At 62.5% G+C, this 56,048-nt stretch carries 51 protein-coding genes, 1 tRNA gene and 2 pseudogenes (1 of these 54 running past the window's edge); 29 read left to right on the top strand and 25 right to left on the bottom strand.

Annotation, left to right across the window (positions count from 1 at the left end; genetic code table 11):
• The 3 genes in view from AC5ZGW_RS15795 to AC5ZGW_RS15785 are tightly spaced (at most 4 nt apart) and all read right to left on the bottom strand, a layout consistent with a single transcriptional unit that may run on beyond the window.
• A protein-coding gene (locus tag AC5ZGW_RS15795; protein WP_130223404.1) for an ABC transporter permease crosses the window boundary here: on the bottom strand, window positions 1-1,098 show its 5' portion. The gene continues 30 nt to the left of window position 1, outside the view; 1,098 of the gene's 1,128 nt are visible here — the first part of the coding sequence; the start codon lies at window positions 1,096-1,098; the stop codon falls past the left edge of the window.
• A gap of 4 nt (window positions 1,099-1,102) precedes the next feature.
• A complete protein-coding gene (gene rbbA, locus AC5ZGW_RS15790) occupies window positions 1,103-3,838 on the bottom strand; it encodes a ribosome-associated ATPase/putative transporter RbbA (RefSeq protein ID WP_130223534.1) in 2,736 nt (911 codons plus the stop codon).
• Window positions 3,835-4,926 carry an HlyD family secretion protein gene (locus AC5ZGW_RS15785; protein WP_130223402.1) on the bottom strand — a complete coding sequence of 364 codons (1,092 nt, stop codon included), beginning with the start codon at window positions 4,924-4,926 and terminating at the stop codon, window positions 3,835-3,837. The genes rbbA and AC5ZGW_RS15785 overlap by 4 nt, the downstream gene beginning before the upstream one ends.
• Before the next feature lie 251 nt (window positions 4,927-5,177).
• Here AC5ZGW_RS15785 and AC5ZGW_RS15780 point away from each other — a divergent pair, with 251 nt between their 5' ends.
• Complete coding sequence (locus AC5ZGW_RS15780) at window positions 5,178-5,363, top strand: hypothetical protein (RefSeq protein WP_130223400.1); 186 nt, start codon at window positions 5,178-5,180, stop codon at window positions 5,361-5,363.
• A gap of 141 nt (window positions 5,364-5,504) precedes the next feature.
• The gene (locus tag AC5ZGW_RS15775) at window positions 5,505-6,344 is read left to right on the top strand and encodes a universal stress protein (RefSeq protein ID WP_130223398.1); all 840 of its coding nucleotides are present in this window, start codon (window positions 5,505-5,507) and stop codon (window positions 6,342-6,344) included.
• Between the two features lie 13 nt (window positions 6,345-6,357).
• Here AC5ZGW_RS15775 and AC5ZGW_RS15770 read toward each other — a convergent pair whose 3' ends face one another.
• Complete coding sequence (locus AC5ZGW_RS15770; protein ID WP_035690792.1) at window positions 6,358-7,242, bottom strand: LysR substrate-binding domain-containing protein; 885 nt, start codon at window positions 7,240-7,242, stop codon at window positions 6,358-6,360.
• A gap of 106 nt (window positions 7,243-7,348) precedes the next feature.
• Here AC5ZGW_RS15770 and AC5ZGW_RS15765 point away from each other — a divergent pair, with 106 nt between their 5' ends.
• From AC5ZGW_RS15765 to AC5ZGW_RS15740, 6 genes are read left to right on the top strand one after another with little or no spacing between them, the layout of a single operon-like run.
• Window positions 7,349-8,512, top strand: a complete 1,164-nt coding sequence (locus AC5ZGW_RS15765; protein WP_130223396.1) for an acyl-CoA dehydrogenase family protein — start codon at window positions 7,349-7,351, stop codon at window positions 8,510-8,512.
• 4 nt (window positions 8,513-8,516) lie between these two features.
• Window positions 8,517-10,607 carry an acetate--CoA ligase family protein gene (locus AC5ZGW_RS15760; protein WP_130223394.1) on the top strand — a complete coding sequence of 697 codons (2,091 nt, stop codon included), beginning with the start codon at window positions 8,517-8,519 and terminating at the stop codon, window positions 10,605-10,607.
• Window positions 10,600-10,965, top strand: coding sequence for a hypothetical protein (locus tag AC5ZGW_RS15755; RefSeq protein ID WP_130223392.1), 366 nt, complete (start codon window positions 10,600-10,602; stop codon window positions 10,963-10,965). Before AC5ZGW_RS15760 ends, AC5ZGW_RS15755 begins: the two co-directional genes overlap by 8 nt.
• Complete coding sequence (locus tag AC5ZGW_RS15750) at window positions 10,962-11,822, top strand: alpha/beta fold hydrolase (protein ID WP_130223390.1); 861 nt, start codon at window positions 10,962-10,964, stop codon at window positions 11,820-11,822. The genes AC5ZGW_RS15755 and AC5ZGW_RS15750 overlap by 4 nt, the downstream gene beginning before the upstream one ends.
• Before the next feature lie 35 nt (window positions 11,823-11,857).
• Window positions 11,858-13,069 carry an ABC transporter substrate-binding protein gene (locus tag AC5ZGW_RS15745; RefSeq protein WP_130223388.1) on the top strand — a complete coding sequence of 404 codons (1,212 nt, stop codon included), beginning with the start codon at window positions 11,858-11,860 and terminating at the stop codon, window positions 13,067-13,069.
• Between the two features lie 39 nt (window positions 13,070-13,108).
• Window positions 13,109-14,557 carry an NAD-dependent succinate-semialdehyde dehydrogenase gene (locus AC5ZGW_RS15740; RefSeq protein ID WP_130223386.1) on the top strand — a complete coding sequence of 483 codons (1,449 nt, stop codon included), beginning with the start codon at window positions 13,109-13,111 and terminating at the stop codon, window positions 14,555-14,557.
• A gap of 4 nt (window positions 14,558-14,561) precedes the next feature.
• Here AC5ZGW_RS15740 and AC5ZGW_RS15735 read toward each other — a convergent pair whose 3' ends face one another.
• Window positions 14,562-15,587, bottom strand: coding sequence for a pyridoxal phosphate-dependent aminotransferase (locus tag AC5ZGW_RS15735; protein ID WP_130223384.1), 1,026 nt, complete (start codon window positions 15,585-15,587; stop codon window positions 14,562-14,564).
• Window positions 15,588-15,988: 401 nt separating this feature from the next.
• Here AC5ZGW_RS15735 and AC5ZGW_RS15730 point away from each other — a divergent pair, with 401 nt between their 5' ends.
• Window positions 15,989-16,459, top strand: a complete 471-nt coding sequence (locus tag AC5ZGW_RS15730; protein ID WP_130223382.1) for a hypothetical protein — start codon at window positions 15,989-15,991, stop codon at window positions 16,457-16,459.
• 495 nt (window positions 16,460-16,954) lie between these two features.
• Window positions 16,955-19,705, top strand: a complete 2,751-nt coding sequence (locus AC5ZGW_RS15725; protein WP_130223380.1) for a cation-translocating P-type ATPase — start codon at window positions 16,955-16,957, stop codon at window positions 19,703-19,705.
• Between the two features lie 42 nt (window positions 19,706-19,747).
• On the opposite strand, the gene AC5ZGW_RS15720 is transcribed toward AC5ZGW_RS15725, so the two are convergent.
• Entirely contained in the window at window positions 19,748-20,650 is a 903-nt protein-coding gene (locus AC5ZGW_RS15720; RefSeq protein WP_130223378.1) for a polyphosphate kinase 2 family protein, read from the bottom strand.
• A gap of 503 nt (window positions 20,651-21,153) precedes the next feature.
• Between AC5ZGW_RS15720 and AC5ZGW_RS15715 the strand changes: the two genes are divergently transcribed.
• From AC5ZGW_RS15715 to AC5ZGW_RS15705, 3 genes are read left to right on the top strand one after another with little or no spacing between them, the layout of a single operon-like run.
• Window positions 21,154-22,173, top strand: coding sequence for a TRAP transporter substrate-binding protein (locus tag AC5ZGW_RS15715; protein ID WP_130223376.1), 1,020 nt, complete (start codon window positions 21,154-21,156; stop codon window positions 22,171-22,173).
• A 44-nt stretch (window positions 22,174-22,217) separates the two neighbouring features.
• Window positions 22,218-24,116: a TRAP transporter large permease gene (locus tag AC5ZGW_RS15710; protein ID WP_130223374.1), complete on the top strand. Its 1,899-nt coding sequence runs from the start codon at window positions 22,218-22,220 to the stop codon at window positions 24,114-24,116.
• Between the two features lie 27 nt (window positions 24,117-24,143).
• Window positions 24,144-25,793, top strand: a complete 1,650-nt coding sequence (locus AC5ZGW_RS15705; RefSeq protein WP_130223372.1) for an acyl-CoA synthetase — start codon at window positions 24,144-24,146, stop codon at window positions 25,791-25,793.
• A gap of 108 nt (window positions 25,794-25,901) precedes the next feature.
• On the opposite strand, the gene AC5ZGW_RS15700 is transcribed toward AC5ZGW_RS15705, so the two are convergent.
• From AC5ZGW_RS15700 to AC5ZGW_RS15670, 7 genes are all read right to left on the bottom strand, one after another.
• On the bottom strand, window positions 25,902-26,708 hold the full coding sequence (locus AC5ZGW_RS15700) for an MBL fold metallo-hydrolase (RefSeq protein WP_130223370.1): 807 nt from the start codon (window positions 26,706-26,708) through the stop codon (window positions 25,902-25,904).
• On the bottom strand, window positions 26,705-27,496 hold the full coding sequence (locus AC5ZGW_RS15695) for a TatD family hydrolase (protein ID WP_130223532.1): 792 nt from the start codon (window positions 27,494-27,496) through the stop codon (window positions 26,705-26,707). The genes AC5ZGW_RS15700 and AC5ZGW_RS15695 overlap by 4 nt, the downstream gene beginning before the upstream one ends.
• 14 nt (window positions 27,497-27,510) lie before the next feature.
• On the bottom strand, window positions 27,511-29,478 hold the full coding sequence (gene metG, locus AC5ZGW_RS15690) for a methionine--tRNA ligase (RefSeq protein ID WP_245474535.1): 1,968 nt from the start codon (window positions 29,476-29,478) through the stop codon (window positions 27,511-27,513).
• 58 nt (window positions 29,479-29,536) lie between these two features.
• Window positions 29,537-30,577, bottom strand: a complete 1,041-nt coding sequence (locus AC5ZGW_RS15685; protein WP_130223368.1) for a DNA polymerase III subunit delta' — start codon at window positions 30,575-30,577, stop codon at window positions 29,537-29,539.
• Window positions 30,574-31,260 (bottom strand): dTMP kinase, encoded by a 687-nt coding sequence (tmk, locus tag AC5ZGW_RS15680; RefSeq protein WP_130223366.1) that lies wholly within the window; start codon window positions 31,258-31,260, stop codon window positions 30,574-30,576. The genes AC5ZGW_RS15685 and tmk overlap by 4 nt, the downstream gene beginning before the upstream one ends.
• Window position 31,261: 1 nt before the next feature.
• Window positions 31,262-32,521, bottom strand: a complete 1,260-nt coding sequence (locus AC5ZGW_RS15675) for a D-alanyl-D-alanine carboxypeptidase family protein (protein ID WP_130223364.1) — start codon at window positions 32,519-32,521, stop codon at window positions 31,262-31,264.
• A gap of 240 nt (window positions 32,522-32,761) precedes the next feature.
• Window positions 32,762-33,655, bottom strand: a complete 894-nt coding sequence (locus AC5ZGW_RS15670; RefSeq protein WP_245474534.1) for a septal ring lytic transglycosylase RlpA family protein — start codon at window positions 33,653-33,655, stop codon at window positions 32,762-32,764.
• Between the two features lie 925 nt (window positions 33,656-34,580).
• Here AC5ZGW_RS15670 and AC5ZGW_RS15665 point away from each other — a divergent pair.
• Together AC5ZGW_RS15665 and AC5ZGW_RS15660 are read left to right on the top strand one after the other, a co-directional pair.
• Window positions 34,581-35,312: a hypothetical protein gene (locus AC5ZGW_RS15665; protein ID WP_130223360.1), complete on the top strand. Its 732-nt coding sequence runs from the start codon at window positions 34,581-34,583 to the stop codon at window positions 35,310-35,312.
• Window positions 35,313-35,693: 381 nt separating this feature from the next.
• Window positions 35,694-35,879 (top strand): hypothetical protein, encoded by a 186-nt coding sequence (locus AC5ZGW_RS15660; protein ID WP_130223358.1) that lies wholly within the window; start codon window positions 35,694-35,696, stop codon window positions 35,877-35,879.
• On the opposite strand, the gene AC5ZGW_RS15655 is transcribed toward AC5ZGW_RS15660, so the two are convergent.
• Window positions 35,870-36,076 (bottom strand): hypothetical protein, encoded by a 207-nt coding sequence (locus AC5ZGW_RS15655; protein WP_130223356.1) that lies wholly within the window; start codon window positions 36,074-36,076, stop codon window positions 35,870-35,872. The genes AC5ZGW_RS15660 and AC5ZGW_RS15655 overlap by 10 nt on opposite strands.
• A gap of 707 nt (window positions 36,077-36,783) precedes the next feature.
• On the opposite strand from AC5ZGW_RS15655, the gene AC5ZGW_RS15650 reads away from it, so the two are divergent.
• The 3 genes and pseudogenes from AC5ZGW_RS15650 to AC5ZGW_RS15640 form a co-directional block, all read left to right on the top strand.
• A complete protein-coding gene (locus tag AC5ZGW_RS15650) occupies window positions 36,784-37,065 on the top strand; it encodes a hypothetical protein (RefSeq protein ID WP_130223354.1) in 282 nt (93 codons plus the stop codon).
• 1,272 nt (window positions 37,066-38,337) lie between these two features.
• A complete protein-coding gene (locus AC5ZGW_RS15645) occupies window positions 38,338-38,523 on the top strand; it encodes a hypothetical protein (protein ID WP_130223352.1) in 186 nt (61 codons plus the stop codon).
• A 204-nt stretch (window positions 38,524-38,727) separates the two neighbouring features.
• A pseudogene (locus tag AC5ZGW_RS15640) lies at window positions 38,728-39,140 on the top strand (hypothetical protein); the annotation flags it as partial.
• Window positions 39,141-39,411: 271 nt separating this feature from the next.
• Here the strand turns inward: AC5ZGW_RS15640 and AC5ZGW_RS15635 are convergent.
• The 3 genes from AC5ZGW_RS15635 to AC5ZGW_RS15625 form a co-directional block, all read right to left on the bottom strand.
• On the bottom strand, window positions 39,412-40,032 hold the full coding sequence (locus tag AC5ZGW_RS15635; RefSeq protein WP_130223350.1) for a hypothetical protein: 621 nt from the start codon (window positions 40,030-40,032) through the stop codon (window positions 39,412-39,414).
• Window positions 40,033-40,533: 501 nt separating this feature from the next.
• A complete protein-coding gene (locus AC5ZGW_RS15630) occupies window positions 40,534-40,746 on the bottom strand; it encodes a hypothetical protein (RefSeq protein ID WP_130223348.1) in 213 nt (70 codons plus the stop codon).
• Window positions 40,747-40,944: 198 nt separating this feature from the next.
• Complete coding sequence (locus AC5ZGW_RS15625) at window positions 40,945-41,139, bottom strand: helix-turn-helix domain-containing protein (RefSeq protein WP_130223346.1); 195 nt, start codon at window positions 41,137-41,139, stop codon at window positions 40,945-40,947.
• A 224-nt stretch (window positions 41,140-41,363) separates the two neighbouring features.
• On the opposite strand from AC5ZGW_RS15625, the gene AC5ZGW_RS15620 reads away from it, so the two are divergent.
• From AC5ZGW_RS15620 to AC5ZGW_RS15610, 3 genes are all read left to right on the top strand, one after another.
• On the top strand, window positions 41,364-41,894 hold the full coding sequence (locus AC5ZGW_RS15620) for a hypothetical protein (RefSeq protein ID WP_130223344.1): 531 nt from the start codon (window positions 41,364-41,366) through the stop codon (window positions 41,892-41,894).
• 85 nt (window positions 41,895-41,979) lie between these two features.
• A complete protein-coding gene (locus tag AC5ZGW_RS15615; protein ID WP_245474533.1) occupies window positions 41,980-43,047 on the top strand; it encodes a site-specific integrase in 1,068 nt (355 codons plus the stop codon).
• Between the two features lie 67 nt (window positions 43,048-43,114).
• Window positions 43,115-43,204, top strand: a tRNA-Ser gene (locus AC5ZGW_RS15610).
• A 330-nt stretch (window positions 43,205-43,534) separates the two neighbouring features.
• Here the strand turns inward: AC5ZGW_RS15610 and AC5ZGW_RS15605 are convergent.
• The 3 genes from AC5ZGW_RS15605 to AC5ZGW_RS15595 form a co-directional block, all read right to left on the bottom strand.
• Window positions 43,535-43,861: an Atu4866 domain-containing protein gene (locus AC5ZGW_RS15605; RefSeq protein ID WP_463327439.1), complete on the bottom strand. Its 327-nt coding sequence runs from the start codon at window positions 43,859-43,861 to the stop codon at window positions 43,535-43,537.
• Between the two features lie 91 nt (window positions 43,862-43,952).
• Window positions 43,953-44,483, bottom strand: coding sequence for a nuclear transport factor 2 family protein (locus AC5ZGW_RS15600; protein WP_130223526.1), 531 nt, complete (start codon window positions 44,481-44,483; stop codon window positions 43,953-43,955).
• 89 nt (window positions 44,484-44,572) lie between these two features.
• A complete protein-coding gene (locus tag AC5ZGW_RS15595) occupies window positions 44,573-45,295 on the bottom strand; it encodes an SDR family oxidoreductase (RefSeq protein ID WP_130223342.1) in 723 nt (240 codons plus the stop codon).
• A 99-nt stretch (window positions 45,296-45,394) separates the two neighbouring features.
• On the opposite strand from AC5ZGW_RS15595, the gene AC5ZGW_RS15590 reads away from it, so the two are divergent.
• Together AC5ZGW_RS15590 and AC5ZGW_RS15585 are read left to right on the top strand one after the other, a co-directional pair.
• Window positions 45,395-46,282: a LysR family transcriptional regulator gene (locus AC5ZGW_RS15590; RefSeq protein ID WP_130223340.1), complete on the top strand. Its 888-nt coding sequence runs from the start codon at window positions 45,395-45,397 to the stop codon at window positions 46,280-46,282.
• Window positions 46,283-46,432: 150 nt separating this feature from the next.
• Window positions 46,433-46,610, top strand: a pseudogene (locus AC5ZGW_RS15585) (EamA/RhaT family transporter); the annotation flags it as partial.
• Window positions 46,611-46,754: 144 nt separating this feature from the next.
• Here the strand turns inward: AC5ZGW_RS15585 and AC5ZGW_RS15580 are convergent.
• Entirely contained in the window at window positions 46,755-47,300 is a 546-nt protein-coding gene (locus AC5ZGW_RS15580) for a CAP domain-containing protein (RefSeq protein WP_130223338.1), read from the bottom strand.
• A gap of 333 nt (window positions 47,301-47,633) precedes the next feature.
• Between AC5ZGW_RS15580 and AC5ZGW_RS15575 the strand changes: the two genes are divergently transcribed.
• The gene (locus AC5ZGW_RS15575; protein ID WP_165435055.1) at window positions 47,634-47,807 is read left to right on the top strand and encodes a hypothetical protein; all 174 of its coding nucleotides are present in this window, start codon (window positions 47,634-47,636) and stop codon (window positions 47,805-47,807) included.
• Window positions 47,808-48,253: 446 nt separating this feature from the next.
• Here AC5ZGW_RS15575 and AC5ZGW_RS15570 read toward each other — a convergent pair whose 3' ends face one another.
• The gene (locus AC5ZGW_RS15570; RefSeq protein ID WP_130223524.1) at window positions 48,254-49,168 is read right to left on the bottom strand and encodes an alpha/beta hydrolase family protein; all 915 of its coding nucleotides are present in this window, start codon (window positions 49,166-49,168) and stop codon (window positions 48,254-48,256) included.
• A 90-nt stretch (window positions 49,169-49,258) separates the two neighbouring features.
• Between AC5ZGW_RS15570 and AC5ZGW_RS15565 the strand changes: the two genes are divergently transcribed.
• Window positions 49,259-49,897, top strand: a complete 639-nt coding sequence (locus AC5ZGW_RS15565) for a TetR/AcrR family transcriptional regulator (RefSeq protein WP_130223336.1) — start codon at window positions 49,259-49,261, stop codon at window positions 49,895-49,897.
• Here the strand turns inward: AC5ZGW_RS15565 and AC5ZGW_RS15560 are convergent.
• Both AC5ZGW_RS15560 and AC5ZGW_RS15555 read right to left on the bottom strand, forming a co-directional pair.
• Window positions 49,847-50,965, bottom strand: coding sequence for an AbrB family transcriptional regulator (locus AC5ZGW_RS15560; protein WP_245474531.1), 1,119 nt, complete (start codon window positions 50,963-50,965; stop codon window positions 49,847-49,849). The two genes, AC5ZGW_RS15565 and AC5ZGW_RS15560, sit on opposite strands and share 51 nt — an antisense overlap.
• Window positions 50,962-51,531: a hydrolase gene (locus tag AC5ZGW_RS15555; protein WP_130223334.1), complete on the bottom strand. Its 570-nt coding sequence runs from the start codon at window positions 51,529-51,531 to the stop codon at window positions 50,962-50,964. The genes AC5ZGW_RS15560 and AC5ZGW_RS15555 overlap by 4 nt, the downstream gene beginning before the upstream one ends.
• Before the next feature lie 119 nt (window positions 51,532-51,650).
• Between AC5ZGW_RS15555 and AC5ZGW_RS15550 the strand changes: the two genes are divergently transcribed.
• The 3 genes from AC5ZGW_RS15550 to AC5ZGW_RS15540 all read left to right on the top strand — a co-directional run bounded on the left by AC5ZGW_RS15550 (window position 51,651) and on the right by AC5ZGW_RS15540 (window position 53,832).
• Window positions 51,651-52,271: a TetR/AcrR family transcriptional regulator gene (locus AC5ZGW_RS15550; protein WP_207230943.1), complete on the top strand. Its 621-nt coding sequence runs from the start codon at window positions 51,651-51,653 to the stop codon at window positions 52,269-52,271.
• A gap of 157 nt (window positions 52,272-52,428) precedes the next feature.
• Window positions 52,429-52,632: a hypothetical protein gene (locus AC5ZGW_RS15545; protein WP_028168768.1), complete on the top strand. Its 204-nt coding sequence runs from the start codon at window positions 52,429-52,431 to the stop codon at window positions 52,630-52,632.
• Between the two features lie 111 nt (window positions 52,633-52,743).
• Window positions 52,744-53,832: an acyltransferase family protein gene (locus tag AC5ZGW_RS15540; RefSeq protein WP_165435054.1), complete on the top strand. Its 1,089-nt coding sequence runs from the start codon at window positions 52,744-52,746 to the stop codon at window positions 53,830-53,832.
• Here the strand turns inward: AC5ZGW_RS15540 and AC5ZGW_RS15535 are convergent.
• Window positions 53,812-54,138, bottom strand: coding sequence for a nuclear transport factor 2 family protein (locus AC5ZGW_RS15535; protein WP_130223332.1), 327 nt, complete (start codon window positions 54,136-54,138; stop codon window positions 53,812-53,814). The genes AC5ZGW_RS15540 and AC5ZGW_RS15535 overlap by 21 nt on opposite strands.
• Window positions 54,139-54,319: 181 nt before the next feature.
• Between AC5ZGW_RS15535 and AC5ZGW_RS15530 the strand changes: the two genes are divergently transcribed.
• Window positions 54,320-54,619 carry a winged helix-turn-helix transcriptional regulator gene (locus tag AC5ZGW_RS15530; protein WP_207230945.1) on the top strand — a complete coding sequence of 100 codons (300 nt, stop codon included), beginning with the start codon at window positions 54,320-54,322 and terminating at the stop codon, window positions 54,617-54,619.
• Window positions 54,620-56,048: the final 1,429 nt, after the last annotated feature.

The raw sequence follows: 56,048 nt of genomic DNA, 5'->3' as shown, positions 1-56,048 counted from the left end.
GAAACGCAGCAGCGACAGCACCAGGAACAGCGAGGCGATGCCGGCGACGGCAAGGAATTGCGGCCACACCACATCGAGCCCGGCGCCGCGATAGAGGATCGCCTGCGCGAAGGACACGAAGTGGGTCGAGGGCGACGCCTGCATCACTGTCGCAAGCCAGGGCGGCATGCTCTCCAGCGGCGTGGCGCCGCCGGACAGGACGTTCATGGGAACGGCGACCAGCATGTAGAGCAGGCCGAGCTGCGGCATCGACCGCGCAACAGTGCCCAGGAACAGCCCGATCGCGGTCGCGAAGAACAGATAGAGGATCGCTCCAAACATGAAGAGCGGGATCGAGCCGGCAATCGGGATCTGCAGCAGCAAGCGGACCACCAGATAGAGCGACAGGCCGACCGCGACCGCAATGACGAACCCGTTGGCCCAGATTTTCGACATCGCGATCTCGAACGGGCTCAGCGGCATCACCAGGAGATGGTCCATCGTGCCATGCTCACGCTCGCGTACCAACGCTGCACCGGCGAGGATGATCGCGAGCATGGTGACGCTCGAGATGATGCCCATGACGCTGGAGAACCAGGCCGTCATCACGTTGGGATTGAACGCGATCCTGGCCGCCAGGTTGACTGGCGATTCCGGCACGCGTTCCACCTGCGACACGAACTGAGCAATCTCGGTATTGATGATCTGTTGCGCGTAGCCCGATCCCAGGCCGGCCTGGATCATCGCGGTGGCGTCGACATTGATCTGCAGTCCGGGCTGGCGACCCGCCAAGATGTCGCGTTGGAAGTTGGGGGGAATATCGATGACGAAAGTGTATTTGCCGGTATCCATCAGATGTTCGATATCGGCTTGCGCGATCGCCACCGGCTCCTTGAAATAGGGCATCAGGAACGCATGCGTGATCCGGCGGGACAATTCCGAATGGTCTTCGTCGACCAGCCCGATCGAGGCATGAAACACTTCCTGTGAATTGCTTTGCGCCTGGCTAATGACGGCAAGCGAGAATGAGTAGATCACGAACCCGAGCAGCACCCAGTCGCTGAAAAAGCTGCGCAGCTCCTTGGTGCCGAGCCAGACGATGTTGGAGAGGGAGCGCATCGTCTCAGCGCTCCTGCTTGGGGAGCAGCATCATGCTCAGCGCGGTCAGCACGGGGACGAAGACGAGCAGCATGAGGATGCTCGAACCGAGATCGGCAAGGCCCAGGCCCTTGGTGAAGGCGCCGACGCTGATCGGGCGGTAATAGCTCATCGGAAAGCAAAGGCCGATAAGCTGCGCCGAACCGGAAAGCGAAGAGACGGGCGTCATCATGCCCGAGAACTGCTGGGCTGGCAGGATGGTGAGGATCGCGGTGCCGAACAGCGCGGCGATCTGGGTCGTGCAGAAGGTCGAGATCAGCATGCCGTAGCCGGTCGTCGTGAAGACGTAGATGACCGTGCCGGCCAGCAGCGCCACAAAGCTGCCCTTCAGCGGCACGTTGAAGATGAAGACCGCCATCGCGAACATGATAATGAAATTGATCAGCGCGACGGCGACGTAAGGAAGCTGTTTGCCGACGAGGAATTCCAGCCGCGTCACCGGCGTAACGTAAAGGTTGGTGATCGAGCCGAGCTCCTTCTCGCGAACGACCGCAAGCGCCATCAGGATGGCCGGGAACAGCGCGAGCATCATCGCGAGGGTCGACGGCACCATGGCGTAGATGCTGTCAAAATCCTGGTTGTACTTGAACCGGACCTCGATATTGGCGGGCAGGGGAGACGCCGCCTGCGTCGTGTTCAGCACGGGATCGCTCAGATAGAGCTGGTGCATCCCCTGCAGGTAACCCCGAATGGTTGCGGCGCGGAACGGCATGGCGCCGTCGATCCACGCGGAGACATAGGCGGGCCGCCCGCGCTTGATGTCGAGGCCGAAGTTTGGCGGAATCTCGACGCTGGCCGAGATGTCGCCGTTCTTCAGGCGACGATCGAGATCGGCATAGTCGGTCAGCGGAGGCTTTTCGAGGAAATAGGGCGATCCTCTCAGCTCCGACAGATAGGCACGGCTTTCGGGCGTTTGGTCGCGATCGAGCACGGCAAAGCTGAGATTGTTGACGTCGGCCGAAATGCCGAAGCCGAATACGATCATCAGGAGCGCGGTGCCGAACAGGGCGAACATCAGCCGGATACGATCGCGCATCAGCTCGAGGCCCTCGCGTATCGTATAGGCGAACAGCCGCCGAAAGCTGAAAAAGGAGCGTCTGCTTTCGCGGCCGGCGGTCTTGTCCGGTTCGGCTTGCGGCTGCTCGAGAGTCACGGTGGATGCCGTGCCCGGCGTTTCCCGTTCGAGGAAGCTGATGAACGCATCCTCCAGGCTCTTGGCGTTTCTCGCCTTGATCAATCCGGCCGGCGTGTCGGAGGCAAGCACGCGTCCTTCGTGCATCAGCGACAGCCGATCACAGCGCGCCGCCTCGTTCATGAAATGCGTCGAGACGAAAATGGTCATCCCTTGATTGCGCGACAGGTCGATCAGAAGCTGCCAGAACTGGTCGCGCGCCAACGGGTCGACGCCGGAGGTCGGCTCGTCCAGGATCAAGAGGTCCGGCTTATGGACGACGGCGACCGCAAGCGACAACCGCTGCCTGATTCCGAGCGGGAGCGAAGAGGCGAGGTCATCGAGATAGTCGGCGAGGTCGCATTTCTCGATCAGCTCCGCGATGCGTGCCTCCGCAAACGCCAGAGACAGGTGAAACAGCCGCGCGTGCAGGACAAGGTTCTGGCGAACCGTGAGTTCCCCGTAGAGGGAGAAGGATTGCGACATGTAGCCGACGCGGCGGCGTGCTTCGAGGTCGCCGGCGCGCAGCACTTCGCCGAAGATCAGCGCCTCGCCCTCGGACGGCGGCAGCAGCCCGGTGAGCATCTTCATCGTGGTCGACTTGCCCGATCCGTTCGAGCCCACGAAGCCGAAGATTTCGCCGCGGCGGATCGTGAAATTCACGCGGTCGACGGCTGTGAAGTCGCCGAACCGGCATGTCAGGTCCTTGGCAACAATGACGGGCTCGGCGTGACCGTCGAGCGGTGGACCGATCGGCTTTTCGTTGCCGGCACGCTGTCGCTGCGGGAGCAGGGCAACGAAGGCGTCTTCGATCGAGTCGGTGCCGGTTTGCTGTTTGAGGTCGGACGGCGAGCCGGTCGCGAGAATCTTTCCCTCGTTCATCGCCATCAGCCAGTCGAAACGCTCGGCCTCTTCCATATAGGCGGTTGCGACGAGCACGCTCATTTTCGCCGTGCGATCCCTGATACGGTCGACGAGATCCCAGAACTGGCGGCGCGACAGCGGGTCGACGCCGGTCGTGGGCTCGTCCAGGATCAGGAGATCGGGATCATGGATCAGCGAGCAGCACAGCCCGAGCTTTTGCCGCATGCCACCCGACAGCTTGCTTGCTGGCCGGTCGGCGAACGGCGCAAGCCCGGTACTTTCCAGGAGCTCATTGATGCGCCACTCGCGCTCCTTGCGCGACTGCTCGAACAGCCGCGCGAAGAACTCGACATTCTCCTTAACGCTCAGGTCGGGATAGAGATTCTTGCCCAGCCCTTGCGGCATGTAGGCGATGCGCGGACAGATCAGGGCGCGCTCGGCGGCCTTGGAGATGTCGGTGCCGAGCACGGCGACCGCACCCTCCTGGATCTTCCGCGCACCGGCGAGGATCGCGAGCAGGGAGGATTTGCCGACGCCGTCGGGTCCGATCAAGCCGACCAGGCGTCCGGCAGGAATGTCGGCCGATATGCAGTCGAGCGCCGTCACCGAACCGTAGCGATGGGAGAGGGCTCGAACGACGGCGACCGGATCGTCGCTGCCGTTCATGGTGCAGCCTGCAGCGTCGTCGGCCATGCAACCGCGGAATCCCAGCGGACATAGGCGACACCGGGAAGGCCACTTCTGACCGCGTCCGCATGCGCAAGCAGGCGTTCCGGGTCGATGCGGACCCGAATGCGGAACATCAGCTTGTCGCGCTCGGTCTTGGTCTCGACCGTCTTCGGCGTGAACTGCGCCCGGCTCGCGACGAACGAGACCTTCGCCGGGATCGAATGATCGGGGTAGGCGTCGAGAACGATACGTGCGTCAGCGCCGACCTTCACCTTGCCGGCTTCCGTCGTCGGCAAATAGAGGTCCATGTAGACATAGGTCAGATCCAGCATCGTGAAGACCTTGCCGCCGGCCGCGAGGACTTCGCCGATATTGGAAAGGCGGTACTGGATCCGGCCCGCCTTCGGCGCCACCAGAGTGTTGTCGGCGATCTGCACCCTGTAGAGACCGGCATCGTGCTGGGCGGCCTCCAGCGCATGTTGGGATTCGAGCACCCTTGCCTGCGCCGCAGCGAGCGCGCCGGTGGCCGCGTCGAGCTGCTGCTTGCGCTGGTCCAGCAATTCCTTGGTCGCCCAGCCGTTCTTATGGAGGTATTCCGTCCGTTGGTTTTCCTGCTCGGCGAGGGTCTTCTGCGCCTGCTGCTGGGTCAGCACGGCCTCGGCTTCCTCGATGGCGCGCTGCGCCTGCCGGCCCTGCGCAACCGACTTAGAAAGCGATTGCTCGAGATCGCGGGTATCCATCCGCGCCACGATCTGTCCGGGCGCAACCATGTCGCCGATATCGGCGAGTAGCTCGTACACGCGTCCGGCATATTTGGTGCTGATGTCGATTTCATCGGCTTCGATACGGCCGTTGCCGACGCTGATGCCGACAGGCAGCGGCGGATGCATTTGCTTCCAGATGTAATAGCCGCCGCCACCGGCGCCGAGCGCAGCGAGGAGGAGCGCCACCGTGATCCGCAAACCGCGCCGTTTGCCGCTTGGGCGGACCGGCACAGGCAGATGCGAGGCGGGCGCAGGCGCGGGCGAATGAGACGCATCGCCGGCTTGCGCGCCTCCTTTGATGTCTTCGATTTGATCTTGCATCGGTCAGTGCCTTTGGTTGCAGAGCTTGTCTGCAATCTTGCACCGCCGCATCCGCGGGCTGTTGACGTAACGCAAATTCTGCCGAACGCCGGTCCCGTGAGCCGTGTTCCAAGTAGGTTCCGAGCGACCGGCACATCAATGCGCGCGACAAAGTTGATTTCGCTCAACCCGCACCGCCGCGAATGCCCCATGCTCTGTCCAATTGCGCAGCGAGACGGCGCGCTCGCTTTCTGATCACCGAGGACAGGTCCATGGCCGACAAGAAGAACGTGGTTACCACCGAACCCGGGATCGGTACCCCAAAAAGTCTCCAGACCAAAAAACAGCAGGCAGAGGAGGGAAGCAGGGTCCTCGATTGTCTGGAAGACGACGAAGTTCGAGAAGCGCTGGACCTCCTCCATGAGCGCGACGAGAGAACGCCTCCCTGGCAAGATTGAAGCGGGGACGGTTGCGGGTGACGTCAGTTAGAATTGGTGATCGGCTGCTCCCGGCGTTCAACCCGGTGCGATTGATCCACGTCAATCGCTGTCGTCTTGCTGCGCGCTACGTGTTTTCAACAATTCGCTGGGGAGTTTTCCGTGCCGCTGAGAACGATAGCCGTCTTCTTCGATCCGTCGCCTGCCGGCGAGGCGCGTGCCGACTATGCCGTCAAACTCGCATTCCGTCACCGCGCCCATCTGGTCGGGATCTTCGTGGTGCCATTCGGCTGGGACGGCAATCCGTCCGAATCCTTCGTCCGAGGGCAGGCCGCGGTTCGCGAACTCATTCAGCGCCATACGGCAAGCGAACTGGCTGCGACAAAGGCCGCGAGCCAAAGCTTCGCGACTGTCTCCACCCGCGAGGACATCAGTTGCGAGTTTCGTTGCATCCCTCCCGGTGAAGCCAATGAGGCGTCCGCCCTGAACGCGCTGCATTCCGATCTGGTGATCGTCGGCAGTCCACGGTCAGGCGGCCTGCCGCAGGAGTGGTCGGCGGAATCCCTGCTGCTCGCCACTGGTGTACCCGTCCTCCTGTTGCCCGAGCATTGGAGTGGGACCGCGGCGGAGCACATCGTGGTCGCCTGGAATGCCAGCCGTGAGGCACGCCGTGCCATCAAGGATGCTCTTCCGCTGCTTGCAGCCGCGCAGTCGGTGACTGTTCTCCTGGTGGATTCGCACAAGAATGCCCGGCATGGCGAAGAGCCCGGCGCCGATGTCGGACTGTATTTGTCTCGCCATGGCGTAAAGGTGACCGTCGAGCGGATCCACTCCAACGGCGCTTCGGTCGCCGATGCCATCCTTGGTTTTGCCGGGCGCCACACCCGCGACCTGATCGTGGTCGGTGCTTACAGCCACGCGCGAGCGAGCCAGATGATCTTCGGCGGCGTGACCCGCGCCCTGTTGCGGGACGCGACCGTTCCATTGTTGATCGCGCATTGAGAGACCCGGCGGGCTACCGCTGAAAATCGCTCATGCGGCTTCTCAGCCAGGCGAGAAAGCTGCGCGCCTTTTTCGGCAGGGGGCGGTTTTTCGGCCAGACCGCATAGTGCGCCAACGGGCGTTCGAGCGGTTGTTCGAACAGCGTCACGAGCGAGCCGTCGCGCAATTCGTTGCGGAGGAGGTGGAGCTGTCCTATCGCCACGCCGACCCCTTCGGTCGCGGCCTGATAGGTCAGCACCGAGCTCGGAAACGAGATGCCTGCGTCATTCAAGAGATCGAGACGATTGCAGGCCATCAGCCAGTCCGCCCAGTCTGTCCGCCGATAATGCGAATGCAGCATCGGCACCCGCTTCAGGTCGTCGATCGAATGCAGGTTCGCCTTGCGCCGCAAGGTGGGGCTGCAAACCGGCTGCAGAAGGTCGCGGAACAGCAGCTCGCTTTCAACGCCCGGCCATTTGCCGCCGCCGAACTGGATTGCGAGGTCGACCTTCTCCTTCTCGAAATCGACCGGCGCCACCGCATTGCTGATGCTGAGCCTAATGCCGGGATAGGCGGCGTAGAATGAAGGCAAACGCTCAATCAGCCATTTTGCCGCGAAGGTCGTGTAGACCCGCAGTCGCAACGGCTCCGATTTTCCGCTCGCGACCAGCCGCTGCGTGACTGTTTCGATAACGCGAAACGCCGGCGAAATCTGACGCTGCAGCTCCTCGCCCTCCGGCGTCAGCCTGATGCCGAGCTTGTCGCGCTCAAACAGCCGAAAGCCGAAAAAATTCTCCAGCGTCTGGATCTGGCGGCTCACGGCAGGTTGCGACACGCGCAAATCTTCCGCCGCCCGGGTGAAACTTTGCAGGCGGGCCGTTACTTCAAACACGTGCAGCGGATTGAGCGGCGGGAGCATTTGTGGCCATAACAAAATATCATGACCTTATAATCTATGTTCAGTTGCCGGGCAATGCTTTGGCTGGAAAACAGGCGTCAGTATCGTTCTTCCTGGCCCGGTGCAGATGGATTTCAGTCTCTCAGAAGAGCAGCAGATGTTCGCGGACTCGGTGCGCCGTTTTGCCGAGGGCAATCTTACCGAGGGCGCGCTTGCCCGCGCGCATGACCCGCGGTTTCCGTTCGATGTGGCGCGGCTGCTGGCGGATCAGGGGCTGCTCGGCATCGCCTTTGACCCGGCAGACGGCGGTCAGGGTGGAACGCTCTTGGATTCCGTGATCGCGATCGAACAGATTGCCTCCGTCTGTCCCCGCAGCGCCGATGTGGTACAGGCCGGCAATTTCGGGCCGATCCGCACCTTCGTGGAATATGCCAGCGCCGAGCAGAAGGCCCGCTATCTGCCCGACCTGCTCGGAGGCCGGGCCGTTATCAGCCTCGGCATGAGCGAGCCGGACGCAGGTTCCGCCGCGACCGAGATGAGGACCGCCGCAAAGGCCGATGGCGATCACTATGTGATCGACGGTAGCAAGGTGTTCGGAACCCACAGCCCGGATGCCAACCTGTTCCTGGTCTACCTGCGCTTCGGGCCAGGCGTCGGAGGCATCGGCTCAGTGCTGGTGGAGCGTGGAACGCCGGGTTTCACGGTCGGCAAGGCGTCCTCGTTCATGAGCGGAGAAGAGTGGAGCCCGCTGTATTTCGAGAACTGCCGGGTTCACAAGAGCAACGTTCTGCTCGGCCCCGGCGGCTTCAAGAAGCAGATATCGGGCTTCAACGTTGAACGGCTGGGCAATTCGTCGCGCTCGCTCGCGCTTGGCCGCTATGCCTTCAATCTGGCGCGGGAACACGCGCTGGTGCGCCGCCAGTTCGGACGGCTGTTGTGCGAATTCCAGGGCCTGCAGTGGAAGTTTGCGGACATGGCGACCAAGCTCGATTCCGCGCAATTGCTGCTCTACCGCGCTGCCAGCGTCAAGGAAGGCTTGCCCTCGGCGTACCACACCGCCATGGCGAAGCTGGCTTGCAATCAGGCGGGTTTCGATGCCGCCAACGAGGCGGTGCAGATCATGGGTGGTCTCGGCTACAGCACGGAAGGGCTGGCGGAGTACTGTATGCGGCGCACGCGCGGCTGGATGATCGCCGGCGGCTCGATCGAGATCCTCAAGAACCGGATTGCCGAAGACGTCTTCGAGCGCCGTTTCGATCAGCGCGGCGTCCAGGTTCGGGCGGCCGAGTAGGGCCATGGCGGACACCGGCTTCGTTCAACCGCTGCTCGCGCCCAGAAGCATCGCGCTGATCGGCGCCTCCGACGACAGCACCAAGACGTCGTCGCGGCCGCTGCGCTATCTGAGGCAGGCCGGATACGAAGGCACGATCTATCCTATCAATCCTCGTCGCGCGCAGATCGCGGGCGAGCAGGCATGGCCGTCATTGTCGGCGCTGCCCGCCGTCCCGGACCACGCCTTCATCCTGACGCCGACGGAGCAGGCCCTGGAGGCGGTCGAGGAATGCGCGCGCCTGGGTGTGCCCGTGGCGACGATCCTGGCGACAGGCTTTTCCGAAGATCGCAATGCGGGACCTGCGCGGGTCGCGCGCCTCAAATCGCTGTGCAGGGATTCGCGGCTGCGCATCCTGGGGCCGTCGAGCCTTGGCGCCATCAACCTGCACCACCGCACGATCCTCACAGCCAACGCCGCGTTTGCGGAGCCGGATCTTCCGGTTGGCGGCACCTTCGTCGCCTCCCACAGCGGCAGCATGCTTGGCGGATTGATATCGCGCGGCAAGGCACGCGGCGTAGGCTTTGCGGGCCTGGTGTCGGTCGGCAACGAAAGCGACCTCAGTCTCGGCGAGATATGCGCGGCGACGCTCGATGATCCCAAGATCACCAGCTACATGCTGTTTCTCGAAAGCCTGCGGCACGCCGACGATCTCAGAGAATTCGCGCTCGGCGCGGCGGCGCGCGGCAAGCCGATCGCAGCCTACAAGCTCGGGCGTTCGCCAGTGGCGGCGGAATTGGCGCTGTCGCATACCGGCGCGCTCGCCGGCGAGGATGACGTCGCCGACGCTTTCCTGGCCGATTGCGGCATCGCGCGGGTCGAGAATTTCGAAACCCTGCTCGAAGTGTTGCCGTTGCTCGAACGCGTTGCCCTCGGCGCAACCACGGGCCGAAGCCCTCGGGTCGGCATCCTCACCACCACCGGTGGCGGCGCGGCGATGGTGGTGGACGGTCTGGCGGGCAGGGGAATTGAGGTCGTCACACCTTCGAAAGAGACCTTCGCCGCCATTGGCGCTGCGGGCGTCGCCGTGCAGCACGAGCGGATCGTCGATCTGACGCTTGCCGGAACGCGCTATGACGTCATGAAAGCTTCGCTTGAGGCGATGCTGGCGGCACCTGAATTCGACATGGTGGTCGCGGTCACGGGATCTTCGGCGCGGTTTCAGCCCGAGCTCGCGGTAAGGCCCGTGATCGACAGCGCGGCATCCGGAAAGCCGCTTGCCGCATTCCTGGTGCCGGATGCGCCGGACGCATTACGTCTGCTTGGGCAAGCCGATGTGCCGAACTTCAGGACTCCGGAAGCCTGCGCCGACGCGATCGCGGCAGCCTACAAGAGGCGCAGGCCGCGCCCGGCGCCGCCGGCCGCTCCACTCTCGTCCGGCACGCGACAGCTCGACGAACTCGAAGCCTATGTGCTGCTCGCAGGCCTCGGAATAGACCATGCGCCGAGCGTGTCGCTTCCGGCTGACGGATCGAAGCTGGATCTGCCGTTCTCCTATCCCGTCGCGGTCAAGGCGCTCTCCGCAGAGATCGCACACAAGACGAATGTCGGCGGCGTCGCGCTCAACGTGACCAACGCGGAGGAGCTCAAGGCCGCGATCCTGCGCATCGCCGCCTCTGTGGCCGCGAACTGCCCCGGGATTGCGCTGCGCCATGTCCTCGTCCAGCCCATGACCTCGGGTCTCGGCGAGGTCTTGCTCGGGTATCGGCGTGACCCGGACGCAGGGCCGATCGTGCTGCTCGCAGCCGGCGGCATTTACACGGAGATCTATCGCGATCGCAGCATTCGCCTTGCGCCGGTCGACCTCGCTGGCGCGCGCGAGATGATCGAGGAGCTGAGCATCTCCCGCATCTTCCAGGGCTTTCGCAACCGGCCGGTCGGTGATCTGGAGGCACTGGCCCGCGCTATTGTCGCATTCTCGAAACTTGCCGAATATAGCGAGCGCGGCGTGATCGACGCAGAAATCAATCCCCTCATCGTCCGTCCAAAAGGAGAGGGTGTCCTCGCGATCGACGCGCTGGTGCAGCTCGCACAACAGGGAGATCGTGATGATTGAGCAATTGAAAGAGCGTGTAAACGCCGACGCCGGCCTGGTTCGCCGCGGCCGTTTCCTCTCGACCAACTTCCTGCTCGAGGTCGGCTCGACGCAGTGGCTGATAAACATTGTGGAGGGACGAGTCTCGTCCGTGGCGCGGGGCCCCTTCGTGATGCCCTCCTGGTCGTTCGCACTGCGTGCGCCGCAGGAGGAGTGGGCAAAATTCTGGCAGGCCGACCCGCAGCCCGGTTCGCATGATCTGATGGCGCTGATCAAGCGCCGCGTCCTGAAGGCCGAGGGAAACCTCCAGGTCTTCATGGCGAACCTTCGTTACTTCAAGGAAAGCCTCGCCAAGCTGCGGGCGGGAGTTGCAGCATGAGCGCGAGCTTTGAACCGATCGTCGGCCGCTACATGAATCTTCAACTGCTGGGCCGGCCGCACCGCCTTTATGTCGAGGAGGCCGGGCAGGGCGTGCCGCTATTGTGCCTGCACACGGCCGGTTCGGATGGCCGGCAATATCGGGCGCTGATGAATCACCGGGACATCATTGCCCGTCATCGGGTGATCGCTTTCGATATGCCCTGGCACGGGAAGTCGTCACCGCCCGCGGGCTGGCACGACGAGGAATATCAGCTCACTTCGCAGCAATACACCACGATGATCCTCGAGATCATGCAGGCGCTCGAGCTGGACAAGCCCATCGTGATGGGATGCTCGATCGGCGGACGCATCGTGCTGCATCTGGCGCTGGAGCACCCCGATCGCTTCCGCGCGATTATCGGTCTGCAGGCGGGTGCTCACGTTGACCCCTACTATGATCTCAACTTCCTGCACCGGCCCGATGTGCATGGCGGCGAAGTGTGCGCGGCGATCGTCTCCGGCCTGGTCGGACCGAAGGCGCCGGTCAAGGAGCGCTGGGAAACGCTGTGGCATTACATGCAGGGCGGTCCCGGTGTCTTCAAGGGCGACCTGCATTTCTACAAGATTGACGGCGACATCCGCCAGCGCGTCGCGCAGATCGATACATCGCGTTGTCCATTGTTCCTGCTTTCCGGCGAATACGACTATTCGTGTACGCCCGAGGAAACGATGGCTGTTGCTGCAAGCGCGAAGGGTGCCCAAGCCACCATCATGAAAGGCCTCGGCCATTTTCCGATGAGCGAGGACCCTCAGGCGTTCATTGGTTACCTGCTGCCGGTGCTCGAGGAGATCAGCCGGACGGCCGGCAAAGGGTAATTGCAATTTTCAATTAAAGGGGAGGACAAGGGCAAATGAATCTTCGTTCCATCGTGCTGGCTGTGTCGGCTGCTCTGGCGGCCACGCCGGCTGCGGCCGAGATTTCGGGCGGCGTCGTGAAAATCGGCGTGCTCACGGACATGTCGGGTCCGTACGCCGACAATGTCGGCGCAGGTGCGGTGCTTGCCGCGAAAATGGCGGTTGAGGATTTCGGCGGCAAGGTCGCCGGCGTTCCGATCGAGGTCCTGTCTGCCGATCATCAGAACAAGGCGGACATCGGCCTTGGCATTGCACGGCGCTGGTACGACACCGAGGGAGTCGACACCATTACCGAGGTCGTGTCCTCGGCGGTCGCGCTCGCTGTTCAGCAGCTCTCGCGCGACAAGAACAAGGTCCTGCTGGCGACCGGCCCCGGGACGCCCGACCTCACGGGCAAGGCCTGCTCACCGGTCGGCATCCATTGGGCGTATGACAACTACGCACTTGCCAATGTCGCGACCGCACCGCTGGTGCATAGGGGGCTGAAGAGCTGGTACTTCCTGACCGCAGATTACAGTTTCGGGCATGCCTTGGAAGCGGAGGCGGCCAAGGTGGTCACCGCGAACGGGGGCCAGGTGCTCGGGTCGGCCCGAGCCCCGCTCAATACGTCCGACTTCTCCTCGTACCTGCTGCAGGCGCAAGCATCGAAGGCCCAGGTGGTCGGCCTCGCAAATGCGGGAGCAGACATGATGAACTCGCTCAAGCAGGCCAATGAGTTCGGTCTGACCGATGGCGGCCAGAATATCGCGGCCTTGCTCGTGAACCTTCCCGACATTCACGCCCTCGGTCTCAACAGCGCCAAGGGCCTGATGTTTGCCGACAGCTTCTATTGGGACCTCAACGACAAGACCCGCGCATGGAGCAAGCGCTTCATGGAGCGCTTCAATGGCAAGGCGCCCGGCAGCCTTCAGGCCGCCGTCTACGGTGCCGTGACGCATTACCTCAAGGCAGTGGAGGCAACCAAGAGCGATGAAGGAACGGTCGTCGCACAACAGATGCGCAAGACGCCCATCAACGATTTCTACACGGTGAACGGCACCATCCGCGAGGATGGCCGTGTGCTGCGCGACATGTACCTTCTGCAGGTGAAGCAACCGTCGGATTCGAAGTATCCGTGGGACTACTACAAGGTCCTCGCCACCGTTTCGGGCGACAAGGCGTTTCGTTCCTTGAAGGACGGTAACTGCCCGCTGCTCACGGAGAAATGAGGTCACTCCCGGTCAACACGCAAGCACGAGAGCGTCCGTATGGCAGTGGACTATCCTGAACTGAGGCTGTTCGTCGGCGGCCGATGGATCGGCCTTGACGCGCGAAAGGGTGAGCCGGTCTACAATCCGGCGACGGGAGGTGTCCTCGCCGAGCTCCCGCATGCGACCGAGGCCGATCTGGACGAAGCCTTGGTTGCCGCGGCCGCAGGTTTCGAGCGGTGGCGGCGCACGTCTCCGGTCGAGCGGGCGCGGGTGCTGCAGCACGCGTCGGCCCTGATGCTCGAGCGGCGGGACCAGATCGCGACGCTGATCACGCTGGAACTCGGCAAACCGATCGCCGAAGCAAAGGCCGAAGTCGAGCAGGCCGCGGGAATCTTCAGCTGGAATGCAGAGGAGGGGCGACGCGCCTACGGGCGGGTCATTCCGCCGCGAACGCGAGGGGCCATGCAGTTCGCTTTGCGCGAACCGATCGGTCCCATCGCCGCTTTCGCATCCTGGAATGCGCCGGCAATTACGCCGTCGCGGAAGATCAGCGGCGCGCTCGCCGCTGGTTGCTCCGTGATCATCAAGGCGTCGGAAGAAACGCCGGCGACCGCACTTGCCATTGCCGCACTGCTGCAGGAGAGCGGTCTGCCGGATGGGGTGCTGAACGTCGTGTTTGGCAATCCCGCGGAGATATCGGCGAAGCTGATCGGCTCTCCGATCATTCGCGGCATCACCTTCACGGGCTCGACCTCGGTCGGGAAACAGCTCGCATCGCTGGCGGTGCAGGGCATGAAGCGAATGACCCTGGAACTCGGCGGTCACGCACCCGTGGTGATTTTCGAAGACGTCGATCCGGAGGCTGTGGCACTCTCTGCGGTGACGGCGAAATACCGGAATGCGGGGCAGGTGTGCACGTCACCCACGCGGTTCTACGTGCATCGCGCGATCCACGATCGCTTTGTCGCGCGCTTCGCCGAGCTCGCAAGAGCCATCAAGGTTGGAAACGGCCTCGATCCGGCGACGAGAATGGGCCCGCTGGCCAATGCCCGCCGGTTGGAGGCGATGGACCGTTTCCTGGATGATGCCCGCTCGCGACAGATCGCGGTTCCGGTCGGCGGCAAGCGGATCGGAGGCGAGGGCTGCTTCTACAGCCCGACCTTGATCGCGAAGGTCGATGAGGATTGCCTGGTCTCGAACGTGGAGCCGTTCGGCCCGATCGCCGCGACAACTGCGTTCGATACGGCGGAAGACGCCATCCGTCTCTGCAACCGGCTTCCGTTCGGACTTGCGTCTTATGTGATGACCAACGACATGCGCAATGCCGGCGCCGTGATCGACGGCATCGAAGCCGGCAACGTCGTCGTGAACCACTGGCAGGCATCGCTACCGGAGACGCCGTTCGGGGGCTACAAGGACAGCGGCGTCGGCTCGGAAGGCGGGGTCGAAGGACTGCAGGCCTTTCAGAACATCAAATATGTGAGTGAGCATAGGCCTCCGTCATAGCGGCTCAGGTCGCGCGCAACAGGTCCGCGACAGCCCGCCGGGCGATCGCGTTTTCCTCCGGCAAGCCGATCGAAATGCGCACCCAGGTATCGAGCGGTGGATAACTACGACCGATGTCGATGCCTTGTGCTGCGAGCAAGGACGCAATGGCTTGTTGCGGCCGGCCGGAGTTGAAGAACACGAAATTGCCCTGCGAGTCCGTGAAGCGAACCTTTCGTTGCCGGAACAGCTCGTACCAGGCATCGCGCTCGACCGTGACCTTCGCGCGAACTGACGGCACATAATCTGTATCTTTCAGACTGGCGTTTGCAGCGACCAGGCTGAGCCGATTGAGGCCGAAAAATGCGCCGATGCCGAGCTGCTTCACCGACTTGGCCAACTCGGCGGGCGCCAGCGTGTAGCCGATGGCAAGGCTGGCGAGTCCGTAGATTTTCGCGAATGTCCTGAAGACGGCGACCTGATCGCCGTTGCGAACGAGGCCGGCGACGGTTCGCTTCTCGAAATCCGGCGTGAATTCGAGATAGGCCTCATCGACGATGACGAGCGTGCGCTTGGAGAGATCGTGCACGAATTCGATGAACTGCGCCGCCTCGCTCACCGTGCCGCTCGGATTATGCGGATTGACGAGATAGACTGCGCGTGTCCGTCCATTGACCTTGCCGGCGATGGCGGGGAGGTCGTTCTCGAGTCGGTCGTTGAGGGGAACGCCGACCACGATGCCGCCGGCGGGCGAGACGGCATCGACCAGCGCAGTATAGCCGGGCTCGGAATAGATGAACTCGCCGCCGGTACCGCCGCCGGCCGACAGATACAGGCCGAGCACGTCGAGAATCTCGCCGAGTACGACCTGCTCGGCAGCAACATTCTCGTGCGCGGCAATCGTCCGCGTCAGCTCGGTGAGTTCGTCGCCGGTATAGCGGCTGAGACCGGTCAGGTGGGCCTTGATCGCCTCCACCGCCCGGGGCGAGGGACCGAACGGATTTTCATTCAAGGAGAGGCGAATTCGATCTTGTTTCGATGCATTGGCCATGGCTGGATACAAAAAACTGCTGGTTGCGGCCGCACTGATCAGCAGCCAATCGCGTCGAGAAAGCTCCGTCAGGGTGCTGCTCCTTACGGTCGATAGCGGTCGCAAAGTTGCGCCGGTCACCACCAACTATAAGCGACCAACGGGACGATCGAGAACACGTCAGACTGCACCGTCGCGCGATTGTTACGCGCGGTGAACTTACGTTGTCTACAGTCTTGATCTCGGATACGGTTCGGACTTCTCTCCGCGCGACACTCTCATTGTCGGGGCCGACAACGAAAGGATTTTCGGATCGAACGAAAATCGACACACATCGGCGAATACAAACGGTGAGTTTATTTTTCTCCGGTGCACACTGCTGCGAACATTTCGACGTTGAGCACATGCAAAAGGAGGCAAGAATGAAGACAGTGGTTGTGTTACTGTCGACGATTTTCCTGCTGGCCGTACCTGTGACGGCGCATTCCAAATCCGTTTTTGTTGCGAAAGTTCCTAGTGTCTGGCGCACGCCAAACGGCGCAGCCTTCCTGGAATTCCGTTCCAACCCTGATCTAAATCGCGCGTGGGTATCAGCGACCTTGTGCGATAAATACGTTAATGGAGATTGGGCAGCGTCCGAATGCAAACCATACAACAGCTACAAGATTAGAGTTGCTGGCCTTGTCTACGATCGTTCGTTAGGTGCAATCCGCCTTGGCAAGCACGTGTGCGCCTGGGTGGAAGATGGACTTGTGCGGCCGATCTTTCGGCAGACGGGCCAGTGCAAACTCAACATAGGCACGGTTCGCCAAGACTACAGCGATGGCTTTGATACGTACTGGCGACCGATGGATGTGATCACCATCCAGCTAAATGATGGAACCGGCAGATAGGTCGAGCGGCACGCTTTGCGGAAATACTGTCTCGCTCTCGTGCAGCACAACGAGAGGAAGGCGAGGGTGATGCGAACCGAGCGCGTTGGCGCTAGGTAAGCGTTGCTGACGTGTCAAGGCCGTCAATCGACCAAGAAGCTCGGCGAGCTGCGATGCAAGCGAGAGGTAGAAAGCTCACCACACGGCTAGATACGTTGCCTTGGTGAGCGTTCGTTGCATCGTGGGGTCTTCGGATCTTACGGACGAGAAGTTCGTCGACGCGTTGCACCCGATATCGCTCGGTATCCGCTCGCGTGCTGTCGGCTGTATCGACCCTGGTCGTCAGCCTGGGCGGCAATTGCTCCTTGAGTTGTATTTGGCGAGGGACGGTGCGATGATGCTCGCGCTCACCGACGCGTACTTGAATGCGATCGTACCGGATTTGGTGCCGACTGCCAGCCTTGGACGATCGGTTTCTGGAATTCCAGGTCGCAAGCTTTTCTTCCTTGCAGACGCATGAGCACAGCAGTGAATGCGAACCCGGTCAGCGAGATTGTTGCCTGGCACGCGATATCTCAACAAGAGGTCGTGGAGCGACTCGGCACCAGCCGGGAGAAAGGTCTCGATCCGGCTGAGGCCGCGGTCCGCCTTCGGAAATACGGGCCAAACCGTCTGCCGGAAGGCAGGAAGGAGGGACCGTTTGCCCGGTTTCTCGCGCAGTTCAACAACATCCTGGTCTACGTGCTGCTCGCCGCGGGATTCACCAAGTTGATGCTGAACCTTTGGGTTGATGCGGCAATCATTTTTGCTGTGGTCATTCTCAACGCGCTGCTCGGGTTCATTCAGGAGGGCAGGGCCGAGAAGGCACTGGACTCCATCCGCAACATGCTGTCCGCGGAGGCGCGGACGGTGCGCGGTGGCGAGAGCCGCATGATTGCTGCGGAGCAACTTGTTCCGGGCGACGTCGTGCTCCTGGAGTCGGGTGACAAGATTCCTGCAGACCTGCGGCTCATCGAGACAAAGAACCTGCGGACCGAAGAGGCCGCCCTCACCGGCGAATCGGTGCCGGCGGAGAAGGGTGTCGATGCAGTACCTGTGAACGCAACGGTCGGGGATCGCGAGAGCATGGCGTTTTCCGGCACCATGGTCACGTCCGGTCGCGCGACCGGAGTGGTCGTCTCGACCGGCAGCGAGACCGAGCTCGGCCGCATCAACCAGCTGCTCGCCAATGTCAGTGCGCTCGAGACTCCGTTGCTGCGCCAGGTCAAGAAATTCGGCTACGCCATCACCGCTGCGATCGGGGTGATCAGCGTACTGATATTCGCCTACGGGAAGTGGGTGAAGGGTATGGACTTTGTGGAGTTGTTCCAGGCCGTTGTCGGCATCGCGGTATCGCTTATTCCGGAGGGACTACCCGCGCTCATCACGATTACCCTGGCCATCGGCGTGCAGCGCATGGCGCAGCGCAACGCCATCATCCGGCGATTGCCCGCGGTCGAGACGCTTGGATCGGTGTCGCGGATCTGCTCGGACAAGACGGGCACGCTGACGCTCATGGAAATGATGGTGGTGTCCGCCGTTACGGCTGAGTCAGCATATCAAATTACAGGCGACGGTTATTCGCCGAAGGGGGAGATCAGAAAGGACGGAGAGGCCGCGGGCAGGGAGCCGGTACTCGCGCTCATGGGGCGGGTCTCAATGCTCTGCAACGATGCGGAGCTGTTTCTGGAGGAAGGCCGCTGGAAAGTGGAGGGCGATCCGACGGAAGGGGCGCTCTATCCGTTCGCGGCCAAGCTCGGTATGGATCGGCAGGCAGAGCAGGCAGCAGCTCCGCGTATCGATGCCATTCCCTTCGAATCCGAGCACAAGTTCATGGCGACGCTCCATGAGGCTGCGAGCGGCGAGCAGGTGCTGCTGGTCAAGGGCGCCCCGGAAGTGATCCTCGATCACTGCGATCGCCAGCAGACCGCCGACGGCCCGCCGAGGCCCCTCGACCGCGAGCACTTCTTGAAACAATCAGACGGACTTGCGGCTCAAGGCGAACGTGTGCTGGCGCTGGCGTGGCTTGAGAATCCGAATGTGAAGGCCGGCAGTCTCACCGCGGCCGACTTGCCACGGACGCTCGTCTTGCTCGGCCTGATCGGCTTGCTCGATCCGCCGCGCAAAGAGGCCATCGAGGCTGTGAAGGAGTGCCATGGCGGTGGCATCCGGGTCACCATGATCACGGGCGATCACAAGATCACCGCCGCGGCCATCGCCAAGATGCTCGGTCTCGGCGACGGGAAGACGGCGATCACGGGCACCGAAATCGAGGGCATGGACACCGCGACGTTGCAGGAACGCGTTCGCACTGTTGATGTCTTCGCGCGTGCCAGCCCTGAACACAAGCTGCGCCTTGTGAAGGCCATCCAGGCCAATAACCAAATCGTGGCGATGACAGGCGATGGCGTAAACGACGCGCCTTCGCTCAAGAAAGCCGACATCGGCGTGGCCATGGGTATCAAAGGCACCGAGGTGACGAAGGAGGCCGCCGGGATGATCCTGGCCGACGACAACTTCGCCTCGATCTCGGCAGCAGTGAAGGAGGGGCGCACGGTCTACAACAACATCGAGAAGGCCATGCTTTTCCTGTTGCCGACCAACGTCGCGCAGGCAATGGTGATTGCGTCGGCCATCTTTCTCGGCTTCACCATGCCGATCACCGCCCCGCAAGTCCTTTGGGTCAATATGGTGACTTCGGTCGCGCTTGGCCTGGTCATCTCCTTCGAGCCGCACGAGATCGATGTGATGAAGCGGCCGCCGCGCGCGGTGGACCGCCCGATCGTCACAGGATTCGGGATTTGGCGGATCGTCTTTGTCGGCTTGGCGCTCCTTGCCTACACCTTGCTGGCATTCTTCTGGATGAAGGCCCAGGGCGCTTCGGACGGATTGGCGCGGACGGTAGCCGTCAATGCCATCACAATCGGCCAGGTCTTCTATCTCTTGAACAGCCGCTATCTGCTCGACTCGTCGCTCGACGTCAGGGCGCATATGGGCAACCCGTACTTGCCGCTCGGGATCGTTGCCGTGGTGATCCTGCAACTGATCTTCACTTACACGCCGCCGTTCCAGGCGACGTTCGGCAACGAAGCTATCCCGTTATGGGTCTGGCCCTGGCTGCTGGCGGGCGGTCTGGTGTTCTTCCTCGTCGTAGAGGCTGAGAAGCTGATCATTCGCTCGTCGGGCTCGCTGCGGAAGGCTGTCGTCGCTGCCGAAGCTGGCACATGACTGATCGCAGAGCCTTGGATCCCAGAGCCTTGGACAAAGGCCTCAGCCTTCGCGCGCAAGCTCCGCACGCGCGGCCGCCAGCTCCTTCTTCTGGCCCGCGCTCAGCGTCGGGTATGCAAGGTCAAGCTGCTCGACCGCCTCCACGATTGCCGCAGCGACGACAAGCCGGGTGAACCACCTGTTGTCGGCTGGGACCACATACCACGGCGCGTGCTCCGAAGCCGTGACCCGGATTGCATTTTCAAACGAGCGCATGTAGTCGTTCCAGAACTTGCGCTCGTGGATATCCGAAGGGGAGAACTTCCAGTTCTTCTCCGGCTCGTCGAGGCGCTTCATGAAGCGTTTTTTCTGCTCTTCGCGCGAAACGTTCAGGAAAAACTTGAGGATGACCACGCCCTGCCGCGTCAGGTAGTCCTCGAAATGCGCGATGTCGGCGAGCCGTTCGTCCCAGATCCGCTTGCTCATGAACCGCGGAGGCAATTTCTGCCGCTCCAGGATATCCTCGTGCACGCGCACAATGAGAACTTCCTCGTAATAGGAGCGATTGAATATGCCGATCCGCCCGCGCTCAGGCAGACGCTTGACGTAGCGCCACATGAAGTCGTGGTCGAGCTCTTCCTGCGAAGGCTGCTTGAACGAGTAGACCTGACAGCCTTGCGGATTGACCCCCGACATGACGTGTTTGATCGTGCTGTCCTTGCCAGCGGCATCCATGGCCTGGAAGACGAGCAGCAGCGACCAGCGATCCTGCGCATACAGCATGTCCTGTTCTTCCGCCAGCCACTGAGTGCCGCGTTGAAGGAGGCCGGCAGCTTCACCCTTGTCCATCTTCAGGCCGCGCGTATCGCCGGGGGCGAAATCCTTCAATTGAAAGCGCTTGCCGTTAGCGACGCGGAACGGGTGGGTGTACTTCTGGATTTGGTCGAGAATCTCTTTCCTCGGCATAGCGAGACCTCCCATTTGTGAAGAGACAATCTCGCTCGGTCGGCTAGACGCCGCAATGCTGTCGGCCTCAGTGATCGGGCAGCTCAGTACGATCTGGAATTCCCGGGCCGATCGCCAGCGCGGGAGCAATAGCAGGGAGGGCGTGCAGGACTCGCGTGAACGGACCGCAGACAATCGGGAGAGCGCTACAACAACGGCTCGAGGCTATGGCCTATACCAAATTCGCATAAGGTATATTATGGAATATATTTATATACAATCGGATCAAAGATTTAGGCGAATTTCCTGATAGAAACGCCAATCTGGCGCGTCAGCGCCAGCTTCCCGTCAGGCAATCCGGAGCGACCGCATTGGCCAGTCCGCATGTGAGCATCCAGCCGTCCGCCGCCCTGTGTGAAAGCCTATATTGCCGCCGGCTCCAGACGCTGCAATAAGCGCCAGCGAGATCGCTTGCCGACCCGCGGCACGGACAACAACAAGCCTCATAAAGGGAGCAAACCAAGATGAGCTTTTCACGACGCGCGCTACTGAAGGCATCGGCTGCCTCGGCCGTTTTGGGCGGCCTTGGCGCGCCATTGGTGGCCCGCGCGCAAGCCGCCGAGTTCACCTACAAATACGCCAACAATCTCCCGGACAGCCATCCCATGAACGTCCGCGCCCGCGAGATGGCGGCGGCGATCAAGACCGAGACCAATGGCCGCTTCGACCTGCAAGTCTTCCCCAACAACCAGCTCGGTTCCGATACCGACGTGCTGAGCCAGATCCGTTCCGGCGGCGTCGAGTTTTTCACGCTGTCCGGCCTGATTCTGTCGACGCTGGTGCCGGCGGCATCCATCAACGGCATCGGGTTCGCGTTCCCGGACTATGACACGGTCTGGAAGGCCATGGATGGCGGGCTGGGCGCCTATGTCCGCGGCGAGATCAAGAAGGCCGGGCTCGAGGTGATGGAAAAGATCTGGGACAACGGGTTCCGCCAGACCACGTCGTCGACCAAGCCGATCAACGGTCCGGAGGATTATAAAGGCTTCAAGATCCGCGTGCCGGTCTCGCCTTTGTGGACCTCGATGTTCAAGGCGTTCGACGCCGCCCCCGCCTCGATCAATTTCAGCGAGGTCTATTCGGCGCTGCAGACCAAGATCGTCGAGGGTCAGGAGAACCCGCTGGCGATCATCTCGACCGCCAAGCTGTACGAGGTGCAGAAGTACTGCTCGCTGACCAACCACATGTGGGACGGCTTCTGGTTCCTCGCCAACCGCCGTGCCTGGGAGAAGCTACCCGAGGACGTCAGGACCATCGTCGCCAAGAACGTCAATGCGGCGGCCGTCAACGAGCGTGCCGACGTCGCCAAGCTGAATGCCAGCCTGCAGCAGGAACTGGCCGGCAAGGGCCTCATCTTCAACCAGCCGGGCATCACGCCGTTCCGCGACAAGCTCCGCGCCGCGGGCTTCTATGCCGAATGGAAGGGCAAGTATGGCGACCAGGCCTGGGAGCTTTTGGAGAAATCCGTCGGCAAACTGTCGTAAGCTCCAGCGCGCCAACTCAATAATCTCTAGTGCAGGGGGCCGTGATGGCTCATGCCGAACTGAGCGAGATCATGGCCGGCGAGGCGGACCACTCCCCTCGCCGCCGTTCGTTCACGGAATCGCTCGAACACACCCTCGGACGGCTGGTCGAGATCCCGGCGGCGCTATTGGTCGTAGCCGAGATCGTGATCCTGTTCGCCGGCGTGGTTGCTCGCTATGCGCTGCACAGCCCGCTGATCTGGTCGGACGAACTGGCCTCGATCCTGTTCCTGTGGCTGGCGATGCTGGGCGCTGCGGTCGCGTTCCGCCGCGCCGAGCACATGCGGATGACCGCCGTCGTCGCCAATGCGCGTCCGGCGCTGCGGTCCTATCTCGATCTCGTCGCCACCGCCGCGGCGCTGGCGTTCCTGCTTCTGATCGCCTGGCCGGCCTACGAATACGCTTACGAGGAAAGCTACATCACGACGCCGGCGCTGCAGATCCTCAATAGCTGGCGGGCGGCGGCGCTGCCGACCGGGATCGGCCTGATGGCGCTGTTCGCGCTGCTGCGGCTCGCCCGCGCGGCCAATGTGCGGACGGTGCTGGCCGCAATCGCATCGGTAGCGGCGGTGATTGCCGTATTCTGGCTGCTCAAGGGCGTCTTGCGACCGCTCGGCAACCTCAATCTCATCATCTTCTTTGTCGGCGTCACCGGCTTTTCGGTCTTCGCCGGCGTGCCGATCGCGTTCGCGTTCGGGCTTGCGACCTACGGCTATCTGGCGCTGACCACCGGCACGCCGCTGATGGTGCTGGTTGGCCGCATGGACGAGGGCATGAGCCATCTGATCCTGTTATCAGTGCCGCTGTTCGTCTTCCTGGGGCTTCTGATCGAGATGACCGGCATGGCGCGGGCGATGGTCGCCTTCCTGGCGAGCCTGCTCGGTCATGTCCGTGGCGGACTGCATTACGTGCTGGTCGGCGCGATGTATCTGGTCTCCGGCATTTCCGGCTCCAAGGCCGCCGACATGGCCGCCGTCGCGCCGGTGCTGTTTCCGGAGATGAAGGCGCGCGGCGCCCGTCCCGGCGATCTCGTCGCCCTGCTCTCCGCCACCGGCGCGCAGACCGAAACCATCCCGCCGAGCCTCGTGCTGATCACCATCGGCTCGGTCACCGGCGTTTCGATCGCCGCACTGTTCACCGGCGGCCTGCTGCCTGGCGTGGTGCTGGCGATCACGCTGTCGGTGCTGGTCTGGTGGCGCTACCGCAAGGAGGACTTGCGGCACGTGAAGAGGGCGAGCGGCGCCGAGATTGGGCGGACACTCATCATCGCCCTGCCGGCGCTGGCCCTGCCTTTCGTGATCCGCTACGCCGTCATCGAGGGCATCGCCACCGCAACGGAAGTCTCTACGATCGGCATCGTCTACGCCTTTATCGTCGGCTTCTTCATCTATGGCCTTTTGATCTACCGCAATTTCGACTGGCGGCGACTCGTGCCAATGCTGGTCGAGACGGCTTGCCTGTCGGGTGCGATCCTCCTGATCATCGGCACGGCAACCGGGATGGCCTGGGGGCTCACCCAGTCCGGCTTCTCCCGGGCGCTCGCCGCGGCCATGACCGGGCTCCCCGGCGGCTCGGCAAGCTTCATCGCGGTGTCGATCCTGGCATTCGTGATCCTCGGCAGCGTGCTCGAGGGGATACCGGCGATCGTGCTGTTCGGGCCATTGTTGTTCCCGATTGCGCGTGCCGTCGGCGTCCACGAGGTGCACTATGCCATGATCATCATCCTGGCGATGGGCATCGGATTGTTCGCACCGCCCTTCGGCGTCGGCTATTATGCGGCCTGCGCCATCGGGCGCGTCGATCCGGCGGAAGGCATCAGACCGATCTGGGGCTATCTTCTGGCGCTGATGGTTGGACTGATCATCGTCGCGATCTTCCCGTGGATTTCCATCGGGTTCTTGTGAGACTTTAATCTTTAATGGGATCCAGCCATGAGCGCAGCCCAGAACCAGTACAATATCGGATTGGACAAGACGCCCGCCAACTACGTGCCGCTGACGCCGCTCAGCTTCCTGGCGCGTTCGGCCGCCATCTATCCCGACCATGTCAGCACCGTCTATGAAGGCCGTAGCTTCACCTGGGCCGAGACTTACGATCGCTGCCGGCGCTTCGCGTCCTATCTCGCCAGCCGCGGCATCGGGGTTGGCGATACCGTTGCGGCGATGCTGCCGAACATCCCTGCGATGAACGAACTGCATTTCGCGGTGCCGATGACCGGCGCGGTCTTGAACACGTTGAACATCCGGCTCGACGCGCCGTCGATCGCGTTCCAACTCGATCATGGCGGCGCAAGGATCATCCTGGTCGATCCCGAATTCGCCGGCGTCATCGCCGACGCGCTGGCGCAGATGAAAGGTCCCAAGCCTTTCGTCATCGACGTCGATGATGCATCGTTCGATGGCGGCCAGCGCATCGGCGAGATCGAATATGAAGCGGCGCTCGCGCTGGGCGATCCCGCCTTTGTCGAGCGTCGGCCTGACGACGAATGGGAAGCGATCGCGCTCAGCTATACGTCGGGGACCACGGGTAATCCCAAGGGCGTGGTGACGCATCACCGCGGCGCCTATCTCAACGCCGTCAGCAACATCCTCGCGGGTAATCTCGGACAGCATCCGGTCTATCTCTGGACGCTGCCCATGTTCCACTGCAACGGCTGGTGCTTTCCCTGGACCATAGCAGCCGCCGCAGGCGTCAATGTCTGCCTGCGCAAGGTCGAGCCCACCAGGATCTTCGAGCTGATCGCAAAACACGGCGTCAGCCACATGTGCGGCGCGCCGATCGTCTACAACGTGCTGATCAATGCGCCGGACGCGCCGAAGGGCGGGCGCGCAAAGCCCGTGATTGGATTGATCGCAGGCGCCGCCCCGCCGGTCGCCGTGCTCGAAGGCGCCGAGCGGATCGGCATCAAGCTCACACATGTCTATGGCCTGACCGAGGTCTATGGCCCTGCCTCCGTCTGCGCCGAGCAGCCCGGCTGGGACGAATTGCCCGCCCCGCAGCGCGCTCAGATGAAACGGCGACAGGGCGTGCCCTACCCGCTCGAGGAGGCCGTCACCGTGCTCGATCCGGCCACGATGCAGCCCGTGCCGCGCGACGGCGAGACCATCGGCGAAGTCATGTTCCGCGGCAACATCGTGATGAAGGGCTATCTGAAGAACGAGAAGGCGACGCAGGAAGCCTTCGCCGGCGGCTGGTTCCACACCGGCGATCTCGGCGTGCTCGATCAGCACGGCTACGTCATCATCAAGGACCGCTCCAAGGACATCATCATCTCCGGCGGCGAGAACGTCTCCTCGGTCGAGGTCGAGGACATCCTCTACAAGCACCCCGCTGTGCTGTTTGCGGCAGTGGTCGCCAAGCCCGACCCGAAATGGGGCGAAGTGCCCTGCGCCTTCGTCGAGCTGAAGCAAGGTGCGCAGGCGACGGAGGCAGAGATCATCGCCTTCTGCCGCGAGCAGATGTCCGGCTTCAAGACGCCGAAGGCGGTGGTGTTCGGCCCGATTCCGAAGACCTCGACCGGCAAGATCCAGAAATTCATGCTGCGCAACCAGGTCGGATCAGCGAAAGCGATCTCGACCTAGCCGCGATCACCGCCGTCATTGCGAGCGCAGCGAAGTAATCCATCTATCCACGGGCGCAAGCGGAGGAATGGATTGCTTCGCTGCGCTCGCAATGACGATGATGGACTTTTACCCCGCCTTGTCCAGCACCAGCCGCATGCCGTCATACGCCGGCACCACACCGGCGGGCAGCTTTTGCCGCAACGCCTCATAGTCGAGGTCGGCGTGCATGTTGGTGATGACGGCACGCTTCGGCTTGAAGCGGTCGATCCATGACAGCGCATCGGCCACGCTGAAATGGCTGGAATGCGTCGCATAGCGCAATCCGTCGACGATCCAGAGATCGAGGTTCTCCAGCGCCGGCCAGCTTTCCGTAGGGATATCGTGCAAATCTGGCGTGTACGCCGCGCCGCCGACGCGAAAGCCGAGCGCGGGAATCCTGCCGTGCTGGACCAGGAAGGCGGAAAGCTTGACCGGACCGCCCTTCCCCTCGGTCGTATGGCTCTCGCCCGCCTCGATACCGTGACGCGTCAGGATCGGCGGATAGTCGCTGCCCTCGGGCGAGATGAAGCAATAGGAGAACCGCGCCATGATGTCCTTGGCGGTCGACTGGTTGAAGTAGACCGGAATGCGTCGGCGCTGATGCATCACCACCGAGCGGAGGTCGTCGATGCCATGGGTCTGGTCGGCGTGCTCATGCGTGAGGAAGACCGCGTCGATGTGATCGACGTTGGCGTCGATCAGTTGCTCACGCAGGTCGGGCGAGGTGTCGACCACGATCCGCGTGGTGCCGTGCGCGCCGTTGCGCTCGACCAGCAGCGAGCAGCGGCGGCGGCGGTTCTTCGGATTGTTCGGATCGCAGGCGCCCCAACCGAGCGCCGGGCGCGGCACGCCGGCGGAGGAGCCGCAGCCCAAAATCGTCAACGTGATCGTCATGCCGCCTCTTTCGGAGCCGGCACTTTGGAGAACAGCCGGAAGAAGTTTTCGGTGGTCTGCCGCGAAATTTCCTCCAGTGAAACGCCGCGCGTCTCGGCGAGGACCTTGGCGACCTCGACCACGTAAGAAGGCTCGTTGCGCTTGCCGCGGAATTTGCCGGGCGCGAGATACGGCGAGTCGGTCTCGACCATGATGCGATCATCAGGCAGCTCGGCCGCGAGCGCCCGCAACGCCTCCGATTTCTTGAAGGTCAGGATGCCCGTGAACGAGATCGACAGGCCAAGCGAAATCGCTTTCATCGCGAGCTCACGCCCGCCGGTGTAGCAATGCAGCACCGCCTTGAACGGTCCCTTCGCCACCTCGTCTTCCAGGATGCGGCCGCAATCCTCGTCCGCCTCGCGGGTGTGGATCACGAGCGGCAGGCCGGTGGCGCGTGCAGCGGCGATATGCGCGCGGAAGCCGCGCTCCTGCGCCTCGCGCGAACCGTGCTGGTAGAAGTAGTCGAGCCCGGCCTCGCCGAGTGCCACGACCTTCGGATGCCTGGTCAGCTCGATCAGTTCGGCCGGCGCAATGCCGTCTTCCTCGTCGGCCTGATGCGGATGCGTGCCGACCGAGCAGTAGACGTTCGGAAAACGCTCGGCGATCGCAAGCAGCGTGTCGAGCCGCCGCACCCGGGTCGAGATCGTGACCATGCGCCCCACGCCCGCGCCCTCGGCCCGCGCGACGATGGCGTCGAGATCCTCAGTAAAGTCAGGAAAATCCAGGTGGCAATGGCTGTCGACCAGCATGTCCTTCCAACCGCTCAATCGGTCTTTGGTTCGACATAGCGAGGGAACACGCCGACCGGCGGCGGCAATTGGACGCCCGGCTTGAGCCGCTCGCCAAAGGCCGCGAATTGGCGCAACTTATGATCGTCCCTGGGAATGCCCAGACTGTCGAGCAGCTTGGCCGAGGCTTCCGGCATCACAGGCTGCGTCAGGATCGCGATCTGGCGCACGACCTCCGCGGTCACATACAGCACCGTCTTCTGCCTGATAGGATCGGTCTTGGCCAGCGCCCATGGCGCTTCGCCCGCGAAGTAGCGGTTGGCTTCGGCCACCACGGCCCACACCGTGTTCAGCCATTGGTGGATCTGCTGGGTCGCCATCGCATTTCGCGACGCCTCCAGCATGTTATCTGCCTGCGCCAGGATCGCCTTGTCATTGTCCGAGAACTCGCCGGGCTCCGGCAGCACGCCGTCGAGCTGCTTGGCGATCATCGACAGCGAGCGCTGCGCCAAATTGCCGAGATCGTTAGCAAGGTCGGCATTGATGCGCGCGACGATGGCCTCGTGGCTGTAATTGCCGTCCTGCCCGAATGGCACCTCGCGCAGGAAGAAATAGCGCATCTGATCGACGCCATACTGGTCCGCGAGGTTGAAGGGATCGACGACATTGCCGACCGACTTCGACATCTTCTCGCCCCTGCTGAACAGGAAGCCATGGGCATAGACGCGCTTCTGCACGGGGATGCCGGCCGACATCAGGAAAGCGGGCCAATACACCGCGTGGAAGCGGATGATGTCCTTGCCGATGATGTGCACATCCGCCGGCCAATAGCGCCAGTTTGTATCGTTCTGGTCGGGATAGCCGACGCCGGTGATGTAGTTGGTGAGCGCGTCGACCCAGACATACATCACATGCTCGGGATCATTGGGCACCTTGACGCCCCAGTCGAACGTCGTGCGCGAGATCGAGAGATCCCTCAGCCCGCTCCTGACGAAGCTCATGACTTCGTTGCGACGCGAGTCCGGCCCGATGAAATCGGGCTGGCTCTCGTAGAGATGAAGCAGTCTGTCCTCGTACGCGGAGAGCTTGAAGAAGTAGCTCTTCTCCTCGACCCACTCGACCGGCGTGCCCTGCGGTCCGCGGCGGACATTGTCCTCGCCGACGACGGTCTCGTCCTCGGCGTAATAGGCCTCGTCGCGCACCGAGTACCAGCCGGAATAGCTGTCGAGATAGATGTCGCCATTCGCCAGCATGCGATCCCAGATCGCCTGCACCGAACGGTGGTGCGCCGGTTCGGAGGTGCGGATGAAACGGTCGAACGAGACGTTCAGCCGCTCGTCCATTTCCTTGAAGCGGGCGGCGTTGCGGGTCGCGAGTTCGTGCGGCGTCAGTCCCTCGCCTTGCGCGGTCTGGATCATCTTCTGGCCGTGCTCGTCGGTGCCGGTCAGGAAGAACACGTCCTTGCCGTCGAGCCGCTGGAAGCGCGCCAGCGCATCGGTCGCGATCGCCTCATAGGCGTGGCCGATATGCGGCTGGCCATTGGGATAGGCGATCGCGGTCGTGATGTAGAACAGGTTGCCGCGATCGGTCGCAGGCGCGGGGTTGGCGGCGGGATCGGGTTGCTTCGGCTTTGGCTTCGGCGCCTTCTTCGCCACCGGCGCGGGCGCGGGTGTGCTGGCCTGCTCCGGAGCAGGAACCGGCTTTTCTGTCGCGGTCTTCTTCGTGGCTTTCTTTGCCGATCTTTTCGCGGGCTTCTTGGTCTTGGCAGGCGTCTTCTTGGTCGTTGCCTTCTTGGTCGTTGCCTTCTTGGCAGTTGCCTTCTTGCCCGCGGCTTTCTTGACGGCGGTTTTCTTCTTGGCAGCTTTCTTCACGGCCGGCTTGGCGGTCTTTTTCGCCTTCTTCGTAGTCGCCGTCTTCTTTTTCGTGCGCGTTTTCACCGCGGCCTCGGCGGCGCGACGTGCTGCCTTCTTCGTCTTTTTCTTCTTCGAAGCTTTCCGAGCCACAACGAATTCCTCAAGGTGCAGTTCAAGTGAAAATGATCGGGATTGGTGAAACGGCGGATTACCGCACGGCTTCCGCGAGCATCGAAAACACCGAGAACACCAGCGGTTTGCGTTCCAGATTGTATGCTTCAGTGTCGCGCGCGGCGAGGACGATCTTTTCCCATACCTCCGCCAGCCGTGCAAGGCGCGGCAAATTGGCGTTGGGATCGCCCGTGCGCAGTCTGTCGCTGATCCAGCGTTCGACGCCCTCGATGAAGGCCGCGAGCGCCACGCGATCGCTGAGGCCCAGCGAATCCGCGAGCGCATGCAGTTCGCGCGGATCGACCTGCGGCAATGTCGCAAGCAGCGCTGCGGTCTTCTGCTGCAGCTTCAGCGCGTCGCCGCCGAGAAGGTTCAGCGCCCGCGCCACGCTCCCCTCCGCCGCTGCGGCGGCCTCGATCAGCGCCGGATCGTCGGGTGCCATTTCGGCGGCCGCGGAAGCGGCGCGGATGACGTCATCGGTATCAAGCGGCCTGAGCAGCAATTTACGGCAGCGGGACAGGATCGTCGGCAGCACCCGCGACGGCGCGTGGCTGACCAAAAGGAACAGCGATTGCTGCGGCGGCTCCTCGAGAATCTTCAGGAGCGCATTGGCCGCATTCGGATTGAGCTCGTCGACGGTATCAACGATGCAAACGCGCCAGCCCTCGACCGCAGCCGTCGAGCCGAAGAACGAGATGGTTTCGCGGGTCTCGTCGACCGTGATCACCGTCCGCAGCACGCCGCGGTCGTTGAGCCCGCGCTCCAGCACCAACAGCCCGCCATGAGCACCCGCCGCGACCTGCCGTGCCACCGGATCCTGCGGATCGACCGCCAGCGTCTCCGCCTGCTGCACGGAAGGCGCGAGCGGATCGCGGTGCGCCAGCACGAAGCGCGCCATGCGATAGGCCAGCGTCGCCTTCCCGATGCCGGCCGTGCCGCCGATCAGCCAGGCGTGCGGAATGCGGCCCGAGCGATAGGCCGCGAGCAGCGCGGTCTCCGCCTCGCGATGCCCGAAGAAATCGGGCGTCTCGCGCGGATGCCGGACCGCGATCTCCTGTTCGACCTTGCGCGCGCTCATGCGTGGCTCGCCGCCGGAATTGCTGTGAGGAGGCGCTCGCGCAACGCATGCCAGATGCGCTCGGCGACCGCATCGGCGTCGGCATCGGCATCGATCAGCACGCAGCGCTGCGGGTCTTCGACCGCGAGCTGCCGGTACGCCTCGCGCAAATCCTGATGGAACTGGACGTCCTCGGACTCGAAGCGGTCGGGCGCCGCGCTGCCGCGCCGTGCCGCCGCCCGCTTCAGGCCGACTTCCACGGGCACGTCGAGGATGAAGGTGAGATCCGGCTTGAGGTCGCCGATAGTGACGCGCTGCATGGCGCTGACGAGGCCGGGCGGCACCTGTCCGAGCCGGCCCTGATAGACGCGCGTCGAATCGAAAAAGCGGTCGCAGAGCACCCAGATGCCCTGATTCAGCGCTGGCCGGATCACGGTGCGGGCGTGATCATCGCGCGCGGCCGCGAACAGCAGCGTCTCGGCGTCGGGCCCGAGCAGCTTGCCCATGCCCGACAGCAGCAGATGGCGGATGATCTCGGCGCCCGGCGAGCCGCCGGGCTCGCGGGTGACGATGGTGCGCAGCTTGGTCCCGTTCAGCCGCTCGGCGAGCCGCTTGATCTGGGTGGATTTTCCGGACCCCTCGCCGCCTTCGAACGTGATGAAACGCCCGCGCAAGGATGGTCGTTTGGCCCTCGCCTTTGCCATGTCAGAGCTTCTCGACGCCGGCGCGGAACATGCCGATGACCAGCTCCTGGGCGCCGTCGAGCGCCCGGCGCACGGTCGATCCCGTGCCGATCGCGTCCGCCGCGTAGACGGGCGTTTCCACGGCAAGATTGCCGCTCCGCCAGACCCTGACGACGCCGATCTGTTGTCCGGCCTGGATCGGCGCCCGCACCGGGCCGTTATAGACCACGCGCGCGAGCAGCTTCTCATTGCCGTTCTTCGACACCATCACCTTGATCGGTTCGGGGCTCGTCAGCTTCACCGAGCGGCTTTCCCCGCCGAACACCCGTGCGTAGCCGATGGTCTGGTTGGCGGCGATCAGCGTGCGGGTCTCGAAGCTGCGGAAGCCCCATTCCAGCATCTTCTTGGCTTCGCTTGCGCGGTCATCGGCGTCCTCCAGCCCGTTGACCACCACGATCAGCCGCGTGTCGTTCTGCACGGCCGAGCCGACCATGCCGTAGCCGCCCTCCTTGGTGTAGCCGGTCTTCAGGCCATCGGCGCCGCTCAGCGAGTTCAACAGCGGATTGCGGTTGAGCTGACGGATCTTGTTCCAGGTGAATTCCTTCTCGCCGAACAGCTTGTACATGTCGGGATAGGTCAGGATGATATGGCGCGCGAGCTTCGCCAGCTCGCGGACGGTCATCTTGTTGCCGGGGTCAGGCAGGCCGTTGGAATTGGCGAAGGTCGATTTGGTCAGCCCCAGCTCCCGGGCGCGCTTGGTCATGAAGTCGGCCGCAAACTCGCGCTCGGTGCCGGCGATGCCTTCGGCGAGCGCGATGCAGGAGTCATTGCCGCTCTGGATGATCGCCCCGTGCAGGAGGTCGTCGACCGAGACCTTGCTGTGGATGGCGGCGAACATCGTCGAGCTGCCGGAGGGCGCTCCGCCCCGTCGCCAAGCGTATTCGCTTATCTTGTATTCGTCGGTCAGCTTGATGTGGCCGTTCTTGAGGGCGTTGAAGACGACTTCCGCCGTCATCAGCTTCATCATGCTGGAGGGCGCGCGGAGCTCGTCGGCGTTCTTCTCGAAAAGCACGCTGCCCGAGGACGCCTCGATGAGGATCGCGGTCGGCGCATCGCCGTCAAAGCCGCCCTCCTCCTTCTTGGCGCCCTGCACGCTGTTGTTGGCGGCATAGACCGCGGTGCCGAAGCCGATCGCAAGCGCGACCGCAGCCGCCGTCAGCGCGCGCCAAGGTGAACACCAGGGCCGGCGCGCCGGGAAAGCGGATCGAGAAGCAGCGATCATCGGCGATGTCCTGAAACGGGGGCCTTCTACCAGTTGGAAGTACCGCAAACAACTGAGGTTTTGGCCGCAAAGCCGTAGCCGGCGCGCACTCCCGCAGTGAAAATGATCCTATCGCGTAAGCCGCGTCGGTTCCTTGAAGCAAATCCGGCAAAGACGGCGGAAACGCGTACGCCTGAAGGGCTCGAGGCTGCAGCCGACGCTGATCGGGTTTCTTAAGATAAGCGCGTGAAGCTGTTGATTTTAGTACAGCCCGCGACCGCTCAGCACTTCCGCCGGACCGCGCGGATCGATCGGGACATAGGCCGAGCCGGCATCGCTCGCAGAGCTGCCATTGGCGTCATATGACACCTGCCGCAGATTCGCGGTGCCCCGCCCGCGCCCACGGCTGGAGGCAGACATTTCCGAGGTCGCATTGGTCGAGGCGTAATCGGCCGACGTATTGCCCAGCGAATAGGGCCGCCCCTCCGGCAGCGGAACCTCGCCCCGGATGTGGCCAGCCGAGGACGACATGTCAGGCACGAACGGCCTAGCCGAGGCGATCCGGACCGTGGACGGCGACGGCGCCGGCACGCCGCTGCGCAGCGTCGCCAACAACTGGCGGTCGTCGGAGCCCTCCAGCGGCGCCCGTCCGACATATTCGACGCGGACGCGGGCGACGCCATGACCTTTGAATTCAAGCAGTTCGGCGGCTTTGTTCGAGACGTCGATGAGGCGGTTGCCGTGATAGGGGCCGCGGTCGTTGACGCGCACGATCAGCGACTTGCCGTTCCGCAAATTCGTCACCCGCGCATAGGAGGGCATGGGCAGCGTCGGATGAGCGGCGGTCAGCGAGGCCATGTCGAACACTTCGCCATTGGCGGTCAGCCGACCGTGGAAATCATCGCCATACCAGGAGGCCATCCCCTCCGCGCGGTAGTTGGCGTCTTCCTCCGGCACATACATGCGCCCGGCCACCATGTAGGGCTTGCCGACCCGATAGGTCCCGCCGCCCTTCGGTACCGGGTCGCCGAAGGCGACCACGCGCGGGCTTGCGGAAACACCGTATTTCGGATCGACGCGGCTCGCGAACTTGTTCGAGGAGGCGCAGTTGGCGAGCACCAGGCAAGTCGCGACCGCAGCCACCCCCCGCGCCATCGCTCGAATCGGATATTGCCGCTTCCCCATCGACCCCAACTACCACGCTACCGGACGCGTGCCCACTTGCGAGGCCTCTTCGCGTCACTGATCCCCACGATGCGGCCCACCTTCCGCATCAGAACGTGAGGATATCGCAACCGGAACACGGCGGAAATGGGGAGAGCCGAACCATGGTAAATTCTCGGTTGCGCCCTCCCCGGCATTCTACGGGCAAAGCTGTCCCGCTTTCACACATCTGTTGCAGCAAATCATCACTTCACGGCCGATCGCAGCGTTGCCGGCAGGATTCTTTTGACTGTGCAAGGCTGCAGTCGTTCTCTCCCTCGTGCGCAGGGGGCGCAAAGGAAGTTCTGAAATGATCGAGACGGTTACGGCGGTGATGGGCCTGGTGAGCGCGGGGATCTTTCTGGCCCATGCCTATGAGGGTTTTCGCACCCGGGCGTAAAGCCCAACGCGAAATGGAAAGACGCATCACCTCTTTCCCGAAAGGCATGTTCGTAAAGCTTTAATAGATTCGGACGAGCATCGGAGTGTAGCAGGTGCATCATGCGCAAACACGACTTGGTCTCCGACGGATTCCTGACGCTCACAGCAGCAAGCTTCGTGCTGCTGTGCTCGAGCCTGCTGGCCTTCGCGCTGAACTAGGCTAAGGCCAGGCCTCCCCGGGGGCATTCCGGGCCGATCGTGCTGCGCTCTCGTTTCGACGTGCGCGGCCTTTGCAGTTTTCGCACAGTTTTTTTGATCTCGCCTTCCCTGCGCGGCGGTCGCCAGACCGTCCTTGATCTTCGGCTCCCAGCCTGAGACGAACTGCGCAAGCTCCTTAGCGAGGCTTACGCGCATTACTCCACGCCATAAAGACCACCGCTCTCTTGATCTCGCGCGCCGGTTGGGCTTTGGGTATGGCAGGTTTGGGGGAATTCCAATGCGTAAATTATCGATCGTGGCGTTGTGCGCCACGCTGGCGGGTTGTGTCTCGGCCGGCGAAACTGTTTCATTCAAGACGTCGAACCAGCAGGCCTTGATGCGCGACGGCCAGCCCGCGCTCGTGTCGCGGCAGAAGAATTCGCTGGTGCTGGTCCGTCCAGCGGCGCGGCAGCTTCAGGCCAACGGGCGACCTGTATTTGTGGTCGGCATCAACAATCTCGGACGTCAGCCCGTCGACTTCCGCGTGGCCCAGGTCGAGGCCGTCCAGCATGTTGGCGGACAGGATTTCGGCATGCAGGTCGTCACCTACGAGATGCTGGTCCAGGAGGAGAAGAACCGCCAAGTAGCGGCCGCTATCTTCACCGGTCTTGCGGCCGCCGGTAATGCGTATAGCGCCTCACAGGCTGGCCATGGTCACTACAGGACGCCCTCCGGTCGCACCGGCACTTTCTACAGTCCGACCGCTGCAGCAATCGCCCGGGAAAACGCTGCAGCACAGAATGAGGCGATGATCGAAGCCACGATCGAAACCGGCCAGCGCAATATGGCTGCGCTGGAACAAGCCGTCATCAAGGACAGTACTCTGATGTCGGGTGAATGGTACGGCGGCCAGCTACACTTGGCACCGCCGACCGACCAGGGCGGCGGACCGAAGACCTACACCGTCGTCATCACCGTTGGCAGCGAGCGCCATGTGATCGATGTCTCGCAAGGGCCAGCGGGCGTCTGATCGACGAACCCGAAAGCGGCACCAGCCGCGCCCCGTGACGGACGGAGCAGCCGGGGGGTGAGAGCCTGCCAGTGAGACAGCTGCGCCGATTTTAAGGGTTTCCCCTCTGGATAGAACGGCACGCCCCGGCCATAAAGGTCCGGTCGGTACCGCGCCGCCAAGCGCGTCCGTTGAGCCCAAAAGGCTCGGTCAGCCGCTGCCCGCCGTTTGCAGACGACAGGGCAATTCCTTGGAGGGAAATGCGGCCGATATCACTGGTCCGGGCTCTCACACCCACCGGATACCTCACCACTGATGGTTAAAAATCCACTCCCCTTTTCGGGGGACGCTTTTGCGCTTTTCCGTGGTATGCTGCTCTTGCTGGCAGGGCGGGAGGAGCCCATGGACGACAAAACGCGGACCTGCCGATGCGGCGCGCTGTACGGACGCCGGCTTGTTTTATCTGAGGCTCCGGAAATGGGCACCTTTGCCTGCATCGTTTGCGGCGAGGTCATCGAGAGCTTCAACACCCTCTTCGTTCCGAAATATCGTCTGTTGGTTGGGCCGGTAAGAGCACATCAGCCGTAAACAGAGGAGTTGCCATGGAGCGCCGCCCTGTCCTGGAACATTTGGCTGAGGCAGATCGGCACGTTGCTCTGAGCGATCGGCACATCAGCCGTCAAGTTGAGATAATTGACGAACTGTTGCGCGCTGGCCATCCAACCTCGTTGGCTCAAGACGTTCTGACCACCTACCGCGCGCTGCGGGCCACGCACATCGCCCATCGCGATATGATCCGGGACGAGCTGCGGCAGGCCTGATTTCCCTGTAGTTCTCGCACCATCCGCCACTACTTTGCCGCGACTCAGGCGCGGCTATTCGTGCGGGCTTGGGGCTTCAGAAATAGGAGCCCACCGCATGCCGAAACAAACTCATTGTAAGCACGGCCATCCACTGGAAGGCGAGAACGTGGTCATGGTGACGAACGGCAGGAGGCTGGTTCAGCGATGCCGAATTTGCCATCGCGCAAACTACCGACGTACGCAAGAAAATGCGGCGGAAGCCCTCAGATCGTATCGGGCCAAACATGGCATCTCTTATCCTATAAGCAGCCGCAAACCACGACCGGGCCGCAAGGCAAGTGTGAAAGCTCTTGAGGACAGAAGAAAGCTGCATCACCGAGGCAAGATGCACCAGGGTATAGACTGGACGGTAGCTCGGCGAGCCTAGGAAGCTCGGCCCGGTGCACACTCGTCCGACAATTTCCATGTCAATCCACAAGCCCTAGCGGCTTGCTCTGGCGACGCCCGCGCGCGATGCTCCAGCATGGGTACGAAGTCCCGAGAGAGCATCTACGGCGCCTCTGTACGCGCCTCAGAGGTGCTGCGGCGGAGGCGCGAGGGTAGGCCGGCAAGCTCGCAGGCGGGGAAACATGAGGTGTCGGATTCGCGCTGCCGGAACGGTATTCAGGGGACTCCAGCGAGGTGACGCGATGGACGGGTTCAAGATCAAGATCGCGCGCATTGAGATAATTTCGCCTAACGAACGGGGTGAGGACCTTCGCTTAGCGTTTCAGTTCGAGAGCGATCAGACCAGTTTTTCACTACCGGTCTTCCTGAACTCCCGCGAATTTGACGACACCGAAGTCGTCGAAGTTGCGCGAAGCAAGCTGTATGAAGTTTTTAGGCAGCTTTGCGATCAGTGCAAGGTCTGGCAGTTGTCGGATGACGAGCGTCGCAAACTCGCAAGCATCAACGCGCGACCAGCCTCATAGGTTCGGGAGGGTCGTGGCGGAAAGAGACGGAACGGCCCCGACGGGGGAGCGTGGCAACCAGAAGGCTGCTATTGACCACTGGAATGTTGACGGTCAGGAGCGCATATAGGCGTATGCCAAATTTCCCGCGACGCGCATGCTTGACGTGGGGCTGATCGCTGTTCTCCCACAGAAGTGGGAGTGGCAGGTCTGGGAAGACGACATGCTGCTGATGAGCGGCCAGGAGACTTCGCGGGAAACGGCTCAGATCGAGGGCAATAGCGCCCTGTTTTACTTGCTTCGATGTCCGATGTGACCATTCGAAGCGCCTGACGCGAATTATGTCGACTCCCGGATGAAATGGGAGTCTAGTTGCTTACATCACCGCCCGGCCCATGGCTTCTATCGGTGATGAGAACGCCGGTTGCGCTCCCGCCCAATCGAACAGGGAACACCGGTATGCCGCTTCGGCAACGTTTCGAGCTGTCATCATCCACATTCGAGTTCCGCCTGACGCAAGAGGCGATCAGCTTGCGCAAACAGGCTGAAGGCATGCCCCTTAGCATTCGCTTCTGCGGAAAGCGGGCCAGATGGATGCTGCCGCTCAAGTCAACAAGTGGCTGACTTCGCCAGGAATGCGGGCTCCGACATAATTTCCAGTGCTCAAGCCCCGGATGGAAGCCGCGGGATCATGCCCAACCGCTACGTGGTAGCCGACGTAGTAGACCTTCTAACGGGTCGACTCCGCGGTCCAGCGCTTCGTGTACGCTCCGCTAGGAATTCAGCCAAGGAGAATTGACATGATATCGAACAGGAGATCCCTCAGTTCCTACAACCACAAACTCGAATATGCTTTGCTTGTTGTGGTGCTGGTTGCGATGGCTCTATGGCTCGCCGTCTGATCGAAGCCACTGCCGCGCTGCCGTGACACGTCCCGGCTAGCGGAACGCCGACGCGGATATTGATCGTCCCGACATGCACATCGCCACGGTGGATGTACCAGCATTTTCAGGCCGGTGATTGTCGTCGCGGCGGGTTATGGTAGGTCGGTCATGGCTAAATCTCGTCCTCACAGGCGTAGCGGAAACTGATGGATGAGCGCCAAGGCCAGCTTGGAGGCGCCGCCACCAGCTTCGCGGAAGCCAGGGACGTCCAGCTATCCACACGATAGCTGGCGGGGTGGCTCTGCACGGTCCGCCTCCCGGACGGCCTTCTTGGCGCCAGGTCGGTTAGCTTTGTCGTTGTCCTAATTTGGTTTTGAACCAAGCGGGCGGCCGCGGCATTAAGACGGTCATGGCTGAGTCATTCGGCAACGAATTTACGATCGTTGAAGTAACCACGGACGACACGGCGATCCGCCCAAGCAGGCAACTTTGGGTCGCCGCAGCTAAACCGAGCCAAGCGCTTACCTTGGTTCTGACGGCGGTTCCAGAAGGCTGGACGGTGGAGTTAGCGACTGGACGGCTGACGCGCCAGTAGTTGAAAGAGCTGCAAAACCTCAAGCCTGGCGAAGTGCACAAGCTGACGATGTAACGACCCGCCTCAGTTGGGCTTATTTCGCTCGCCAAGCCCACGTTCCGTGCGAGGTAACGAGAGAACGACTTCCCGGGTTTCGTGGGCCTCTTTCCACGTCAATCCACCCTAGCGGCTTGCTCTAGTGACGGCCGCGCGCAATGTTCGGGGATGGGTACGAAGTCTCGAGAGAGCATCTAGGGCGCCTCTGTACGCGCCTCAGCCGAGCGCGCGGCCGAGGCCCGCAGGCAGGCCGACAAGCTAGCTTGTGAGGCATGGAACAAGCGCATGCTGGCTTTCCAGGGCCCTGCCCAGCCCTCCCCTACGCTCGGGGACGCGCTCAATGAGGGCTATCTGTGCCTAGAGGTCAAATGCCTCGGCTGCAGTACCCATCAGACAGTCGCGCTCGACATCGTCCGCCGGCGCAAGTCGACACCCATCCACGAGTTGGAGCGGTCCATGCGCTGCAACCTGTGTTCGGAGGAGCGCGCGGCTATCCCTACAAGCGCAGTCATCTCGTGGCGCTGCGGCCGAACAAGATTTCCGCTAGCGATCCGCCGTCGACGTGGTGGCCCGGCGAGCGAGGAGACGAGCCATTCTGCAGATCGTTGCCGCCCTCGGCATGGCATCCGGCGCGCTCGCGGGTGAAGTCGTCGGTCACCGACAAGGAAGACAAGATCGCCGCATAAAGTTTGCTTATGCCGACCCCAGAGAGGAACGGAACGTCGTGCGTCCGCTCACATCTCCATGACGGAGCGAGTCTTGTATGAAAGCAGCAACGGGGACACCTGGTTCCTGGCGCGGGATCCGACTTCCAAGATGCCCGTCGTAAGGCATCACTCTTGGTCATGCTGCTCACCCCGCCGCCTCCGCGAGAGAACCAATGAGGTTTGCGACGCCAGAGCCAATGCTTCGGCAGAAAGCAGGATCGCGGTCCCACACCCCATGTGGAATCCAGATGCCGCTCCTGCCATCACTCGACCTGCCGAAATGCCACCACTTCGGCTCCGCATTTTGAGACCATTCCACGAGCCCGGCATAGCGAGGATGGTCGTCAGGCACGAAGACCTTCGCCCGTTCGCCTTGCTGGGGCGGTGGAGGCGGCAAACGCGGCGCCGGCGGCGGCAGCGAGGCCATCCGATTGAAGCGCTCACGACGCGCCGCAATGGACTCGCAGTAGACCTTGAGCTCACCGGCGTTCGGCATGAACGATATGTATTTTTCGCTCGTCATGATGCCGGTGCGAGGGTCCGTCACCTCTCGGACGATCTCGGGCTCGTAGCTGGCAAGCACCGCCGAGATAGCCGCAACGTAGGTCTCCGGGTCATTCGCGTCCCCTCGCCGGTAGCAACCGAACAACATCCTGGCCCGTTCCATGGCGTAGGCCGCGTGGTGCGGGCTCGTCGAATGCCGCGATCCGGTCGAGGAGGTTTTCGTGGAGGTCGCGCGCTGCGTCGTGTACGGTTCGTCGCCCATTCGCCGATCTTTCCTTACTGAACTTGATCTCGTTTTCGACCCAGGTTCGCCACGCCGCATGCCAGTCGGCCATGAGTGATCCCTTGCTGCGGTGGTGGTTGCTGAAAGCATTGGCCATCTCGCGGATTTTCGTCCCGTCAAAGCCCCGACTGCTGGCGTACTCGAGATCCTGCTCGTCGATCTGCCAAAGGTCGGCAAGCTGGGTCCTGGCCCGCGTGCGCGGCGCCCGTTTCGCGGGCGCGCTATCTCCCGAACGTAGTGAGGGAGATATTATTTCCTTGTCTTCCCTGTCTTCTTTATTGTGCCCTTCGTGTGCCCTTGCTGTAAGCGCGGGTGTATGCGGTGCTGTATCCCCCTGTGTGTCCGCATCTGTGCCCTTTGGCCGGCTAACGCGCTGATATTCGTTGTATTTGCAAATCGTTATGACGGTTACGCCTGGGTCCGTTGCCGTGGCAATCATCGCGTCTTCTTCGAGTGCCCTCAGAAACCCTCTTACGCGCTTCACCGACCAGCCCCAGCAATCCGCGAGATGGCGAAGCGAGTGTGCGAGCTGGCCTCGGGCGAGGTCGACCATGACTCCGGCGATGCGGTTTGCACGCGGCTTCCGAGATCATCCACATCCATGCTTCGCGCTTTGCTGAACGCATCTCGGCTGGCGAACATGGGGTGATCCCAGATGCCGCGATCGACTGCAAAGAAGCCTAACTCGCTCACTGCACGGTCTCCCCATACAGAAGCGGCGCGAGGATCGCGGCCATTGCGACGCTGATAGCGCAGCGACGCGCCAGCCCGCGGGCTTGAAAAAGCCGGAGTGATTTCGTACTTTCCGAGGCGATCAAGCAGCCAGCCAGATCATCGTTCGGAGCCCCGCACGTCGTCAGCGTTGCGGGGTTTTTCATGTGAGAGTGCATGTTAGGTCGCACTCTCCGACGTGTTCGACTGTTCGAGCATCCGATCGAGTGCGCGAACAGGCACCCGCAGCAGTTTACCAATCCTAATCGTCGGGATCTCGCCGCGGGCCGCGGCAGCGTAAGAGGCGTTCCGGCTCAGCCCGAAATATTTCTTGCCGGCTTCGGGGACCGGGATCGTGAGAGGATTTTCGGCCATGCAGGCTCCGTTCAGTTGCGGGCCCGATACGCCACCTGGATGCCCCTGAATTACCCTCGGTACAAATTTGTACCAAACGATGCGTACGGCACCTCAACCAGATCACGCAAGTACAAATCTGTACCTGTCCGGGCACTTTTTTGTACCCATATCGGTACAGTTTTGTTCCAACGGGTTCTATTATGTGTTAGATGGTCGACGCTCGAAGCAGGAGACATTGCAGAATGGCCAAAAAGCCACCCAAAGAGACGCCCCATCTGCGCGTCCGAATTGACCCTAAGCTGCTCGCGAAGCTCGAAAAATCACGCGAAAAAAATGATCACACCCTGACGGGCGAGATCGTTGCGCGGCTTGAGCAGTCGTTTCAAACTGACGAGCGCATAGCGGACTTCCGGGAGGCAATGGAAAAGCGGGTCGAAGACCACAGGCGCCGCTATGATGAACAGATAGCTGCACTGCGCAAGGAGTCGGAGGAAGCGACAGCTATTTGCGAAAAAGCCCTCAAGGACACGGAACAGCAATATGCAGCGGCTCTGCGCGAGATCGATCGGAAAGGCGCGGAGTTCATGCCAGCTGCTGCAGTCGTCGATGTCCTACTCGGCGGAAGCCGGCTAAAATCCGACTTCTTCCGGTCACTCGCTCTTGAGTTAGCAGACGTGCCTGAGGAGTTGCTTGCCGACGAGTTGAACCGTCGTCAATTAATTGAACGGGCCATTGCGGCGATGGAGCGGCGAACGGGAGTGGCGGCCCAATGAAGGGACATGTCTGCGAACGGGGTAAGGGAAACTGGTACGCTGTCCTCGACGTTCGGGATCCGGCCACCGGCAAGCGTAAGCGCAAATGGCATTCGCTGCACGGCTGCAAAGGCAAGCGCGGTGCGCCGAGATCATTTCAGAAATGCGGGACGGCTCCTATGTCGAGCCCTCCAAGATCACCCTGTCGCAGTTTTTTGAGCGTTGGCTGAACCATATCAAGCCTAACGTTTCGCCGCGCACTCACGAGCGTTATAGCGATCTGCTCAACAAGAACCTCGCCCCGTTCCTCGGCGCGAAGCTGCTGTCGAAGCTGCAGCCACTCGAGATCAGCGAGGCTTACGCCAAATTGCTTGAGAGCGGCCGGCGCGATGGCAAAGGCGGTCTGGCGCCGCGTACCGTTCACCACGTCCACAGGGTGCTTTACGAAGCACTGGGGCAAGCTGAGCGCTGGAAGTTGATTGCCCGCAATCCGGCCGCGTTGCTCGAAAAGCGCGATCGCCCCAAAATTGAGCGCAAACCCGTCGAGACAATCGACGCACCCACCACCGCTACCGTTTTCGACGTCGCGCGGGAGCGCCGGCTGTTCATCCCGCTAATTCTTGCCACGCTGTGCGGGCTCCGCCGCGGCGAGATCACCGCGCTGCGCTGGCGGGCCGTTGATCTCGACAATGGCCAACTTGCGGTAGTCGCAAGCACCGAGCAGACCGACGCGGGCGTGATCCGCGAGAAGGAAGCCAAGAACGGCAAAACCAGAACGGTCGCCCTGCCATCCTTGGCCGTGGAAGAGCTGCGCCGCTGGCGCGTCGCTCAAGCCGAGGAACTGTTGAAGTTCGGCGTTCGGGCAGACGATAGCCGACATGTGGTCACCAAGGCGGACGGCGAGCCGGTGCAACCTCGGAGCCTGACGCACGTCATGTCGGATTTTCTGAACGAATGGGGCGTGACCCTGCATAAGCTGCGGCACAGTCACGCCAGCCACATGCTGGCCGCCAGGGTTCACCCGAAAGTCGTCCAAGAGCGGCTTGGACACTCGTCGATCGCGATCACCGTGGACATCTACAGCCACCTGATGCCGAATATGCAAAGCGAGGCCGCATCAGCGGTTGACGGGGCGTTGCGAGCCGCCATAAACAATCGCGACGACAAAGGGTAGTAAATCGGTAGTACGTCCACGGTACGTTCTGCGCGGAATGCGAAAAAGTCTATAGATTTCAACGCTTGGAAGGGTGGCCGAGTGGTTTAAGGCACCGGTCTTGAAAACCGGCGTGCCCGCAAGGGTACCGTGGGTTCGAATCCCACCCCTTCCGCCATTGGCCGCCGATTGCCCTCAATAGCGCGATATAGTCGCCGATTGCCGGACGCCCGCCACGTGGCATAGCGAGCCGTCGATTCTACGCTATAGCCCGATATATTCAGATCGAGGCCACAGAGTTCAGCACGACAAACGCTGCGATGACCCTATTGCGGTCGCTAGCGCTTCGCTCCCGGAACGACCGCTTCGAGCCCATCCCGCCGTTCACCTGCAACCATGACGAGCGGTCGGGCTGCACCTCGTTCGGTCCGCGTCGGTCCCGGCGACAGGACATTGATGCGGATGCCGGTGCCGCGCAGGTCGGTTTATTCGGAAGACGCCCCCTGCGCTACCGGCGATAGAAGATCATCCCGGCGTGATGCAGAACATCGTCGATGAAGTCGCCGTCAGCGGTGAAGCCGGTATCATCCCAATATTCGATGCGTGTGCCGGTCACTTCGTAACGCCCCTCGTAGGCACGCTCGCGCGTCCCGCGCGCTTCAACGTAGCGGCCGTTCGGCAGAAGTTCGTGACGGATGTGGCCGTCCTGCGTAACCCAGAGGCCGACATAGGGGTGATTGGCTTTCAATTCTGTTTCCTCGGCCCGCGCAGGTGGGATCAGGAGCGTTGCCACGATCATGGCTGCAAAGACGCGCTGCATGGCCGAGCTCCTCATTTCATATGTGTGTGTTGAGTTGGACCGCGGCCGGCCGCTCCGTGTCCGGTGACACGAAGCGACTGGCCCCGGCGAGGTTCGTTATGGCCGCCTATTGCCGGCGCGGCTCGTTGTTGTCGACGACCTCCTGATAGGCGACGAGATCGAGAAAGGCTTCGGCCTCGACGACAGACCCGTCCTTCATCTTGAAGATCCACACGAACCGATTGCGGTACGGCGCTCCCGACGTCGTGGTGGCCGAAGCGTCGAAGCGGACGATGACCCTGTCCCCTTTTGCCCAGATGTGGTGCACGACAGGCCGGAGCGGAGTCGCGAGACGGCTCACGAGGGGGGCCGAGGCGCGATCGACGAAATCCTTGAGGCCGCGATAGGTGCCGGCAACTGGGCCGGAGCCATGGATTGTCCATGTCACGTCGGGGGCCAGGAGGTCAGCAAAGACGTTGCCGCCCGCAGTCCATCCCTCGAAAGCCTTACGCAGGGTGGCTTCATTCCGCGCCTCGATGTTAGCATCCGGCGTGGGGGAATTGGCCTGGGCGAGGCCCGTGGTCGCTATGACGGTCAGGAGGATCAGGAGCGTGCGGGTGCGGCCCGCAAGCCGGTCGATCGAAGTGGCAAAGGTCATGGCCTCTTTCCTGTCGTTAAGGGGATAAAGGCCGCGAACGGGGTCATCGGCACGGCATTGACCCCGATCGCGGATCGGATCGTCCGGCATCAGTTGCTCGATGCGGTAGGTCGGATGGTAATTTCGGTTGTGTCCACGCTCGGCGGAGCCTCGATCAGTTGCCGGACAGCGCGCGAGATGTCGGCGGGCTGAAGCGCGATCGCCCGATAGCGTTCCATCACAGCCACGGTCTCCGCATGAGTGATGGTCGAGGCGAGTTCACTCTCCACGACGCCGGGGTTGACGCAGGTGACGCGGATGTTCGTACTCTCCTGACGCAAGCCGTCCGAGATCGCGCGAACCGCGAACTTCGTTGCGCAATAAACGGCGGCGGTCGGCACGACCGAGAGTGCGCCGATGGAGCCGATATTGATGATCTGGCCGCTGCCCTGCCCCTCCATGATCGGCAAGACCGCGCCGATGCCCCAGAGCACGCCCTTGATGTTGACATCGACCATGCGCTCCCATTCGTCGAGCTTGCCGGCGGCAAGCGGCGAGAGCGGCATCACGCCGGCATTGTTGATGAGAACGTCGATGCGCCCCCACTCGTCCATCGCCGCCTGAGCGAAGCCAGCCATGGAATGGCGGTCGGTCACGTCGAGCAGCCGGGCTTGGGCGATTCCGCCGGCTCCCGTGATGTTATCGGCGATGGCTTCGATGCGGTTCAGCCGGCGGGCGCCCACCAGCACCTTTGCGCCGGCCCCGCCGAGCTCTCTGGCGATGCCCTCGCCGATCCCGCTGGAGGCGCCGGTGATCAGAACAACCTTGTCCATCTCGTGCTCCTTGCTTTGCATTCGGAGCCCAAGATGGACGTTCGCCGCTGTTGCTGGTATCCGTCCAGTGTTTGACTGGATGGTTAGCAATGCTGGACAATGAAGATTGACCTCAACCTGCTGCCGCTCTTCCTCGCCGTCGCGGAAGAACACAACTTCCGCGCTGCCGCCGATCGCCTTGGCGTGACCCGCTCGGCTGTCAGCCAGGGAGTGCGGCGGCTTGAGGATGCCTTTGGCACGAGCCTCGTCACGCGCACGACCCGTTCGGTGCGCCTGACGGACGCGGGTGAGCGTCTGCGCGAGGCACTGTCCCAACCCATCTCGGATATCGCCACGGCGCTTGACTACGTGGCCGCAGAGAATGCGCCGCGCGGGCTGCTGCGCATCGCCGTCACCTCGATTGCCGAGCGGTTCCTTTCAGGCCCCCTCATCGCCTCCTTCGCCGCGGCTCATCCTGGCGTCACGATCGATGTCACGGTCACGGACGAAGAATTCGATATCGTCGCGGCCGGCTACGATGCGGGCGTCAGGCTGGGCGAAGTGATCGAGCAAGACATGATCGCGGTTCCCCTGACAGGCGATCAGCGCGAAGCAGTCGTGGCAGCTCCCTCCTATCTCGCGGCCCACGGCGCGCCGGCGCATCCACGCGAACTGATCCATCATCGCTGCATCGGCTGGCGCCCGACGCCGAACGTCGCGCCCTACCGCTGGGAGTTTGAAGAGAACGGCATTCCCTTCGACCTGGCGGTCGAACCCCAGATCACCACGAACGACTTGCGCTTGATGCTTCGTGCGGCCCTCTGCGGGGCGGGTATCACCTTTGCAACGGAGGAAACCTTCCATCCATTCGTGAAGACCGGCGAACTCGTCCCGCTCCTGGAAGAATTCCTGCCGCCGTTTCCCGGTTTTTTTCTCTACTTTCCTCAGCGTCGCAACATGGCGCCCAAAATGCGCGCTTTGATCGAGCATGTGCGGCAATGGCGGTAGCGCCGGCTGTAACAAAGAAGGGAATACCGATCAGAGCTAGCAGCAGGTGGAGGACATGCCGTCAGCCTACACAGTTCGTCCCTGGCGGAAGCATCCCCTGTTCCGAAGCAGCTAGCACCGCCGCATCGGAACCGTCGCGGAAAAGGGATGATGACCGGCAAGACAAACATGGCGCCGAAGCTGACGGTGCTATTGGCCGACGCTTTTGGGGGCATTCTACAGCTTCATCAAGATCGGGGTGGAAACCATCCCGCCGGTCACGCTGATCGCGGCGCAGACGTTGATCGCTGGGACGATCCTTGCGGCTATCCTCCGCTGGCGGGGCCTGCGCTCGGCGATCAGCACTCTGCTAGGAAGAAAGTGGATGAGTTCGAGCCGACCGCGTCAGTAGCGCTCACACCCATCTTTCATCCAGTTGGGTCGGCCTTCTGGCCTGTGCCAAACTCGCGCCTCCGTCAGGAAAAGCCCTGCATCAGAGGCAGATGCTGAGAATTTTCAGACGACAGGCCTCCACAGCGCGAGATTTCGGCTTGGCAACCGTCGCCTGCTTTGAGCCCTTCGGCGAGTTCTTCGCCACCTTGGGACGCTCATAGTCGCCGGCAATCACCATCGCCCAATAGGTCCGCCCGGTCGCCGAACTCTTGACGCTGGCGACGCCAACGCGCGAGGCGTTGTGCAACAGCAGATTTCGCCGGTGTCCCGACGAATTGATCCATTGGTCGAGTGTCTTTGGAAAGCTGTCATAGCCGTAGGCGATGTTTTCTGCCGCCCGGCCCGCGCCCGCTGGGTGGACGCGCGAGTTGAAGGGGCTGAGGACGTCGTGGTCGAGTTTGTCCTTTGCCGCCATCGCCGCGGCTTGCTCGTGCGCAATGCGCGTGAGCGTCGCATCCAGCACCACGCGCCCCTCCCCGTGCTGTACGCGATAGCCGGAGATCATGGCGGCGGGAGATTCGGCCCGAGCAAGCGCTGGGTAACAGCAAGCGGTAAACCAAAGGCAGAGTGTAAGGAGGGATTTCATCGATGTTCCCAAATCAGTCTTCCGGAGCGATAAAGAGACCGGACGAACCCGTAAGTCATTGATTTTATTATTTCGGACTGCGCTTTCCCCCAACTTGATCTTGGGAACGCGATGTCGATACGCGCGAACACGGGCGCCAGCAAGGCGCTCGCGAAGGCCCTTCCCTCAAAACAAAAATGAAAAATATCAATGCATTATCGGGAAAGAATGCTGAACATTGCCTTCGTCCAGCTTGCGGCAAGATTTCCGTGCAAACACTGATTAAGCAAAATGGAACCGTATTTTGCTCAATTGTGTTGGGGTTGCATTCACCACTGCAGGGAGGCGACTAGAATGACGGACGAGCAGTTGGCTCTTCAGGCCGTTCGTGATGCCCAGGGCATACTTGAAGAATACTTGCAGCCGCGACCGCGCAATAACGAGCGGGTCTTCCTTGATCGATTGGTGGAAGTGTTGGAGCGGCCCGAGCTCCTGATCGCCGTCAACCGGATGCAGCGCGGCCTGTAGCCGCGTCATCGCCAGCCTCTGGAGCCTCACTGGCCTTCGCAAGCGCCAGCCAATCGGCTGCGAGCGTCAGCCAGGCATCTTCGTCCACCGGACTGCGAGCCTCTGCCGCCCGGTCCCTGCATTCCTGAGCTAGCTGACGAAACCGGACCAAATCTTCCCTCATGCCAGAGCTACGCTCCAACTGAGCAAAAGTTGCAGAGGGCTGCTGACGATTAGCGATACACCGGACGGTCCCGCCCTATTCCCGCGCCGCGATCAAATAAGTTTTCTTTGGCGTCACACCCTTGTGGCACACACGTTGCACTTCAATGGGTACTGGGGATTTCAGGGGCCCAGTATGAGACAGGGCGCCGCCGGGACAGTGTATTTCAAGCCCGGCGGCGTACCTTTCTGAGACATGTTAAACACCGCCGAAAGCACGCTTGGCGAAGCGCTCCACCTCTCGACTACGGCCCGCCAGGACTGACAGATGCAAGCACGTGCCCTGGCCAGGGATTGCGGCCATCCCTGAGCCACGGGAGCGTGTCGGTCCAGAAGCCGACCGCGTGACTGTCGTGGAAGAGATTGAAATGGCCGATCGCCTTGCGACCGTAGTCGGACGGCTCGAGCAGCACCGCCGTGCGCGGCGCACCGGTGTAGTAGCCAAGCGTGCGACGGATTGCGGGCACGGTGCCGAGTTCGTCATCCGACACGGCAATCGCAAGGATCGGCCCCGTCACCGCCGCCATCCGTGAGAGCACGGCCTGTCTCTCGCCGCGTGGATGGCTGCGCTCGAAGCGTCGCCCGCGGAAACTCCATTCATTGGCGACGCCGGCGGGCAAATCCTCCAGCCAGCCGAGCCTGCGGCCGGGAAAATAGCCGCAGAGCGCCGTCATGACGGGCATAGCAATGTGCCATTTGAGGAACAGGCCAGCGCGCCGGCGCGGCGCATAGTCGCCCCACCAGGCATATTGCGCGCCGACCGTCAGCATCCGCTCAATCAAGCCAGCGCTTGCGGCGAGCCCCGCCAGAAAACCGCCGACGCTGTGGCCGACCACGATGAGGCGAGCCTGCGGCCGACGTTCGTGCATGAAGCAAAGCGCCGCCTCGAAATCGAGTTCGCCCCAATCGCGCCAGCGATAGCCACAGCCTCTGAGGCGAGACGGCCGCGAACCGCCGATGCCGCGATAGTCATAGGTGAGGACATCGAAGCCGTGGTTCGCCAGGAAGCATGCATAGCGGTGGTAATAGCGCGCAGCCACCCCCGTTGCCGCATTGACGATGATGCTGCCGGCGGAGCGGCCGGCTGGCGCGAGCCACAAATGGCCGCCGATGGTCACGCCGTCCCGGCAGGGAATCGTGACGGGTGTCCCATCCTCCATCGATATACGCAGCGCCACCTTGGTCATGCGCGCGACGGCAAGGGATGGACTGCGTTGTGTATATTCACTGGTCAGTATACATAAAGCGCCATGAGCGAGACTGGCCGTTCGACGCGTGAGCGCATCCTTCAAGCCGCCGGAAAATTGTTCTACGGCGAGGGCATCCGCGCCGTCAGCGTCGATGCGGTGGCGGAAAAGGCCGGCCTTACCAAGCGGACGCTCTACTATCATTTCCGCAGCAAGGACGATCTGATCGCGGCCTATCTCGAGATCCGCGACCAGCCAAATCTCGCTTTGTTCAAGCGCTGGTTCGCCGAGGCCGACGGTGACGTGGCCGCCAAGGTGGAAGCGATCTTTCGCAATCTGGCGCGATCGGCACGAGGCGCAAAGTGGAAGGGTTGCGGTTTCCTGCGTACCTCAGTCGAACTGGTCAACCTGCCCGGTCATCCAGCGATGGTGATCGGCCGCGCGCACAAGAAACGCGTCGAGGACTGGCTCTGCTCCGTCTTCGAAGATGCGGCCGCCTCGCGGCAAGCGCGGCAGCTTGCGCGGCAAGTCATCCTGCTATTGGACGGCGCGTTTGCCGTCGTCCTGCTGCATCGTGATCCAAGCTACATGGAAACCGCTGGAGCAGCGGCCACCCATCTCATTCGCGGGCTGATGCCGACGCCGCGCAAGTCAATCAAGGTTGCCAGGGTCCGGCGGACCATCCGGCCCAGGATCGGCTGACGCGCGATCGAGCGTTCCCGCTACCCAGCGCGCGACCGATGGACCGAGGAACAGCAGCAGGATCACGCGCACGGTCTGCAGCGCCATGACGAAGGACGTGTCGACCTTGGTCGAGGCGGCGATGATCGCGGCGGCATCGACGCCGCCGGGGCTGGTGGCGAGATAGGCGGTCAGCGGATCGACGTGCAGGAGCACCACCAACAGCCACGCCAACAGGCCGCAAAACCCCATCAGGATCGCGGTTCCGCCGATGCTCTGCGGCAGCGCGCGGGCAGCGGTCGCCAGCACGTCACGCGTGAAGCGCAAGCCCGTGTTCCAGCCGATCAGCGCGTAGGTTGCAATCAGCACCAGCGGCGGCAGCTCGATCTTCACCCAGCCAAGCACGTTGAGCACCGCGCCGAGAACGAGCGGCCCAAGCAGCACGCCGGCCGGCATCCGCGCGGCAAGACCAGCGCCGACGAGCGCAATGGCCGCGGTGGCTCCGAGGTTCGTCAGGTCGACAGGCTGAAAAAGCCCGGCACTGAAACGGCCGCCACCGCCGTGCGCAAACCATAGCGCCACCACCGAAGCCGCCGCGGCCACCAGCACGACGCGTAGATACTGCATGAAAGCCACGAGCCGGAAATCGGCGCCGTGAGCCTCGGCCATCACCATCATCACCGTGGCAGCGCCCGGGAGCATGCCCCAGACCGCCGTGGTGCCGGGGATGATGCGCAAGCGGCTCATGGTCCAGCCGATCAGAGCGCTTGCGCCGACCGAAAGCGCCACGGTGGCGAGGATGATCGGCCAGTAGCGCACGAAGCCGCTGATGATTGCCGGCGTGATCGATTGCGCGACGAGACAGCCAATGATTGCCTGGGCTGCAGCGATCAGCAGGCGGGGCACCCTCACCGCCCCTCCGCCCATCTGCACCAGCGCGGCCGCGGCCAGCGGCCCCAGCAGCAAGGCGGCAGGCAGCCTCACCCACTGCAGCACGCCGGCGATCAGCAACGAAACCACGACGAGCACCGCCCAGCGGACGGCGACCGGCAGCGCTCGGAGCGGGAGATAGGCTTGCTGCTCGCTCACCGCTGCAGCTCGATCTCGGCCGCTTTAGCCACGCGGCCAAGCCGCGGGAAAATGTGCTCGAAGGCAAAGGCGTGCATGTCCGCCGAACGATCGGCGCTCGCGTCTTCCGCCAGCACGACCGCATAGCCATGCTCATGCGCGGCACGCGCGGTGGATTCGACGCCGATATTGGTGGCGATGCCGCCGATCACCACGGTGGTCACGCCGCGCCGGCGGAGCTGCAGATCGAGCTCCGTGCCATAGAACGCGCCCCATTGCCGCTTGGTGATCCTGATATCCGACGGTTCGGCGAGGCCATCCGCCAAGTCCGACCAACCCTCGGGAAAGCCGCCGGGCGGCGCTTGCATCGGTTGATCGACCGGCGACTTCAGCGCGTCGCTGAAGTCGGGCGAGAAGGCGACGTTGACCAGCACGACGGGCGCCTTGGCCGCGCGGAAGCGCCGGGCGAGCTCCTGTCCCTGGGCAAGGACGGCTGGACCGGAATGGGGCTCGGTCGGCAGGCCGACGATGCCTTTTTGAAGGTCGATCAGGATCAATGCTGTGGTCGCGGCAGGCAGGATGAGCATGGGATGTCCTTTCGCCAGGTGGGGGGCGTCCCCGCCCGTTGCCGGGCGCGACGGGAGCGGCTAAATACTTGAGGGAAAGCTCAAGCACGCAACCACTCTATTTGAGGATATACTCAACTTTGTCAAGTCGGGACCGCAAACCGCTCCAGCCGCAGCGCGAGGTCGGCCGCCAGCGCGTCGCCGAACTCATGCAGGCGGCGGCCGAGGTGATCCAGGAACGGGGTTTCGAGGCCGCGACCATGGCGGAGATCGCCGCGCGGGCGGACGCCAAGATCGGCTCGCTCTATCGCTTCTTTCCGAACAAGGACGCCGTCGCCGACGCCCTGATGCAGCACTATGCCGAGGTGCTGCGGGCGGAATACGACGCGATCCTCGCCCACGCCGCCGACGCCAATCCGGAGCAACTGGCCGACATCCTCATCGATCTCCTGGCCAAGCTCTATCCGCAGATCCGCGCAGTCACCGCGTTTTTGGATTCCCGGACCGACTGGACCGAGATCCGTCTTCGTTTCCGCAGCCAGACGCTCGCCGGCATCAAGACAGCGCTGAAGCGTTGCGCGCCCGGCCTCGACGAGCACGAGGCCGAGGACATCGCCGCGGTCGTGCTCAACAACATGAAGACGATGGTCGGGATGACCATGAAGGACGCGCCGACAACCCCCGGCGCGCCCGAGCAGCTCAGATTGATGAACCGCCTCTATCTCGCCGCCAGGCTCGCGCCCGGCAGGCCGGCGGGATAGCTGCACCGGCTTGCGCGCAGTGAGCACATCGGAAGGCGGATCGTTGCCGCTTTCGTGAAAACAGGTGCGCATTTTGGAAATGCCGACTGCGACCAGATTCTGCATGGCAGGCAGCGTTCGCGTTGCGCGAACGTCCGGTCGAAGCGGAGGATATCCGATGCGATTTGCTCTTTGCTTGGGCGTGCTGATCATGCTGTGCGCCGCTGCTGACGCGGCGCCGGTGCGTCGCGTCAGACATCCCGAGCGACATTTCCGTCTCGAGCAGCAGCCCATTGTCCCGCCGAAGGGATTTGCCGTTCCTGGCTGGTCCGACGAGGAGACGCGACAATGGATCGACAGCGCCTCAGGGCCCAAAGGTTAGCGGCCAAGGGTTAGTCCGGAAGGTTGGTGAACGCGTGCCCGGCGCGCCACAGTAGCCAAGCTCTGCGCGGAATGTTACGCGACCATGATGGCGGCAGTCCCCGAAGCACAGGTGAGCCCAAGCAAGGCAGGAAAGCTCGGTTTCCTGCCTCGCCTTGAATCGCTGCGCGGCATCGCGGCGGTCTCGGTCGTCGGCTATCACATGACGAGCCAGTTCACCGACACCTATGTCACGGGCATGGCGCCCGTCGTGATGTTCTTCGTGCTCAGCGGTTTCGTGCTGGCGCGCTCGCTGCAGAACAATCCGAACCCGGTCACGTTTCTGCGACATCGCCTGTTCCGGCTGTTTCCCGCGGCGATCGCGGTGGTCGCTCTGCTGACGCTGCTGCACCATCAATACGGCTTCTATGTCGGCTACGAGGGGAAATTCGATCCGCTCAACGTCGTGCTCAACGCAATCATGGTCCGCCATGACATCAACGGCGTGATGTGGTCGATGACCGTCGAGTGCTTCGCGACGCCGGTCATCCTGCTGTCGGTCTGGATTTTTCAGCGCTTCGGCCCGCAGCCGCTCATGGTGTCGATCGCCGTCCTGTTCGGGCTCTCCTTCTGGGGGACCTATGTGCATCTGCTTGGCGGCGTTTCCAGCCTGGCGCCGCTCTACGCCTTCGTCGCCGGCGTTCTTCTGCAGATGCGGGGCGAGCGGACGGCCGAGCGGCTCCGCACGGCCGCTGCCTGGACCCTGTCGATGGCGGCCATCGCCCTGCTCTGCTTCTGCGGATCACAGAAACAGACCGCGCCGATCATTGCGCTGGAAACCTTGAGTTCCTCGCTGCTGGTGCTGCTGGTCGGCTTTCGAAGCTCGATCGCCCTCTTTGCCGTTCTCGATCTCCGTCCGGTCCGTTTCTACGGCCGTATCTCCTACAGCTTTTATCTCCTTCACCCGATCGGCATGTGGCTCGCCGGCCGGCTGCTCGATGCGAGGGGGCTGCCGGTCCTGCTCGCGATATCTGCGACAACGATCGCGGCGGTCGCTCTGACGACGCCGATGGCCTGGCTCTCCTGGCGCTATATCGAGAAGCCGTTCATTGCCCTGGGCCGGCGGCTGGCCACGAAACAGCCCTCGCCGGCGAGCGCGATCGAATCTAGACAGCAGCAATTGCTGTCGCTCGCTCCGACCTCAGGGAAGGATCTCGAGTGAGGCGATCTTGTCACCATCGAGCCCGAAGAAGTATCTGAGATCGATCGGACTACCGGGAAAGTCGCCGACCACATGCGCTGTGACGACGATCTTCCCGTCGCGTTCCTCCACAGCGAACGGCTCGCTCGTATAGTTGTATTTGGTCGATGCATCGGCCTTCCACTGCGCGATGGCCGCGCGCCCCTCGTGCTTGCGCCCTTCGTCCTTCACGACGCCGCGTTCGCTGAAGCATTGCGCGATGGCATCGCCATCGCGGCTGTCGGCGGCAAAGTAGACGGCAACGGGGCCCGGCAGATCGAGAGACATCGGATTTCCTTTCCTTTGCGCGTCAGGAACGACGCGGTCGCGGATCGCGATTGCGTAGCCGGAAAGGTGTTTGTAGCTTCGCCAAACCGCAAGAACGCACGAAAAGGTAAGGTACTGACTTTTGGGTAAGGTTGAGTACACAGCCGCGAGCGCCGCCGAGGGCGTTGAGAAGGCGTTCAGGATGCTGGATGGCCGGTGGAAGCTCGTGATCCTCTTCCACCTGTTTGGCGGCAAATTGCTGCGCTTCTCCGACCTGGAGCGGGCGATCCCGGGGATCTCGCAGAAGATGCTGATTCAGCAACTGCGCCAGATGGAGAACGACGGCATCGTGCATCGCATCGTCCATCACCAGGTGCCGCCGAAGGTCGAATACGGCCTGACCGATTGGGGACAATCCTTGTGTCCGTCGCTCGATGGGCTGCTCACCTGGGCCGAGCAGCGCCCGCTTGCGCCACCGCTAGACGCTGGTCGAAATGAATGAGGATATCTGGACGGCCCGGAGCAGAACGCCCCAATTGTTCGGGTGCACCCCGTCGTGGGTGAGAGCCCGATAGTTGGTTTTGCTGACCCTCCTAAATTGAAGAGATCAAGACATGGGACGCGGTTTATTTCCGCCACGCGCAGCATGGCGCCGATGTAATCGCGAAGAAAATATCCGAGCTTGTTCGGATGCACATCGCTATCGCGATCGTCTTGGGTTGGCAACCACCAGGGCGTGATGAGAAAGATCCGCGCCGTCGGGCAAGACTTCCGCAGGAGCCTGATCGAATGATTGAGCGCCCCTTTGAAGGTCTCGCTGCCGACATCATCGTCCGATCCGATCGGGCGGTCGTAGCGGAAGTCGTTGGCGCCGTACTCCAGGGCAATGTGGGAGACGCTCGGAAAGTTCGTCGCCCGCAGGTTAGTGACAGACGAATCGTGGACCGGTTCTCCGGTTCGTTGTTGTGCAGACCAATCGCCCGAGGAAATCGCGTCAGCGATCGCGTAAAGTGAAACAGGGTTGAGTGGCGGCAATTTATGTTGACCGGCACACGAACCCGGAAAGGCGCCATTGATGGCGAACATTCCGAGCCGCTCGCCTATGATGCTTGGTGTGGCTCCGCCTGGGTTGAGCCGGTGCCCGCGCTGATGCTGGTCCCGAGCTGAAGATAACAGCCGCCGCGCATGGTATTCCGGCTGCCAGCCCAAAAGGCTGTGCCCAAACCTACCGCGCCGATTCCAAATGTCTTAAGAAAAGCCCGCCGCTCCATAGGCCGGCTCTCTATCACCCACAACCGGTTCGGAGCAACTGCGCTCTCCATCTCGATGAGCCGCGTAAACGGCAGCTCGAGGATAGGCCACGAGCACCTTACTCTCCGTCATTCCGGGGCGCGCGAAGCGCGAGCCCGGAATCCATCGAGCCACTTGCATTGCGGGAAAACGGATTCCGGGCTCTATGCCGACGCATCGCCCCTGAATGACAGCCCCGTCATTGCGAGCGTAAGCGAAGCAATTTGCGTCTCCGCAAGCGGCGCTATGGATTGCTTCGCTTCGCTCGCAATGACGATGTGGCTACCTTGGGTGCGACATAACAACCCGACGGGCAAATCAGCCAAAGTCTGTCCAGCTCACGCGAGAAAAACATTCCGCTTCCGCCGTCGGGCAAATCAGTGATTTAACTCCGCGCGTCTCACCCAAGAGAGGGGCGGCTCGCGATCGTCACGAACGTTGCGGTGAGATGCGGTGGACGTGATGGGTGTGACTGACGAGCACACACAGCACGGACGGCGAAGTCGTGTGGTCCTGGCGCCCCGACGCTGGCGCTAAGTTTCGTGCGAACACATTCGCACTAGACGACGGTGGCAAGAAAGCCCGGTCACCGGGGAGAGTACGAAGTAAGCCGTAACACCATCGCGCAGGGAAAGCCGGAA

Source organism: Bradyrhizobium sp. Crot121, from assembly GCF_059512385.1.
Note: the sequence above shows the minus strand (reverse complement) of the source record. Positions and strands in the feature narration are given on the sequence as shown.

Coding starts and splice junctions, on each gene's coding strand:
- AC5ZGW_RS15745 (WP_130223388.1), top strand. CDS start 11,858: ATGAATCTTCGTTCCATCGTGCTGGCTGTGTCGGCTGCTCTGGCGGCC.
- AC5ZGW_RS15530 (WP_207230945.1), top strand. CDS start 54,320: ATGCTGGATGGCCGGTGGAAGCTCGTGATCCTCTTCCACCTGTTTGGC.
- AC5ZGW_RS15625 (WP_130223346.1), bottom strand. CDS start 41,139: ATGGCCGAAAATCCTCTCACGATCCCGGTCCCCGAAGCCGGCAAGAAA.
- AC5ZGW_RS15670 (WP_245474534.1), bottom strand. CDS start 33,655: ATGGCGCGGGGGGTGGCTGCGGTCGCGACTTGCCTGGTGCTCGCCAAC.
- AC5ZGW_RS15555 (WP_130223334.1), bottom strand. CDS start 51,531: ATGCTCATCCTGCCTGCCGCGACCACAGCATTGATCCTGATCGACCTT.
- AC5ZGW_RS15535 (WP_130223332.1), bottom strand. CDS start 54,138: ATGTCTCTCGATCTGCCGGGCCCCGTTGCCGTCTACTTTGCCGCCGAC.
- AC5ZGW_RS15780 (WP_130223400.1), top strand. CDS start 5,178: ATGGCCGACAAGAAGAACGTGGTTACCACCGAACCCGGGATCGGTACC.
- AC5ZGW_RS15730 (WP_130223382.1), top strand. CDS start 15,989: ATGAAGACAGTGGTTGTGTTACTGTCGACGATTTTCCTGCTGGCCGTA.
- AC5ZGW_RS15700 (WP_130223370.1), bottom strand. CDS start 26,708: ATGACGATCACGTTGACGATTTTGGGCTGCGGCTCCTCCGCCGGCGTG.
- AC5ZGW_RS15685 (WP_130223368.1), bottom strand. CDS start 30,577: ATGAGCGCGCGCAAGGTCGAACAGGAGATCGCGGTCCGGCATCCGCGC.
- AC5ZGW_RS15715 (WP_130223376.1), top strand. CDS start 21,154: ATGAGCTTTTCACGACGCGCGCTACTGAAGGCATCGGCTGCCTCGGCC.
- AC5ZGW_RS15665 (WP_130223360.1), top strand. CDS start 34,581: ATGCGTAAATTATCGATCGTGGCGTTGTGCGCCACGCTGGCGGGTTGT.
- AC5ZGW_RS15600 (WP_130223526.1), bottom strand. CDS start 44,483: ATGACCTTTGCCACTTCGATCGACCGGCTTGCGGGCCGCACCCGCACG.
- AC5ZGW_RS15765 (WP_130223396.1), top strand. CDS start 7,349: ATGGATTTCAGTCTCTCAGAAGAGCAGCAGATGTTCGCGGACTCGGTG.
- AC5ZGW_RS15595 (WP_130223342.1), bottom strand. CDS start 45,295: ATGGACAAGGTTGTTCTGATCACCGGCGCCTCCAGCGGGATCGGCGAG.
- AC5ZGW_RS15660 (WP_130223358.1), top strand. CDS start 35,694: ATGGACGACAAAACGCGGACCTGCCGATGCGGCGCGCTGTACGGACGC.
- AC5ZGW_RS15675 (WP_130223364.1), bottom strand. CDS start 32,521: ATGATCGCTGCTTCTCGATCCGCTTTCCCGGCGCGCCGGCCCTGGTGT.
- AC5ZGW_RS15695 (WP_130223532.1), bottom strand. CDS start 27,496: ATGCTGGTCGACAGCCATTGCCACCTGGATTTTCCTGACTTTACTGAG.
- AC5ZGW_RS15655 (WP_130223356.1), bottom strand. CDS start 36,076: ATGGGCGATGTGCGTGGCCCGCAGCGCGCGGTAGGTGGTCAGAACGTC.
- AC5ZGW_RS15740 (WP_130223386.1), top strand. CDS start 13,109: ATGGCAGTGGACTATCCTGAACTGAGGCTGTTCGTCGGCGGCCGATGG.
- AC5ZGW_RS15565 (WP_130223336.1), top strand. CDS start 49,259: ATGAGCGAGACTGGCCGTTCGACGCGTGAGCGCATCCTTCAAGCCGCC.
- AC5ZGW_RS15705 (WP_130223372.1), top strand. CDS start 24,144: ATGAGCGCAGCCCAGAACCAGTACAATATCGGATTGGACAAGACGCCC.
- AC5ZGW_RS15620 (WP_130223344.1), top strand. CDS start 41,364: ATGGCCAAAAAGCCACCCAAAGAGACGCCCCATCTGCGCGTCCGAATT.
- AC5ZGW_RS15605 (WP_463327439.1), bottom strand. CDS start 43,861: ATGAGGAGCTCGGCCATGCAGCGCGTCTTTGCAGCCATGATCGTGGCA.
- AC5ZGW_RS15575 (WP_165435055.1), top strand. CDS start 47,634: ATGACGGACGAGCAGTTGGCTCTTCAGGCCGTTCGTGATGCCCAGGGC.
- AC5ZGW_RS15645 (WP_130223352.1), top strand. CDS start 38,338: ATGGCTGAGTCATTCGGCAACGAATTTACGATCGTTGAAGTAACCACG.
- AC5ZGW_RS15750 (WP_130223390.1), top strand. CDS start 10,962: ATGAGCGCGAGCTTTGAACCGATCGTCGGCCGCTACATGAATCTTCAA.
- AC5ZGW_RS15725 (WP_130223380.1), top strand. CDS start 16,955: ATGAGCACAGCAGTGAATGCGAACCCGGTCAGCGAGATTGTTGCCTGG.
- AC5ZGW_RS15770 (WP_035690792.1), bottom strand. CDS start 7,242: ATGCTCCCGCCGCTCAATCCGCTGCACGTGTTTGAAGTAACGGCCCGC.
- AC5ZGW_RS15785 (WP_130223402.1), bottom strand. CDS start 4,926: ATGCAAGATCAAATCGAAGACATCAAAGGAGGCGCGCAAGCCGGCGAT.
- AC5ZGW_RS15615 (WP_245474533.1), top strand. CDS start 41,980: ATGGCATTCGCTGCACGGCTGCAAAGGCAAGCGCGGTGCGCCGAGATC.
- AC5ZGW_RS15650 (WP_130223354.1), top strand. CDS start 36,784: ATGGACGGGTTCAAGATCAAGATCGCGCGCATTGAGATAATTTCGCCT.
- rbbA (WP_130223534.1), bottom strand. CDS start 3,838: ATGAACGGCAGCGACGATCCGGTCGCCGTCGTTCGAGCCCTCTCCCAT.
- AC5ZGW_RS15710 (WP_130223374.1), top strand. CDS start 22,218: ATGGCTCATGCCGAACTGAGCGAGATCATGGCCGGCGAGGCGGACCAC.
- AC5ZGW_RS15590 (WP_130223340.1), top strand. CDS start 45,395: ATGAAGATTGACCTCAACCTGCTGCCGCTCTTCCTCGCCGTCGCGGAA.
- AC5ZGW_RS15580 (WP_130223338.1), bottom strand. CDS start 47,300: ATGAAATCCCTCCTTACACTCTGCCTTTGGTTTACCGCTTGCTGTTAC.
- AC5ZGW_RS15760 (WP_130223394.1), top strand. CDS start 8,517: ATGGCGGACACCGGCTTCGTTCAACCGCTGCTCGCGCCCAGAAGCATC.
- AC5ZGW_RS15735 (WP_130223384.1), bottom strand. CDS start 15,587: ATGGCCAATGCATCGAAACAAGATCGAATTCGCCTCTCCTTGAATGAA.
- AC5ZGW_RS15570 (WP_130223524.1), bottom strand. CDS start 49,168: ATGGAGGATGGGACACCCGTCACGATTCCCTGCCGGGACGGCGTGACC.
- tmk (WP_130223366.1), bottom strand. CDS start 31,260: ATGGCAAAGGCGAGGGCCAAACGACCATCCTTGCGCGGGCGTTTCATC.
- AC5ZGW_RS15755 (WP_130223392.1), top strand. CDS start 10,600: ATGATTGAGCAATTGAAAGAGCGTGTAAACGCCGACGCCGGCCTGGTT.
- AC5ZGW_RS15720 (WP_130223378.1), bottom strand. CDS start 20,650: ATGCCGAGGAAAGAGATTCTCGACCAAATCCAGAAGTACACCCACCCG.
- AC5ZGW_RS15635 (WP_130223350.1), bottom strand. CDS start 40,032: ATGGGCGACGAACCGTACACGACGCAGCGCGCGACCTCCACGAAAACC.
- AC5ZGW_RS15545 (WP_028168768.1), top strand. CDS start 52,429: ATGCGATTTGCTCTTTGCTTGGGCGTGCTGATCATGCTGTGCGCCGCT.